This window comes from Bradyrhizobium sp. ORS 285 (assembly GCF_900176205.1).
In the GTDB taxonomy this organism is placed as follows: domain Bacteria; phylum Pseudomonadota; class Alphaproteobacteria; order Rhizobiales; family Xanthobacteraceae; genus Bradyrhizobium.
Genome location: NZ_LT859959.1, coordinates 1658003 through 1712449 on the forward strand (window position 1 = coordinate 1658003; position 54447 = coordinate 1712449).

Below are 54447 nucleotides of genomic sequence, written 5' to 3' on the forward strand. Positions count from 1 at the left end.
ATCTGATCGAGATGGGCCGAACGACCGATGTGCGTCTTCTCTCGTTCGATTACATCACGCCATCCGATCAGATCCGCGAGGCGCTGCGGCTCGCACCCGACGAGCGCTCGCAGCGCTCGGTGCGCGTCCGTCTCGTCGACGGCGTGCCGTTCTCCTACCTCATCGCCAACGTGCCCGAGCGCATCGGCCGCAACTATTCGCGCGAGGATCTCGCGCGCATGCCGCTGCTGGAATTGATCGAGCGTTCCGGCCTCACCAGCGCCTCGGCGCGGCAGGAGATCAGCGCGGTGCTGTCGAGCCCCGACGTGGCTGAGGCGCTCGACATCGATGTCGGCATGCCGCTCGTGGCCCTGCGCCGCACGGTCTACGGCAAGGACGGCCAGCCGATGGAGCACCTGCAGGCGCTCTACCGGCCCGACCGCTACACATTGCAGATGAACCTCGAACGGACGGGCGACGAAGGGCACCGGCACTGGAGCCCGACCGCCGAGGTGTACCGCAGGGAGCGCCCGCGCCGGCGGCCGCCAGTCAGGAAAGTGGGGAAGTCATGACGTTGAGCCCGAAGTCGCTGTCACGCCGCAATGTGCTCAAGAGCGGTGTCGCGCTCACCTCGATGCTGGCCGCGCCGGGCCTGCTGCGCGCGGAGCCTGCACCCGTCAAGGTCGGTCTGCTGCAGCCGATCTCGGGCGCCTTCGCACTCGACGGCGATCTCGCTAAGATCGGCGCGGAGTTCGCGATCAAGGAGATCAACGACGCCGGCGGCATCAAGGCGCTCGGCGGCGCCAAGCTCGAGCTCGTCGTCGGCGACAGCCGCTCGAATGCTGAAGCCGGCGCGCAGGCGACCGAGGAACTGCAGTCGGCCGGCGTCGCCGCCGTGCTCGGCGGCTTCGCCTCGGGCATCGCACTGACCGCGACGCAGACCGCCTCGCGCTACGATCTGCCGTTCGTCGTGGACTGCGCGGTGGCCGACACCATCACCGAGCGCGGCCTGAAGAACACCTTCCGCTTCAACCCGAACTTCAGCATGGCCACGTCGGTCGCGCTGAAGAACCTCGTCAAGCTCAACGACGATGCCGGCAAGCCGATCAAGACGGTGGCGATCGTGCACGAGGACGGCCTGTTCGGCTCGGGTCTGGCCAAGATCATGCAGGAGAAACTGCCGCCGCTCGGCTTCCAGATCGTCGAGACCATCGCGCATCCGACCCCGGCGCGCGACATGACGAACGTCGTGCTGCGGCTGCGCGCGCTCAATCCCGATCTGATCGTGCCGTCGCACTACTTCAACGAGTTCGTGCTGATGGCCCGCACCCTGCAGCAGCAGCGCGTGCGCCCGAAGGGCATCTACGCCGTGTTCGGCGGCGCCGCTTCGAGCTATCGTTTCGTCAACGAATTCCCCGAGGCTGCCCAAGGCGTGATGGACTGCAATCATTGGGGCGATCCCAAGAGCCCGATCACCGCCAAGCTGCGCGAGACCGTGACCGCGGCCGGCAAGTTCTACGCCTACAACACGCCGATCAACTACTCGCTGGTGAAGGTGTTCGCCCAGGCCGTCGAGAAGGCCGGCAGCGCCGACCGTGCCAAGATCATCGAGGCCTTGGCAGCGAACGAGTTCGACAGCGGCGTCATGCCCTACGGCAAGACCAAGTTCGACGCCAAGGGCCAGAACACCAGCGCGCTGCCGCTGAACACCCAGGTCCAGGGCAAGGACATCAAGGTGATCTACCCGGCGGACTACGCCGACGCCAAGCCGGTGTTCCCGATCAACGGATGATCGGGCAGGGCAGGTAATAGGCGGTCCGTCGCCGTGTGACCGCAATCCGTCGTAACCGAACGTTGGAGCCAAGTACTTCGCACCACGAGCGGTGCGCTCCCTCTCCCCGTTCTTCACGGGGAGAGGGTTGGGGTGAGGGGCAGCCACACGCACCGGACTCGCGGAGAGCCCCCTCACCCGGATTGCATCTGGCGATGCAATCCGACCTCTCCCCGCCCTAGCGAAGCTTCGCTTCGCCCTGGCGGGGAGAGGTGAAGACCGAACAGGCGGCGATGAGGTCGCGTACCAAGCGGATCGCTCACAGCGTCTGCTGAACTTGAGGATCTAATGTACTCGCCCCAGATCGTCGTGGAGGCGCTGTTGAACGGACTGATGCTGGGCGCGATCTATGCCTTGATCGCGCTTGGCCTCACACTGATCTACGGCGTGCTGCACATCGTGAATTTCGCCCACGGCGCGCTGCTGACGGTGGCGATGTTCATGGTGTGGCTCGCCTGCGCCCGCTACGGCATGGACCCGTACCTTGCCATTCTCTTCGTCGCGCCGTTCATGTTCGCGCTCGGCTACGCGCTGCAGCGCTTCATTATCGGCCCCGCCAGTCACGGCAAGGACAACGGCATCCTGCTGGTCACCCTCGGCCTGTCGATCATCATCGAGAACGCGCTGCTCGCCGCCTTCCAGTCCGATACCCGTACGATCACCACCGACTACTCCTTCCGCGTCGTCGAGCTCGGCCCGTTGCTGCTGTCGTTCCCGCGCGTCGTCGGCTTCAGCGTCACCATAGTGACCACACTTCTGCTCTGGCTGGTGCTGCACCAGACTGACATCGGCAAGGCGATCCGCGCGGTCGCGAAGGAGAAGCTCGGCGCCAGCCTCGTCGGCATCAGCGTGCCGCATGTCTACGCCATGACCTTTGCGATCGGCTGCGCCTGTCTCGCCGTCGCCGCGGGCCTGCTGATGCCGTCCTTCTACGTCAGCCCGAAGACCGGCGCCGCCTTCGTGCTGGTCGCCTTCACCATCGTGGTGCTCGGCGGCATGGGCTCGATCCCCGGCGCGCTGATCGGCGGCCTCCTGGTCGGCGTCGTCGAGGCCGCGTCCAGTCTCTTTCTCGGTGACAGCCTCGGCCAGATCGGCATCTTCCTGATCTTCATCGTCACCCTGCTGGTGCGCCCGACCGGCCTGTTCGGAGCGCGCGCATGACCAGGCCGCGTCTCGCCACTCTCGCCTTCATCGTCGTTGCGCTTGCTATCGTCCCGTTCCTCGGCCTGTCCGGCGCATTGCTGAATCTCATGATCTTCATGATGATAACAGCGCTGGCGGCGCAGGGCTGGAACATCCTCGGCGGCTATGCCGGCCTGTCATCGTTCGGTCACGCCGCCTTCTTCGGCGTCGGCGCCTATGCGATGGCCGTGCTGCAGACCCGCTTCGGCGTCAACGCCTGGATCGCGCTCGTGATCGGCATCGCACTCGGTGCGCTGGTCGGCGCCGCGATCGGCTTCCTCAGCTTCCGCTCCGGCCTGAAGGGCTCTTACTTCGCGCTGATCACCTTGGCCTTCGCCGAGGTCGCCCGCATCCTCGCCAACAGCACCAATTTCACCGGCGGCGCCGCCGGCATCCTGCTGAAGCTGCAGACCGGCCTGCCATATCTGCAATTCGCCGACCGCCGTTATTTCCTGCTCATCGCGCTCGGCTTCGTGGCGATCGGCCTTCTCGTCAGCTGGTGGCTGGAGCATTCGCGCTTCGGCGCCTATCTCGTCGCGCTGCGTGAGAACGAGCAGGCGGCGCAGGCGCTCGGTGTCGACGTGTTCGCGGTCAAGATGAAGGCGATCGCGATCTCCGGCGCGCTGACCGCCGCCGCGGGCTGCCTCTATGCGCAGAACTATCTGTTCATCGACGCCAATGTCGCGTTCGGCTCGTGGATCTCGATCGAGGCGCTGTTCGCGGCCATCGTCGGCGGCTCCGGCACCGTGCTCGGGCCGCTGGTCGGCGCGATCGTGCTGCTGGGCCTGGGCGAACTCACCAAGAGCGTGTCCGGCGGCATTCCCGGGATGGACCTGCTGGTGTTCGGCGTCATCCTCGTGCTGTCGGTGGCGTTCTCGCCGAACGGCCTGGTCATGCTGATGAAGAGCCTCGGCCTGCGGGCGCCGAAGGCGAAGGAGGCGTGATGCTCGAGGTCAAGTCCCTCACCAAGCGCTTCTCCGGCCTCGTCGCGGTCGACCAGGCGTCGCTGTCGGTCGCGAAGGGCTCGATCACCGGCCTGATCGGGCCGAACGGCGCCGGCAAGACCACGCTGTTCGCGATGGTCGCGGGCTTCCTGCAGCCCGATGGCGGCAGCGTCAGCTATGACGGCCGCGACATCACGGCGTTGGCGCCACATGTTCGCGCGCGCCAGGGCATCGCGCGCACCTTCCAGATCGTGCAGCCGTTCGAAGGCCTGAACGTGCAGGAGAACATCGCGGTCGGCGCCTATCTGCACACGCCTGATGCCAAGGAGGCCATGCAGCAGGCCGCTGAGATCGCCAAGCGGGTCGGCCTCGGTGCCGATCTCGCCAAGGCGTCCTCCGATCTCACCGTTGCCGGCCGCAAGCGTCTCGAAGTCGCGCGCGCGCTCGCGACCAGGCCGAAGCTGCTACTGCTCGACGAAGTGCTCGCCGGTCTCAACCCGTCGGAAATCCGCGACGTGCTGCCGCTGGTGCGCGACATCCGGGACCAGGGCATCACCATTCTGATGATCGAGCACATCATGCAGGCCGTGATGAATCTCTGCGACAAGGTCTATGTGCTGTCGCAGGGACGCATGATCGCCGAGGGCGAGCCGAGGGCCGTCTGCGAGGACCCACAGGTGATCGAGGCCTATCTCGGCCATGGCGCGGCCGAACGTCTGCGCGCGGAGCAGGCTCATGCTTGAGGTTCGCGATCTCCGCGCCGGCTACGGCGGAACCGAAGTGCTGCGCGGCGTCAGCTTCGACGTCAACGCCGGCGAGGTCGTCGCCGTGCTCGGCTCCAACGGCGTCGGCAAGACCACCTTGAACAAGGTGCTCTCGGGCGTCGTGCCGGCAACGGCTGGCACCATCCGCTTCAACGGCGCTGCGCTGGAGCATGCGGCCGCGCCCGACATCGTCACCGCCGGCCTGATCCATGTGCCCGAGGGACGCAAGATCTTCCCCAATCTGTCGGTGCGAGAGAACCTCGAACTCGGTGCCTATTGCCGTCCGCGCCGCGGCCGTGCTGAGCGCATCGAGCAGATCTACGCGACGTTCCCGAAGCTCAAGCAGCGCGCGCGGCAATATGCCGGCACGCTGTCCGGCGGCGAGCAGCAGATGCTGGCGATCGGCCGCGGCCTGATGGGCGAGCCGAAGCTGCTCATCCTCGACGAGCCGTCGCTCGGCCTGTCGCCGCTAATGGTGGAAGAAATGTTCGCGCTGATCGCGCGGCTCGCGGCGTCCGGGCTCGCCATCATGTTGGTGGAGCAGAACGTCGTGCAGTCGTTGGAGCTCGCCGGCCGCGCCTACATCATGGAGAACGGCATCATCACGCTCTCCGGCCAGGCCTCCGAGCTGAAATCCAATGCCGAGCTGAAGCGCGCCTATCTCGGTCTGTGACCACGGCTTCAGCGAATAGTTTGAGACAAACAAGGAAACGACAATGAGCCTGAGATTCACTCTGGCATCAGCCGAGCTGACGATCGCGCCCGGCGTGTATGACGCGCTGACCGCGAGCATCGCCGCCGAGGCCGGCTTCAAGGCGCTGTATCTGACCGGCGCCGGCATCGCCTACACCAAGCTCGGCCGTCCCGACATCGGCCTGGTGTCGATGATGGAGGTCGCCGACACCATCGCCATGATCCGCGATCGCGTCGAGACCCCGCTCGTGGTCGACGGCGACACCGGCTTCGGCAATGCGCTCAACGTGCAGCGGACGATTCGGCTGTTCGAGCGCATGGGCGCCTCCGCGATCCAGCTCGAAGACCAGACCACGCCGAAGCGCTGCGGCCACCTCACCGACAAGACCGTGATCAGCGCCGGCGAGATGGTCGGCAAGATCAAGGCCGCGCTCGATGCGCGCCAGTCATCGGAGACCTTGATCGTCGCGCGCACCGATGCGCTGGCGATCGAGGGCATGGAGGCCGCGATCGAACGCGCCGAGCGCTACGCCGAGGCCGGCGCCGACGTGCTGTTTGTCGAGGCGCCGAAGAGCAATGAGCAACTCTCGGCCATCGCCGGACGGCTGGCATCGAAGCGGCCGCTGCTCGCCAACATGGTCGAGGGCGGCTCGACGCCGATCCATGCGGCCTCGGAGCTCGGCGCGCTCGGCTTCAAGCTCGTGATCTTCCCCGGCGGCATCGTGCGAGCGCTCGCCTTCTCGGCGCGCGCCTACTATCAGTCGCTGGCACGGGCCGGCTCGACCAAGCCGTTCGCCGACCGCATGCTCGATTTCGCCGGCCTCAACGCGATGCTCGGCACCGCCGACATCCTGGCCAACGGCGCCCGTTACGCCGCTGATGACGAGGGGACGCGGGCATGACCACCTTGGATCCGATCACGCTTGCGGTGCTGAAGGGGCGGCTGGAGCAGATCGCCGACGAGATGGACGCGACCTTGTATCGCTCCGCGTTCAATCCGACGATCGCCGAGGCGCGCGACGCCTGCCACGGCATCTATCACGCCACGACAGGCGATACGCTGGTGCAGGGGCAGGGCGGTCTGCCGATCTTCGTCGGCGCCATGGCCTTTGCCGTGCGCGCCGTCATTGCCAAGGTCGAGAAGGAGGGCGGGTTAGAGGAAGGCGACACGTTCATCTTCAACGATCCCTATGACGGCGGCACCCATCTCAACGACTTCCGTCTGGTGCGTCCGGTGTTCCGCGATGGCCGGGTGTTCTGCTGGATCGCCTCGGTCGGCCACTGGCTCGACATCGGCGGCAATGTCGCCGGCGGCTACAATCCGAAGGCGGTCGAGAGTTTTCAGGAAGGCATGCGTATCCCGCCGGTCAAGCTGATCGCGGCGGGACGCATGAACCACGACATCCTCGGCATCATCGAAGCCAATTCGCGCGTGCCGATGTCGAACTGGGGCGACCTCAACGGCCAGCTCAACGCGCTCGATCTCGGCGAACGCCGCCTGCGCGCGCTGCTCGACGACTACGGCGACAAGATCGTCTCTGATGCGTTCGAGGCCTTCTCCGACCGTGCCGAGACCCTGATGCGCGCGGCGATCGCCTCGCTGCCCGACGGCACCTATTCGTTCGAGGACGTGCTCGACAATGACGGCATCGTCGATGTGCCGCTGACCGTCGCGCTCGACGTCACCATCGCCGGCGACACGCTGACGCTCGATTTCACCCGTTCGTCGGCCGCCTGCAAGGGCCCGATCAACATCTCGCGCTCGACCACGATCGCGGCCTGCTACGTCGCGCTGAAGCATGTGTTCACCGAGGTGCCGGCCAATGCCGGCTGTCTGCGGCCGATCGCGTTCGCGATCACCGACGGCTCGCTGCTCGCGGCGGGTCCGCCGAAGCCGGTCGCGGGCTACACCGAGACCATCCTGCGCCTGATCGGCGTCGTGCTCGGCGCGCTCGCCAAGGCAGATCCGTCGCGCGCCACAGCCGCGCCGTTCGGCACCATCAACGCGCTATCGATCGCCGGCCATCGCAAGGACAACAGCCGCTTCGTGATGTTCTCGTTCTTTGGCGGCGGCCTGGGCGGCAATCCCGCCACCGACGGCCTCAACCACGCCAACAACCCGATCTCGACCGCGACCATTCCGCCCGTGGAAATCTTGGAAGCAGCCTATCCCGTCATGTTCACGCAATGGGCGTTGCGCCCGGATTCCGCCGGCGCCGGCACCCATCGCGGCGGCGTCGGTGCCGTCTATGAGGTCGAACTGCTGGCCGATGCCGACGTCGCGCTGCTCGGCGAGCGCGGCAAGGCGGCGCCGTTCGGCGTCGCCGGCGGCGGCAGCGCCGCGCTCAATCATTTCGCCTGGCAGACGGAGCAGGGCGAGGCGAGCCCGCCGATGGTGTCCAAGATCACCGATCTGCATCTGAAGGCCGGCAAGCGCGTGCGGCTGGAGACACCCGGCGGCGGCGGCTGGGGCCCGCCCGAAGCGCGGCCTGTCGCTGACGTTGCGCACGACGTCGCGCTCGGTTTCGTGTCACCTGCGCAAGCGCGTGACGTCTACAAGGTTGCGATGACGGCTGATGGCGCGGTCGATGAAGCAGCGACGCGCACGCTCCGCGCTGGAGGTGCGGCATGAGCAAGCTCGGCACCATCGTCGGCGTCGACGTCGGCGGCACCTTCACCGATCTCTTCTACTTCGACGAGGCGAAGCGCAGCTTCCGCACCAACAAGGTGCCGTCGAACCGCGGCGACGAAGCCGTCGGCTTCCTCGAAGGCTTGCAAGGGTTCGGCGCGGTCACGCATCTCACCTCGATCGTGCACGGCACGACCGTCGGCACGAACGCGCTCCTGGAGCGCAAGGGCGCGCGGATCGGGCTGATCACAACGCGGGGATTTCGCGACGTGCTCGAGATGCGTCGCCGCGACCGCCGCAACACCTGGGGCCTGTGGGGTGACTTCGTCCCCGTCGTCGAGCGCGACATGCGCGCCGAGGTCGATGAGCGCGTGCTGTCGGACGGCACCATCCGCACTGCGGTCGATGTCGCGCAGGTCGAGGCGACCGCGCGCGAACTGCTCGCCAAGGGCGCTCAGGCGCTGGCGATCGTGTTCGTCAACGCCTTCGCCAATCCCGACAATGAGCGCCGCGCGCTCGAAGCCGTGCAGGCGATCTGGCCGAACGATAACGTCGCGTGCTCGAGCCAGATCCTGCCGGAGATCCGCGAATTCGAGCGGACCTCGACGACCGCACTCAACGCCTATCTGCAGCCGGTCGTCGGCTCGTATCTGCAGAAGCTGCAGAACGCGCTCGCCGGCGAGGCGTTCGACGGCCGCTTCCACATCGTGCAGTCCAATGGCGGCGTGATGTCGACCGATGCGGCGCGGCGCTTCCCGATCCGCACTGCATTGTCCGGCCCGGCGGCCGGCGTGATCGCCGCGGCGGAGATCGCCAAGGCGGCCGGCTTCCCCAATGTCATCACCGGCGATCTCGGCGGCACTTCTTTCGACGTCTCGCTGGTGGTCGATGGCGCGACGTCGCTGGCGGCGCAGACCACGATCGATTTCGGCCTCGTCGTGCGCACGCCGATGATCGAGATCACGACCATCGGCGCCGGCGGCGGCTCGATCGCCCATGTCGATGCCGGCGGCCTGCTGCAGGTCGGCCCGGAGAGCGCCGGCTCGCGGCCGGGTCCCGTCTGCTACGGCGGCGGCAACGATCGCCCGACGCTCACCGATGCCAACGTCGTGCTCGGCCGCATCAATGCAAACCGGCCGATCGGCGGCAAGCTCAAGGCGCTCGATGTCGAGGCCGCCAAGCGCGCCATCGCCAGGCATGTCGGCGAGCCGCTCGGCCTCGGTGTGATGGAAGCGGCCGAAGCGATCGTGCGCATCGCCGACAGCAAGATGGCCGGCGCAATCCGGCTGATGTCGATCGAGCGCGGCCATGATCCCTCGCGCTTTGCGGCGGTGCCGTTCGGCGGCGGCGGCGCGTTGCATGTTTCGGCGCTGATCAAGGATGTCGGGCTGAAGGCGGCGCTGGTGCCGCGCTATCCCGGCGTCACCTCGGCGCTCGGCTGCGTCATCGCCGATATCCGCCACGACCAGGTACAGACGCTCAACATGTTCGTCGACGGCCTCGACATCGCGGCGCTGACGCGGTGGATGCTGTCCGAGGCCGCGCACGCGCAGGGCGTGGTCAAGGACGCGCGGCTTGCGGTCGAGCGCATCGACACCCTGTTCGAGCTCGACATGCACTATGTCGGTCAGACCCATACCATCCGCGCGACCTTGCCGGCCGAGATTCGCGACGGCGCGATCGCGCTGACCGTGGAGGACGTGCGCAAGGCGTTCGAGACCGCCTATCAGAAGAGTTTCAGCCGGCTCTTGCCGGGCGTGCCGATCAAGATCGTGAACCTGCGCACGGCGGCGATCGGCGTGCGCCCGCGCTTCGACCTCGCAACGCTTGCGCCGGACGCGAGCGCCGACCTCGGCAAGGCAAAGCTCGGCAGCCGCAACGTCTGGTTCGACGGCCAATGGTGGGACACGGCGATCTACGCCCGTCTCGATCTGCCTGTCGGCACCGAGGTCGCGGGCCCCGCGATCCTCGAGCAGCCGGATGCGACGACGGTGATCGCGCCCGGCTTCCAGGCGCGGGTGGACCAGTTCGGCAACGTCATCGTGGAGCGGACATGAGCGATCACAACATTCCCGCCGCGCACAGCGCGCTGCTGATCGTCGATCTGCAGAACGACTTCCTCGATCCGAAAGGCGCGTATGGCCGTGCCGGCCAGACGGCGGCGGATATCGCCGCACTTCCGCCGCGGCTCAAGCCGTTCGCGGACCTGATGCGGTCCAAGGGCGGCTTCGTGATCTCGACGCAGTTCACCCTGGTGCCGGGCAAGGGCGGCGAGCCCCTGATCTCGCCGCATCTGAAGCAGCTGCGGCCGTTCCTCGCCAAGGGCGATTTCCTGCCCGGCGCCTGGGGCCATCAGCTCGTCGACACCTTGCAGCCGGCCGATGTGACGATCGAGAAGATCGCGTACTCCGCCTTCTACATGACGCGGCTCGAATGGGTGCTGCGCAAATGCGGCATCGAGAAGCTGTATGTCGCGGGCATCGTCACCAATGGCGGCGTCGCCTCGACCGTGCGCGATGCGCATATCCGCGATTTCGAGACGGTGGTGCTGGAGGATGGATGCGCGGCCTTCACCGCGGAGACGCATGCGACCGCAATCGCGGCGCTCAAGCCGGTATGCCGCGTGACGTCGATCGCGGAGGCGATGACGGAGCTGGCGGGAGCATGAGGCAAGTTGCCGAGTATCGCCACCTGCGGGGCCTCATGGTTCGAGACGCGCCGAAGATGGCGCTCCTCACCATGAGGGGAGACATTCGTGCCAAGACCGAAATCCTCGTCCTGAGGAGCGCGCCGCAGGCGCGCGTCTCGAAGGACGGCCACAAGCGTCGTAAGGGGCGCACATGAGCACGATCGAGATCATCGACCATACGCCCGAGTTCGCCGTCGATTGCCTGATCATTGGCGCCGGCGCGGCGGGACTCGTCGCGGCGCTGTCGGCGATCGAGAATGGCGAGAGCGTGCTGGTGCTGGAGCGTGATGCCGTGCCGCAGGGCTCGACGGCGCTGTCTGCCGGACTCGTTCCAGCCGCTGGCACGCGCTGGCAGACGGCGCTCGGCATTGACGACACTCCGTCGCGCTTCGCCGACGACATCATGCACAAGGCGCATGATGAACCGGATGCTGTGCTGGTGAAGCTGGTCACGACGACGATAGGTCCGACGCTCGAATGGCTCGCCGACCGGCATCAACTGCCGTTATCGCTGGTCGACAATTTCACCTATCCCGGCCATTCGCGCTATCGCATGCACGGCCTGCCGAGCCGCGCCGGGCGCGAGCTGATCGATCGTCTGCGCACGGCAGCCGAAGCGGCCGGCATCGACATCCTCTGCGACGCGCATGCGACGACACTGCTGCTCGATGCTGACCGGCGTATCATCGGCGTGCGCTTCATGCGGCCTGATGGCAGCAGCGACGAGATCGGCTGCCGTCGCCTGATCCTCGCCTGCAGCGGCTATGGCGGCAATCCGGCGCTGGTCGCCCGCCACATCCCGCAGATGGCGAGCGCCACCTATTTCGGCCATGTCGGCAACCAGGGCGATGCGCTCAATTGGGGCGAGCAGCTCGGCGCGGCAACGCGCCATCTTGGCGGCCATCAGGGCCACGGCTCCGTCGCGCATCCCGCCGGCATTCTCATCAGCTGGGCCACCATCACCGAGGGCGGCTTCCAGGTGAATGCGCGGGGCGAGCGCTTTTCCAACGAGGCCTCGGGCTATTCCGAGCAGGCGGCCAACGTGCTGGCGCAGCCGGACGGCGTCGCCTGGACGATCTTCGATGCGCGCATCGCCGGCATCGCCGCGCAGTTCGAGGATTTCCGCAATGCCGTAGAGCATGGTGCGGTGCTCGAAGCTGAGGACATCGTGGGTCTTGTGGCGGCGATGCGCGTGCCGTTTGAAGCGCTCGCAGCAACCTTCGCGGAGGTCGCGACCGCGAAGTCGGAGCGGCACGTCGATCGCTTCGGCCGCAGCTTTGCTGGTGTCCCGCAGCTCGCGCCGGCTTATCGTGCGGTCAAGGTCACCGGCGCGCTGTTCCACACGCAAGGCGGCCTTCTCATCGACGACCACGCCCGCGTGATGCGCAAGGACCGCACCTCGATCGACAATCTGTTCGCGGCCGGCGGCGCCGCCTGCGGCGTCTCCGGCGCTGATGCCTCCGGCTATCTCTCCGGCAACGGCCTGCTCACGGCCGTCGCTCTCGGCCGCGTCGCGGGGCTGGCGCGCTGAGGCGACGATGCCCTCTCCATCCATTGGATATTGCAGATCGCGCGGCTCGCTCGGTTTACCTCGCCCCGCCAGGGCGAAGCGAAGCTTCGCTGAGGCGGGGAGAGGTCGGATCGCATCGTGAGATGCGATGCGGGGGGCTATCCGCACGGTCGGTGGGTGTGGCGGCCCCTCACCCCAACCCTCTCCCCGTAAGAACGGGGAGAGGGAGGGAACCGCGATCGAGGGGAGCGGTTCGACTAACAACTACACGCCAGCATCACCTCATTCCGCCGCAGCATCGGCAAGGTCCACGGCGGATTGTAGAACGCGAGCAGGGGCGCGCCTGATACGGCCAACCCCTTGCGCTGCGCGTAGTCGCGTAGCTCGCGGGTCTTGTCGGCGAGAATGCCGTCGGAATACGAGCCCGAAAAGGTGAGCGCGACCATACGCTGAGCCGGCATCGGCGTCAGCTTGATCCGGTCGTCCGCCGGCGGCGGCAGAGTATCGAGCGTCCAGTTCGACGGCATCACGAAGCTGACGCTCCAGCGGTCGCTGGCGACGCCATCGGCCGGCGCGGTGGCCGCGCTGGCCTGCTGCTGCACAGGCGCGGTCATCGCGATCTTGGCCTTGGCCTGGTTGGCGCCGAAGATGTAGCCGCCGATGATGCGGAAGCCTTCCTCGATCGCCGGCCGGCGCGCGCCCTGCACCTCGGCCTGCGCGATGATCATCGGCGCATAGGCGCGGATCTCATAGTCGCCGTCGCGGCTGACCACGTCGTATTTGGGATGTTCGACCCGGCTCATGAGCGGCCCCGCAGCAATGGCAGCGCCTGCGACAACGAGCACGACGAGGCCGGTGAGCCCGATCAGCATGCGGCGTCTCCTCGGTGGTGTCGGCTCGGTCATGACGGTTGCGCCGCTGAATTGGTGTCAACGAGGGAACGAGGCGCGAGGTCCAGCGGATCAGGTGAAAGGCTGCCCGTCGGGCGACTCAGTTCGACGCCGCGGCCGAATGAAAGAGCCAGCTGCGCGGCAGGCGCCTTCTCCACCCCGTTCGCTCCTGCGCCGAAAGAGAAAGTTTCGTTGCGTTCTCAGCGGGATCACCTCTGTCCAGATGCAAGCGCAAAAATTTCGTTGTTTCGCTTTAGCAGAAACCATGGTCTCCTCCCTCCATCCCGTCCTCATGCAGAGGGGCGTACGCGTCGTCACGATACGTAGAGGCGGGGAGCGGTGGCCGCGGGCCTGTCAGGTGCTGATGCGCTGGACGATTGGCAAGCTCGCGGACGGTCAAGCCGTGTGGTCCTGGCGCCCCGATGCTGGCGCCAAGCCTGGATGACATGAACCCTGACAGGACGTGTCATCAGGTGACGGGGGCAAACAAGCCCGGTCCCCGGGGAGAGCGCGGAGCAGCCGTGAAGCCCATCGCGCAGGGAGGGCCGGGTCTGTCCGGCTGAACCTGTGGTACCTGCCGCCTGCATTTTTTTCCGCAGGCGGGCCACGGGCCTCAGTCGAGGTCCGGTCCTCCTTGCGCCCTCGCATTGTCGCGCGAGGGTCTCGAGCATCGCTTCGGGCGCGTGTTGCGCCGCGAGAGCGATGGCGCGTGCGCGGATGGTGGCGCTGGCATAATGGATATGCTTATCAGTTGGTGGGCGTCGCGTCGGCGCGTCAGAACCAACAATCAGCCGGTTGCAACGGCTGCTCCAGGAGGAAACCATGGCAGACACCTCACGCCGCGATCTTCTCGTCGCCGGCACCGCCGCCGCTGCAGCCGCGATCATGACGGACCCGCATCCGGCTGCCGCACAGGCTGGGCCGAAGCCGATCTTCGCCGTGCAGGCGATCACGATTCCGATTGTCGGCGAGCAGGGCGTGTTCCCGGTGCGGCGCATCTACTGCATCGGTCGCAACTACGCGGCGCATGCGATCGAGCGTGGCTCCGATCCCAACCGCGAGCCGCCGTTCTTCTTCCAGAAGCCGACCGATGCGATCCAGAACGTCGCCGTCGGCGAGGTCGCCGAGCATCCTTATCCGTCGCTGACTAAGAATTATCACCACGAGGTCGAACTGGTCGCGGCGCTGAAATCCGGCGGCACCAACATCCCGGTCGAGTCGGCGCTCGATCACGTCTACGGCTACGCGCTCGGCCTCGACATGACCCGCCGCGACCTGCAGAACGGCATGGCCGCCGAGAAGAAGCCGTGGGAGATCGGCAAGAGTTTCGATCATGCCGCCGTGATCGGTCCCATCCACCCGGTGGCGAAAGTCGGCCACTTCACCAAGGGCGCGATCTCGCTCGCGGTCAACGGCACCGTCCGGCAGAACTCTGATCTCACCAAGATGATCTGGAGCGTCGCCGAGCAGATCGCGAAGCTTTCCGAGGCATTCGAGCTGAAGGCCGGTGACATCATCTATTCCGGCACGCCGGAGAATGTTGGCCCCGTGGTCAAGGGCGACGTGCTGTTGTGCAAGCTCGAGGGTCTCCCCGACATGTCGATCAAGATCGTTTGAGAATAGGAAGGGCAGATGATTGATCTGCCACTCATAATCCTCCACTGGAACGGAGGTCGTCGCCGTGACGACGGTGCGCTCCCTCTCCCCGTTCTTCACGGGGAGAGGATTGGGGTGAGGGGCGGCCACACCCACCTCCCCTGCGGAGAGCCCCCCTCACCCGGATTGCATCTTCGATGCAATCCGGCCTCTCCCCGCACGCGGGGAGAGGCGGGCAGCGAGCGGCACCGCGCGTGCGACTATACCAAAGGGCGGCAAGCGCTATCATCCCATCGGATGCTGCACCTGCCGCCGTGGCGCTTGCGGCGCCGCGTCTTTCATCGCCCACCTGGCACCCGCCATCGTTGTTCCCGCGCAAACAGCCGCTGCCAGCCGTTCGCAAGTTTGTGGGCCGACAAAGAGCCGCCGGGGATCGCCCTCTATCGTCGCCCGCAACAGGCAAGCGAACGAGGGCAGCCGTGGCCATCACCATCGAGATCGATCATGCCAGGACGCGCCGCATGGCGCAGGGGCAGGGCCAAAGCCCTTCTCCGGCTCAGGGCAAGACATCCGCGCGCAAGCCGGCACGATCGCCGCGTCACCTCGGCGGTCCCGTGGTTCCGCAAGGCGTCAAGGGACCTATCCGCCGTCTCAAATGGCTGATCCTGACGCTCACCCTCTCGGTCTACTACCTCACCCCCTTCATCCGCTGGAACCGCGGTCCGAACGCGCCGGACCAAGCCGTGCTGCTCGATTTCGCCCACGGAAAACTCTATCTCGGCCCGGCCGAGATCTGGCCGCAGGATCTCTATCTCATCACCGCCGCGATGCTGCTGGCGACCCTCATTCTCGTCCTGGTGAACGCGCTGGCCGGTCGCTTGTGGTGCGGATTCGCCTGTCCGCAGACGGTGTGGACCGACCTCTTCCTGCTGGTCGAGCGCCTCGTCGAAGGCGACCGCCGGCAGCGCTTGAAGAACATCAGCGCGCCGCTCACAGCGAAGCGCGTCGCGCAGATCGCGACCAAGCACGCGCTGTGGATGATGATCGCGGTCGGCACGGGCGGCACCCTGATCTTCTACTTCACCGACGCGCCGGAGCTGCTGCGCGATCTCGCCCATGGCGAGATGTAGGCGACCGCATTGACGTGGACGCTCGTCTTCGCCGGCACCACCTACGGCCTCGCCGGCTTCGCGCGCGAGCAGGTCTGCACCTTCATGTGCCCGTGGCCGCGTCTCCAAGGCGCGATCTGGGATCCCGAAGCGTTCACCGTGAACTACCGCGACTATCGCGGCGAGGTCCGGATGTCGGCGAAGAAGGCGGCCGAGGCGCGAGCGCTGGGCGAGCCGGCCGGCGATTGCGTCGATTGCGGCGCCTGCGTCGCGGTCTGCCCGATCGGCATCGACATCCGCCAGGGGCCGAACTTCGCCTGCATCAATTGCGGCCTCTGCGTCGATGCCTGCGACGGCGTGATGGCCAAGCTCGACCGTCCGCGCGGGCTGATCGACTACGAGAGCTGGGAGAACATCGAGCGTGGCCGCGTGGGCGAGCCGCGCGTGCCGCGACTGCTGCGGCCGAAGACGATCGGGCTCGCGCTCGCCTGCGTGGCGCTGGCCGGCGTGATCGCGGTGTCGTTCGTGACCAAGACCACCGCCGTGCTGTCGGTGCAGCACGACCGCGATCCGCTGTCGGTGCGGCTGTCGGATGGCGCGGTGCGCAATGCCTATACGGTGAAGCTGCTCAACAAGTCCTCGGCCGTGCAGAACTTCAAGCTCGCGATCAGCGGCGTCGACGCGGCGCTCGCGATCGTCGGCCATGCCGCCGCGGATGCGATCGAGGTCGAGCCGGATGGTTCGGAGACGCTACGCGTCACCTTGACCATGCCCGAGCCTGCGGATGCCGACGTCACCTTCGAGGCGGTCGATGCCGCCGGCCGGGTCGTGCTGAGCGCGCACGACCGCTTCGTCAACCGGTAGAGGAGACTTAAAGATACGCCTTCGGCAGCAGCATGTGGATGCCCTTGTTGCCGTCCACCAGCTGGGTGACGCGCAGATTGCCGGCCAGCGAGCACAGCATGTAGGCCTGGTTGCGCGAGAGGTTCGTGCGGGCGCAGACATGCTTCACCATCTCGCGCACGGCCTGCTTGGCGGCGTCGTCGAGATCCTCATCGAGGCCGATCGACATCATATGCGTGGCGTTCTCGGCGAACGGCCAGGTGATGTCCATGTCCTTGCGCACGGTCAGCCGGAAGGTGCCACTGACGCCGGTCTCGAGCGCGGTGATGCAGACCTCGCCGTCGCCCTGCACGCCATGGCCGTCGCCGGCGAAGAACAGCGCGCCCTCGTTGAAGACGGGCAGGTACAGCGTGGTTCCCGGCCGCAGCTCCTTGTTGTCCATGTTGCCGCCGAAACTGCGCGGCACAGGCGAGCCGCACCGTCCCCACGCCGGCGGCGGCGCTGTCGCGATGATGCCGAAGAACGGATCGAGCGCGATCTCGGTGCCCCAGGGCATGATGCAGACCTGGCGCTCGTGATCGACCTTCGGGTGGATCGTCTCGTAGTCGGTGAACTCGTCGGGCAGGGTGCCGAGCAGCGGCAGGATCGAGACAAAGCCCCAGTCCTGGCTGACCTTGCAGCTGAGGATATCGACCTGCAGCGTGTCGCCGGGCTGCGCGCCCTTCACGTAGACGGGCCCGGTGATGAAATGCGGACCCGGCCCCTGGATCATGGTGTCCAGTGCGGTGAGGTAGGCGGGAGGAACGATGCTGCGGTCCTCCGGCAAGGTCTCCTTGCCGCCGGCGGGAAACGAATGCAGCGTCACCGTGTCGCCGGAAGCGACTTCGAGCACCGGCGGCGTGGTGCTGTCGAGATAGCCCCACACCATGCTCTCATGCGTCGCGGGAATCTCGTGGCGTTTGGACATGAGCTGTCTCCGTCAGGCTCGGCTATTGGCGCTGATAACAAGGCAGGATGCGGCGGGCGGCAATGCCAAAAACTGGTCAGCCTTGCTCATGGTCCCGGCAGATCGGATCGGCTTCGGCGGCTCGTGTCAATTTTGCCAATGAATGGCGAGGCACCGTCGGGTCGGGATCCGTCATCGCCGCTGCGGCCGCTCGCGATTGGGAGAGGTGCATGCGGCGCGCGATCGCGAGCGCCATGCGTTGGCGCTCTACCAAGGTCCTGGAATTCATGCGAGAATGTTGGAGTTGGCCGCGTAGGGGTCTGTGAGCATGCGACGTTCCCTGCACACCGAGCAGGAGATTCTGGTTCTGCTTTGCGAGGCGGAGTCGGGTGTTCCGATTGCCGAAATTTGCAGCACGGCCGGCGTGTCGCTGCGTACTTTTTATCGCTGGCGCCAGCGCTATGGCGGCCTCACCAGTCCTGCCCTGCGGCATCTGAAGGAGCTGGAGATCGAGAACCAGCGGCTGCGCTCGCTGGTGACCAAGCTCGTCGAGGGCCAGCCGACCACCACTCCCAAAGCTGCGCAGGCGCCGTTGCGTCAGGACTGCGGCAGCACGCCCCATGGCGTGGCCGGCGCGCCGGGGCAGGCACGCGGCGCCGTCATCGGCCGCTATGCGTCGGTGCGCTACGGCCGCTAACTCATCATTGCTCCGCTAAAATGATCACCGGCCGGATCGCTCCGGCCGATGATGTTGTCGTTTCGCTGTCGTCAGATCGCGAGCTGCTTGCCGATCGGCAACGCACGCAGACGTTTTCCCGTGGCAGCGAAGATCGCGTTGGCGAGTGCCGGTGCAAACGGCGGCACGCCCGGCTCGCCGACGCCGCTCGGCGGCGTGTCGGCATCGACGGGTACGATGTGCACGTTCGTGATCAGCGGCGCCTCGTCGATCCGGACCACCGGATGGTCGTCGAAATTGTGCTGCTGCACCCGGCCGTTCTTGAAGCTGACCTCGCCATATTTGGCGAGGCTCAGCCCCATGATGGCAGCACCTTCGAGCTGCGAGGTGATACGCTCAGGGTTGACGAACACACCGCAGTCGATCGCGCTGTCGACCTGGTGCACCGTCAGCTTGCCCTCGTCCACCGACACCTCCACGATGGTGGCGATGTAGCTGACGAAGCTGCGATGGGCGGCGATGCCGAGGCCGTGGCCCTTGGGAACGCTGCGGCCCCAATTGCCCTTCTCGGCGACGAACTCGACGACGCGGCGCAGCCGCCCGGTGTCGATCGGGTAGCTCTCATAGGGCTCGCCGTAGTTCCAGAGATCCTTCACCGAGGTGAGCTTGACGACGCGCGGGCTGCCGATCAGCTCCAGCAGCATCTCCTTCTGGTCGCGCCCGGTGGCGGCGGCGATCTCGCCGACCATCGACTGCACGGCGAAGGCGCGCGGGATGTTCGAGACCGAGCGGAACCAGCCGATGCGGGTCATCGCCTTGGCAGCGGGGTTCTCGCATTGGATGTTAGCGATCTCGAACGGCATGTCGACGAGGCCCATGCCGAGCTCGAACGGCGCGGCATGGTCGGCGCCCGCCGCGAAGGTCGACAGGATGGTCGGCGCAACGCTGCGGTGACGCCAGGCGACGACCTTGCCGCTCTTGTCGAGGCCGGCTTCGATGCGCTCGACCGAGACAGTGTGCAGGAAGTCGTGCTGGATGTCGTCGTCACGCGTCCATTGCACTTTGACCGGCGCGCCCAGCTCCTTGGAGAGCAGGGCGGCTTCAAGCGCGAAGTCGCATTTCGATTTGCGGCCGAAACCGCCGCCGAGCAGGGTGACGTTGACGGTCACGTTCTCGATCGGGATCTGCAGCGTCTTGGCGACATCCTCGCGGGTGCCGCCGGGGCTCTGCACCGGCGCCCAGATCTCGGCCTTGTCGCCCTTGACGTCGGCCACCGCGACCGGCGGCTCCATGCTGACGTGGGCGAAGTGCGGCAGATAGTACTCGCCGGTGATCACCTTGTCGGCCGACTTCAGCGCCGCGTCCGCATCACCTTCCTGACGCACGACGAGGCCCGGCTGCCGTGCCGCGGCTTCGAGCTCGGCGCGATAGGCAACCGAGTCGTAGGCCGCATTGGGGCCGTCGTCCCACTCGACCTTCAGGGCATCGCGGCCCTTGATCGCGGCACCCGTGTTGCGTGCGATCACCGCGACGCCGCCGAGCGGCTGGAACTTCGATGGCCATGGCCAGCCCTTGACTTCGAGCACCTTCTCGACGCCGGATACCTTCAGTGCCTCCGCCGAATCGAACGACTTCACCTTGCCGCCCGTCACCGGCGGCCGGGCAATCACCGCGTACTTCATGCCGGGCAGGCGGACGTCGGCGCCGTAGTGGGCCTTGCCGACGGTGATGTCGTGCAGGTCGACGATGCTGACCTGGCCCTTGCCGAGATAGCGGAAGTCCTTTGGCGACTTCAGCGTGATGGTGTCGACGGCGGGCACCGGCTGATTGGCTGCGTCGGCCGCAAGCTCGCCGAAGCCGAGGCGCTTGCCACTGGCGCTGTGCACGACCTCGTGGTTGACCGCCTTCACTTCACTGGCGGGCACGCCGAGCTTCTTGGCGGCAGCCGCCTCCAGCATGGCGCGCGCCATGGCGCCGATCTGGCGCATCGGCAACAGATAATGCCGCGTGCTGCGCGAGCCGTCGGTGTCCTGGTTGCCGAACTTCACCTCGTCGCCGGGCGCCTGCACGACGCGGACTTTCGACCAGTCGGCTTCCATCTCCTCGGCGACGATCAGCGGCAGGCTGGTGCGCACGCCGGTGCCCATCTCGGAGCGATGGGCGAGGATCGAGACGATGCCGTCAGGCGCGATCGACACGAAGATCTTGGGATCGACGACGGTGCCATGCGGCATCTTGCCGGCGCCGGTCTCATAGGCGGCGAAGGCGGGACGCGAGAGCAGGGGTGCGGCGAGCACGAAGCCGCCAGCGAGACCGAGCGTCTGCAGGATGGCGCGGCGCGAGACGTTCTCGACCTTGAGGTGACGCTCGAAGCCGCGGCGCGAAGTGGACTTCGCGATATCCGGATTTGCGATGATGGTCATGATCACACCCCCGTCGAGGCCAGATGGACCGCGTTCTCGATCCGCTGATAGCAGCCGCAGCGGCAGATGTTGCCGGACATCGCGTCCCGGATCTGATCATGCGACGGCTTCGGATTCTGGTTGAGCAGCGCCGCCGCCTGCATGATCTGACCGGCCTGGCAGAAGCCGCATTGCGGGACATTGACCTGCCGCCACGCCTTCTGCACCGGATGATCGCCGGTCGGATGCAGCCCCTCGATCGTCGTGACCTCGCGGCCCACGACATCCGAGATCGCGGTGATGCAGGAGCGTGCGGCTTCCTTGTCGACCATCACGGTGCAGGCGCCGCAGAGCGCCTGGCCACAGCCATATTTCGAGCCGGTCAAGCCGAGCTCATCGCGCAGATACCACAGCAGCGGCAGGCTCGGATCACCATCCCAGCTCTGCTCCTGTCCGTTGATTTTCACCTTGATCATGTTCGCCCTCGCTCTGTCGGACCAATGGTCGTTGGTTCTGATCGTTGGTGGACGCGCGCGGGACCACATGTCCTGACACGCGCCGGATCAATTGAGAGTTGTCGGAAAACGATTCACGATAGCAGAACGCGACGGGCGTCGGACTACACAGGCGCGTGTGTTGCACGAGCACGCGTGGACAGCGCATGCGCGCTGCATTGCAAAGGCGGAACCCAGGGCGGGGCGCCAACGGCGACGGTGGCCGCAAGATCGAGACGCCAGAAAAGAATGCCTCGCCAGCGTGGGGGCAGGCGAGGCACCAAGTCTTCAGGAAGGAACGCTTCAGTTGTTACGCTTGGTACTCTGCGGCCCTCAGGCCGCCTTTGCTTTCGCCACGTGGGTGGCAATCGCATCCATCAGCGGCGGCGACAGGCAGTCATAGGGCTCGAGCCCCAGCTCCTTCAGCCGCGCGCGGATCTCGCCCATCTGTTCCGGCTTCACGCCCGATTCGATCACCGAGGAGACGAAAGCGGCAAAGCCCGGCGCTGCCGAACCCTGCTCCTGGAACAGTTCGGGATGGATGAAGTCGAGGCCGTAGAACGGGTGGCCCGTATTCTCGATCCGGCCGTACATGTGCGTGCCGCAGCCAGTGCAGGCGTAGCGCTGGATGACCGCCGCCGGATCGACGATCTTCAGCTTGTCGCCGTTCTCCAGGACCGTGACGTTCTGTCGCGGCACCACCGCCACGACCGAGAAGGTTGCGCCGGAGGGCTTCCAGCACTTGGTGCAGCCGCACGCGTGATTATGCGCGACGTCGCCGGTGATGCCGACCTTCACCGGCCGGTCGTGGCACTTGCAGACCAGGGTGCCGCCGGCGAAGTGGCCGCTTCCCTGTTTGACGCCGTTATCAACGGACGGGTGAATGTGGACAGTCATGGCGCAATCCTCCTCAGTTTTGCGTGGCTCGGGTCAGAACACGACGACGGAACGGATCGATTTGCCCTCATGCATCAGGTCGAAGCCCTTGTTGATGTCTTCGAGCGAGAGCGTGTGGGTGATCATCGGGTCGATTTCGATCTTCCCGTTCATGTACCAGTCGACGATCTTGGGGACGTCGGTGCGCCCGCGCGCGCCGCCGAACGCGGTGCCCTTCCAGACGCGCCCGGTGACGAGCTGGAATGGACGGGTTGCGATCTCCTTGCCGGCTTCCGCGACACCGATGATGATCGATTCGCCCCAGCCGCGGTGGCAGGCTTCCAGCGCCTGGCGCATCACGGTGGTATTGCCGGTGCAGTCGAACGTGTAGTCGGCGCCGCCGTCGGTCAGCGCGACGAGATGCTGGACGATGTCGCCGGCGACCTTCTTCGGGTTGACGAAATGGGTCATGCCGAAGCGGCGGCCCCATTCCTCCTTGCCGTCATTGAGATCGACGCCGATGATCTTGTCGGCGCCCGCCATCTTGGCGCCCTGGATGACGTTGAGGCCGATGCCGCCGAGGCCGAACACGACGACGTTCGCGCCCGGCTCGACCTTTGCCGTGTTGACGACGGCGCCGACGCCGGTGGTGACGCCGCAGCCGATGTAGCAGCTCTTGTCGAACGGGGCGTCCTCGCGGATCTTGGCGACCGCGATCTCCGGCAACACGGTGAAGTTCGAGAAGGTCGAGCAGCCCATGTAATGGTAGATGGTCTGGCCCTTGTAGCTGAAGCGCGAGGTGCCGTCGGGCATCAGGCCCTTGCCCTGGGTGGCGCGGATTGCGGTGCAGAGATTGGTCTTGCGGCTGAGGCAGCTCTTGCACTGGCGGCATTCCGGTGTGTACAGCGGAATGACGTGGTCGCCGGGCTTCACGGAGGTGACGCCGGGGCCGACCTCGCGCACGATGCCGGCGCCCTCATGGCCGAGGATCGAGGGGAAGATGCCCTCGCTGTCGAAACCGTCCAGGGTGTAGGCATCGGTGTGGCAGATGCCGGTCGCCTTGATTTCGACCAGGACCTCACCGGCCTTCGGCCCCTCGAGGTCGACCTCGACGATCTCCAGCGGTTTCTTGGCTTCGAAAGCGACCGCGGCGCGCGTCTTCATGTCTCAAACTCCTGTTTCATTCTCTCAAGGCCGCGACCCTGCCCAGAGCGCGGCCCTTGTCAGTCATTTCTTGCCCATGCAGGAGTTTTCCGCTTCCGTATAGGCTGGCGGCTTGTCCTCATGCTTGGCCGGGCGAACGCGTCCCACCGCGTCATTGCCGCGGGCGCGCAGATAGATGTAGAGGTCGTCCATGTAGCAGGCGACGTTCGGATTGTCGCCGAAAGCCGGCATGACGTTCTCCTGGGACGTGCTGACATTCTTGCGGCCGCTGGCGATGGTCCCGATGAAATCGCCGTAGCTCATGTTCTTGACCGAGTCCTTCAGCGCCGGGGCGTAAGTCGATCCCATGCCGTCGGGGCCGTGACACACATGGCATTCGGAATGATAGCGGCGGTATCCGGAGTAGGTGTACCAGTCGACTGTTCCGTCGGCGCCCACCTTGTAGGTCGGAATGCCGTCCTTATCGAAGTACTTCCCATCCTCGGACTTGACGGCCGTCGGATCTCCGGGGCCCTCGGCCCAGGCATTTTCGGCGACAGTCATCCCGCCGGTTGCCAGGATCAGAGCCGTGGCGACCGCAAACCAGATTCTACGCAAGGGCGTCTTCCCTTAATTTTTTGGGCAGGCGAACCGGCGCATGGAGGAGATCCATGCGCCGGAAGCAGGCTGCTCCGCTTACTGCTGCGGCAGCGAGAACACGGTGAGCGCGCCACCGAGAGCGGTGTAGTTGCTCAGCGCTGCGTAGCCGCCGACGGCACCGAGACCGGCGGTCGGATCCGTCAGACCCGCCGCGAGACCGATGCCGGCCCAGCCGCCGACACCCGAGAGCACGGCGACGTACTGCTTGCCACCAGCCTCATAGGTCGTAACGTTGCCGATGATGCCGGACGGGGTCTTGAACTTGTAGAGCTCCTTGCCCGTCTTGGCGTCGACTGCCTTGAGATAGCCTTCGAGCGTGCCGTAGAACACCACGCCGCCAGCGGTTGCGAGCGCACCCGACCACACCGAGAACGGCTCCTTGTTCGACCAGGCGATCTTGCCGGTCTTGCCGTCCCAGGCGATGAAGTTGCCCATATGGGTCTCACCCTGAGGCGGATACATCGACAGGGTCGCGCCGACATAGGGCTGACCTGCGGTGTAGCTCACCTTGAAGGGCTCGTAGTCCATGCAGACATGGTTGGTGGGCACGTAGAACAGCTGCGTGTCCGGCGAGTAGGCCGCCGGCTGTTCGTCCTTGGTGCCGAGCGCCGCCGGGCAGATGCCCTTGGTGTTGACGTCCTCGCCCTGCTTGTCGGTCGAGTACTGATCGACAACCTTCGGCCGGCCATAGGTCGCCGAGTTCTTGTCCATATCGACGCCGGAGGTCCAGTTCACCTTCGGATCGTACTTCTCGGCGACGAGCAACTCGCCGTTGGCGCGATCGAGCGTATAGGCGAGGCCGTTACGATCGAAGTGCGTCAGCAGCTTGCGCGGCTGGCCGTTGATCGACTGGTCCGACAGGATCATCTCGTTGACGCCGTCATAGTCCCACTCGTCGTGGGGCGTCATCTGGTAGACCCACTTCGCGACGCCGGTGTCGGCTGCACGCGCGAAGATCGTCATCGACCATTTGTTGTCGCCCGGGCGCTGCTTCGGATTCCAGGTCGAGGGGTTGCCGGAGCCGTAGTAGACCATGTCGAGCTGCGGGTCATAAGAGATCCAGCCCCAGGTGCAGCCGCCGCCGGTCTTCCACTGATCGCCCTGCCAGGTCTTCAGGCTCGAGTCCTTGCCGACCGGCTTGCCGAGCGCGGTGGTGTTGGCGTCGAACAGGATCTGGTCATCCGGACCTTCGGAGTAGGCCTTCCAGGCCTGCTTGCCGGTCTTGATGTCGTAGGCGGTCATGCTGCACTGGACGCCGAATTCGCCGCCCGACGTGCCGACCAGAACCTTGTCCTTGACGACCAGCGGAGCCGAAGTGCCGGTTTGTCCCTTGCTCGGATCGCCGTTGACGGCGGTCCAGACCTGCTGGCCGCTCTTGGCGTCGATCGCCACCAGCTTGTCGTCGGCCTGGTGCAGGAAGATCTTGCCGTCACCATAGGCGACGCCGCGGTTGACCGTGTCGCAGCACATCACCGGAATGACGTTCGGATCCTGCTTGGGCTCGTACTTCCAGACGATCTTGTTGTCGTTGGCCAGATCGATCGCGTACACCTTGTTCGGGAAAGGCGTATGCACATACATCATGTTGCCGACGATGAGCGGTCCGCCTTCGTGACCGCGCAGCACGCCGGTGGAGAAGGTCCACGCGACCTGCAGCTTGCCGACGTTCTGGGCGTTGATCTGGTTGAGCTTGGAGTAACGCGTGTTGGCGTAATCTCCCGCCGGCATCACCCAGTCCTTCGGGTTGGCCGACATCTTGACCAGCTCTTCGCTGGCAAATGCGCCACCCGCGGCAAGCGCCGCGACTGACGTCAGACATGTTGCGAGCAGTACTCTTCGCATCGTCTTTCCTCCCGGGTTCAACTGAGGTTCCGCATGGCGCGGCCCAGTATTCGTTTTCGGCATCATTGATTATCCACTTCCCAAACGGGAAACTTGCCCAAAAGAGAAAAGCACTTGCTCAAGAGTGAAGCGATGAGAAGTTTTTGGAGAAGATTTGCTTTGCTGGTCCGCAACATGAGACGCGTTCTTGCTGCGCAGCATCAATTTGCAGCATGCGGGTTCCACCGAAGGTTGATGTTTTCCTTGACCTTACAGGGATGAAGGCGGAGGATCGTCGAGGGCGTTTTATGGAACTGATGCGTCGCGAGGGATATCGCGGCCTTAAAATCGGAGTAATCTGCCAGCACTCTCATCCGCCGTCCTGCGGCGGACCCGTTGCGTCTCGATCTTGAATCGGTGGATGAAGATGTCCGATACGATCCGCTCGCTTACTACCTCGGGGTTCACGCCCAAGAGTCAGATCCAGCGTTGGTCAGATGCACTGACCGATCTCTGCGGACGTTTCGATGTCGACCCGCTGGAGGGCGCCTCGTTCGAGGGGCGCATCAACTTCACCACGGTCTCTCGCCTGAAATTGTGTCAGATCGAGGCAAGCCAGCACCGGATTGCACACACTTATGCGCGCGCGCAAAAGGTGGCACATCCCTACATCAAGATCCTGTTTCAGACCTATGGAACTTCCTATTTCGAGCAGGATGGCCGCCAGATCGAGATCGGGCCGGGGGATTGTCTTGCCTATGATGTGTCGACACCGCACACGATCGTCAGCCCGGCGCTGACGCGTCATGATGTCGTGATCGTGCCCAAGGAGCTGCTGCAGGAGCGCGGCTTCCGGTCCGAGAAGATGCCGGCCTACAAGCTGTCGGCACGAAGCGGGACCGGGCGGATTGCGCACGATGTCACGCATTCGGCGTTCGACGAGGCGACGAGGTTGTCACCGAACTCGGCGGCCAGCGTGGCGGAGTCGCTGATCGATCTGTTGCTGCTGCCGTTGCGGGAAGCGGACCGCATGCTCGACCGTGCCGGACCCGAAGCGGTCTACATTCGCGCCCAGGCCTTCATTCGCGAGCACCTTCGCGATCCAGACCTCTGTATCGATCAGATCTCGGCAGCCTTGGGTTGTACCAAGCGCTACCTTCACATGGTGTTCAGCGACCGCGGCATGACGGTCAGCGACTACATCTGGCGAGCCCGGCTGCAGCACTGTCGGCAGGAGCTGGAAACGCAAGGCGGCAAGACCATCACCGACGTTGCATTCTCGTGGGGCTTCTCGAGCTCATCACACTTCAGCCGCGTGTTCCGCAAGTATTTCGGCGTCGTGCCGTCATCGGTGCACAAGACGGCCGCGCGCGCCGACTGAGTCGCGAGCGGCGCTAGCGCGCGCCGCTCCGGATGATCTTCTGAAAGGCATCGCCGAGGATCACCGGCTCACGCGGCGGGAGATAGGTCAGGCCTGCAGTCGCGGCAAATTTGGCCAGATCGCCCGACGCGACGATCTCCGCCAGGGTCTTGTCGACCGACTCCAGCAGCTCTGCCGATCTGGACAAGGCGACATAGCCTCTATTGGCGCCGATCGGATAGTTGTAGCCAGAGGCCACCAGCTTGCTCTCCGGATGAGCTGCCCGATACGCATCGAAGCGTCTGATATCGAGCAGCGTCGCGTCGAACTTGCCCTGTTCGAGCGCGCCGAGAAGGTCATCCCGCGTCGGAATCAGATGGGTGATGTCGTCGATCAGCCGACCCTTGTCGAAGGTCATCAGGATCGCGTCTGCCAGCGTGCCGCTCTCGATTCCGAGCCGGAGGCCGGCGAGATCGCCGATATCGTTGATGGGGCGCTGTTTGGCGCCTGGTCCGAGCACGACCGTCAGCGTCGAGAACAGATACGGCTTGCTCGGTGCCAATGTGCCGAGCGGAATACGCCGCCGGCGATCGTCGCGGGTCGCGCCATCGAAGTCCGGCAGCTTCGCCGTCTTGACGCCGGGTGCGACCAATCCGTCCTGCGTAAAGGCGTAGCTTGCCACGAGCGAGCAGCGCCCATCGGACAGCAAGGCGTTCGCCTCCAGTGCGGGGCTCGAATCTTCATCGAGCTTGCTTTCGAACCACTGGATCTCGAACGTCTTGCCAAGGCGATCAGCGATCGCCTGGCCAAGCAGGACATCGAATCCGCTGCCGGGCTTGCCACGATGGTGGACCGACAGTGGTGGGAGATTTTCGTCCATGCAAATGCGGAAGACGTTGTCCGCGGCCTGGACCGCTGACACCGGCGACATCAACAAGGCGGCCGCCCACAACGCGACGCGGCGCATCATTGCGCTCTCCGGCTCGAGACATAGGCCCAGAGTGCCGTGATCTCATCATCGCTGAGAATGTCACCCCACGGCGGCATCCGGCCGTTCTTGCCTTGCTTGACGGTGGTGACGAAGCGCGGCTGATCGTCGGGAAACCGGCGCAGGTCAGGCGTGACCGTCCCTGAGTTCACCATGTTCGGGCCATGGCAATGCGAGCACTTCTGAGCGAACGTCGTCTTGCCGAGGTCGATCGGACTGTGCGCGGCGGTGCCGTCTTGCTGTTGAGCGAACGCAGCCGTCGAAAGCGCGGCCGACATCGCAACGACGACGGCGGCGAAGGTCGCCGCCGTTCTCATGAACATCATGGCTTTCACGGGCAATCCGAACTCAGTTCTTGACCGCGAAGACCCAGAGCGAGCCGCCCGCCGGAACGTTGGCGAGACGCTCGTCACCGGAGAACAGCGAGTAGACGCCGCCATAGCCGGAGGTGACCGCAACATACTGCACGCCGTCCTGCTGCCAGGTGACGGGTTGGCCTTCGATGCCGGAGCCGGTCTGGAACTGCCACAGCTTCTTGCCGCTATCGGCATCGAACGCCTCGAACTCGCCGGTCAGCTTGCCCGAGAACACCACGCCCCCGGCGGTCGACAACACGCCCGAGAAGCGCGGAATGTCGCTCGGCTGCTCCCACTTGGTCTTGCCGGTCATCGGATCGATGGCCTTCAACTGACCGCGCGGACCTTCCGGCCAATCCCAGAGATCCGTCAGATCCATGCCGAGGTACCACTCACCCGCCTTGTAGGTCGCAGGCTCGGTCTTGTAGTGACCGCCGAACACCAGCGTGTTGGCGTAAGCGAGACCAGTCTGCGGATTGAACGACATCGGCTGCCAGTTCTTGCCGCCGAGAATCGACGGATAGACCGTGACCTTCTTGCCCTCGCGCGCATCACGCGTGACATCGGTCTCGACCGGCTTGCCGGTCTTCATGTCGATGCTGGACGCCCAGTTGACCTTCACGTAAGGGTTGGCCGCCAGCAGCTTGCCGTTGGTGCGATCGAGCACGTAGAAGAAGCCGTTGCGGTTGGCGTTCATCAACACCTTGGTCGGCTTGCCCTCCACGTTCATGTCGGCGAGCACCATCTCGGCGACCGCGTCATAGTCGAACGGATTGTTCGGCGAGAACTGGAAGTGCCACTTCATCTTGCCGGTCTTCGGATCGAGTGCGAGCACCGAGCAGGTGTAAAGGTTGTCGCCGGGCCGCACCGCCGCGTTGAACGGGCCGGGGTTGCCGACGCCCCAGAACACGGTGTTCTGCTCGGGGTCATACGAACCGGTGATCCAGGTCGAGCCGCCGCCGAGCTTCCAGGTGTCACCCTTCCAGGTATCGCCGCCGGGTTCATCCGGGGTAGGGACAGTGTGCGTGCGCCAGAGATGCTTGCCCGTCGCCGGATCCCAGCCATCGATGAAGCCGCGCGTGCCGAACTCCGCGCCGGAGATGCCGGTCAGCACGACGCCGTCCGCCACCAGTGGCGCGACGGTCATCGAATAACCTTCCTTGATGTCGGCGGCCTTTTGGCGCCACAGCTCCTTGCCAGTCTTGGCGTCGAGCGCGATCACATTGGCATCGAGCGTCGTGCGGAAGACCTTGCCGTCATAAAGCGCGGCGCCGCGATTGATGATGCCGCAGCAGACGACGCGCGGCGTCTCGGCGGGATAGTCGATCTTGCTCTTCCAGATCTGCTTGCCGGTCTTGGCGTCGACCGCCATCGTCGCATTGTGCGTGGTGACGTAGAGGACGCCCTGGTAGATCAGCGGCTGCGACTCCTCGCTGCGGTCGTCAGCGAAGCTGTAGTTCCAGACCGGGACGAGGTTTTTGGCATTGTCCTTGTTGATCTGCGTCAGCGTGCTGAACCGCTGCAGATTGTAGCCCATGCCGTAATTGAGGACGTTTGCCGTATCAGTTGCACCCTTGACCAACTGATCGGCGCTCTGCGCGCTCGCACCATGTGATGCAAGAATAGCGAGGCCCGCGGCCAGCGCGATCCGCTTCATTCATTTCCTCCAAGATTTTTATGCGCGCCTATCCTGACGCTGCGGGAACAACACTCCGCTCGATTCCGGGAAGCGTCAATACGAAAAGCTGGGCAACCATCATCGTGACGCCGGGACTGTTTTCCCGCGCGACGGCAAGCGATCCGCCAAGTCTTTGTCATCGCAGGAGGTTTGCTGCTGGCATGATCGCACCTCTTTCGTGCTGCTGTGCGGCATGAAGATTGCTTCGCTGCAACATGCCGGGATCAACAGAGGAGTAGACGGATGAGGCGAACCATCCTTTGGCTCGGCATGCTGTGTTGCCTTTGGGTGAGTGCGAGTGCGCGTGATCTCGGCCAATGGGGCGCGGTCGATCCTGCGTTGCGCCAATGGTATGAGGCCCTGATGCAGCCGGATGTGCCGACGGCGTCATGCTGCGGCGAGGCCGACGCCTACTTCGCCGACGACATCCACGTCAGGGATGGCAAGACCTACGTCATCATCACCGACGATCGTCCGGACGAGCCGCGTGGCCGGCCGCATATCGATGTCGGTACGGAGATCGAAGTTCCCGATCATAAGCTGAAGTGGGACAAGGGAAATCCGACCGGACACGGCGTCATCTTCTTGAGCCGCAACAGATATGTGTTCTGCTATGTGCAGCCGGGCGGGGCGTGAGTAGCAGCTATCGCTCAGCAGGTGATGATTGAGGCGGAAGGTTGTCGGTCGACACGAGCGATGTCGTTCGGCGCAACTGATCCATCACGGCGGAGGAAACGCTCCCCATCGTCCAGCCTTGCGTTCACCCGGGCGGGGCCCTAGCTTCGAGGGCGGCGCGAGCAATGCGCCAGTCAATGATAGTCTGAACTTGGGAGCTTGAAATGGCCTGGAAGACACCGAAGATCGTCGAAGTGCCGGTCGGCATGGAAATCAACATGTACGCTTGTGCGGCGCGCAAGTAAGCCCTAGCGATCTGCAAAGAGATCTGCCAAGTCCCGCGAGCGATCAGTTCGCCGGTGACTTGGCAGATCCGTTTCGGTCGGGTCTAGATCGTGTGGCGCCGGTCAGACATCCTGATTGTCGAAGATATACAGGTCGACGCCGCCGTCGGCGAAGTTCGGCAGATCTCCCGCCGCCGCCTTGCCTTCCGCCGAGCCCATACCGGCCTGCAAGGCCTCCATCGAATCGAACACCAGAGTGGCGACGAGGTGGAGGTTGGTGGGGCCCGCCGGTCCGTTCACCGGGCCACGGCTGATGTCATAAGATTTCAAGCCGGGAATCTTCTTCGCCAGCGGCACATGGACGTTCATGTAGTGCTTGTCGAACGCCTCGGCGCTCTTGGGGGTCTTGTAGAGAACGAGAACCTTGGGCATCTGCTTCCTCCGCATTCGTCTTTTTGAGGTCGATCGACCGGTACCCATTGCAGCCGATCTGCAGGCTCGGATCAAGCGCTGGGGACCGCGACTTGGGTTCCGCTGCAGAAAATGGCGCGCAAACAGAAACCGATGCAGCCGGACGTCGTAGTTTGAGGTAGTCTCTGTCCGGCCTTGCCGAGGGATCCCGAGCCATGAGTCCCATCGATCTCGTCATTACCGTCTGCGCCGTGCTGTCCCCCACCACCTGCGAGGAGCAGCACCTCGTATTTGCCGACGGCGGCGCGTCACTGCAGCAATGCGCGATGAAGGCGCCGCCCTATATCGCCCAGTGGATTGGCGAGCACCCGAAATGGACCGCGGTGCGCTGGCGCTGCGAGTATCCGCACAGCAACGACAAGGCGTGAAGCGGCCGGCGGCAAGCTGCTTGCGGTCTACCTCGTGCACTCCCTGAGATCCTTGTCGGCCACCGAGACCACGGCATCGGCCTTGATGTCGAGGTCGCGAACGATGCACTGGCGATCGCCGGCATAGCTCACCTTGGCATCATAGCGGCCCGGCTCGACCCCGCTGAGCTTCAGCCGCTCGTCGTGGTCGAGCTCCTTGTCTTTGTCGTTCAACGTCTGATTCGGACCCCAGCTGTTCTGGCCCGCGGGCGACAGCTGGAAGCCGGTCATCGTTGCCGTGGTCAGATTCCACAGCCGGATGCCCTTGCTCTGCGCGGAGACCGCGATCGGCAGGGATGACAGAACGATCGCAGTCACTGCGAGGGCGGATCTCATGGCGTTTCCCTAGGTTCTGATGTCTATCGTCCTTACTATGACATGGAAAAATCCCGCCGCGCCAGATCAGCCCTGATGGCGGCCACGGTCTCCTCGCTACGCTCGCCGCGCGGCACGGCGATCGGCGTGGTGCGCAGCAAACGCGCCGGGCGCGCGGACAGCAGGAAGATGCGGTCGCCGAGCCGCGCGGCGTCATCCATGCTGTGCGTGACGAGGAGCGTGATCATCGGCCGCGACGCGACCAGCGTCGCGATCTCGTCGCGCAGCCGTGCTGCGAGTGCGTCATCGAGCGAAGCCAGCGGCTCGTCGAGGATGAGGAAGTCGGGTTCGACCGCGAAGGCCCGCGCCAGCGCGACGCGGCGGGCGAGGCCGAGCGACAGCTCGCCGGGGAAATGGTTGCGATGGCCATCGAGCTCTAGCACGCCGAAGATCGCAGCCAGCCGCTCCGCGGTGACATCAGGCGCCGCCAGCCGGACATTCTCCTCGACGGAGCGCCACGGCAGCAGCCGCGGCTCCTGGAACACCATCGCGAGCCGTGCACCGGCGGGCTGCGAGACGCGTCCCTCATAGTCGCTGTCGAGTCCAGCGAGGATCCGCATCATCGTGCTCTTGCCGCAGCCGGAGGGGCCCACGACGACGCCGAGCTCGCCGCGCTCGAGCGTGAAGGCAATGCCGGATATCACCTCCTGGCGCTTGCCATTGGCGCTGGTGAAGCTCTTCGACCTGATATCGACCTCAAGCCGCACGGAGCCGCCACCTGGATGCGCGCTGCTCGAACGGCTGCACGAGGACGGCTTCGATCACCAGCACGACCGCGGCAAAGCTGAGCGAGTAGGCGAGCAGCAGCGGAATGTCGAACAGCTGGAAGGCGACGCCGATCTCGAAGCCGATGCCGTTGGGGCGTCCCAGCAGTTCGGCGACCAGCACGATCTTCCACACCAGCGACAGGCCGGAGCGCGCGGCGGCTGCGATATAAGGCGCGAGCTGCGGCAGCAGGACGTGGCGAAGGGTGCGGCCGCGCGGGAAGGCGAACACCTTGGCCATCTCGTCCAGCGACGGATCGAGCGCGCGAGCGCCCTCGCGCAAGGTGACGACCGCCGTCGGCAGCTTGTTGATCGCGATCGCGGCGATAGCGGCGACCTCGGTGAGACCGGCCCAGATATAGGCGAGCACGATCACCACCAGCGCCGGCAGGTTGAGCAGCAGGATCAGCCAGGGATCGCCGAGGCGATTGGCGAGCCGGCTGCGGCCCATCCAGTAGCCGAGCGCCGAACCGATCGCCATCGACAGCGTGAAGGCCAGGGCGACGCGGGCCAGGGTGGCGCCGAGATGCAGGAACAGCGCGCCGGACTTGGCTTCTGCGACGGCGACCCCCAGCACGGCCGACGGCGGCGGCAGCTTGGCGCTGCCGGCGATGGTTGCGGCCACCCACCAGGTGGCCAGCAGAAGCGCGAAAGACAGAAGCCGCAGCACTAATCCCTCGCATCCGCCCTGTAGTAGGTGCCGGGGCTGAGCTCAGCGGCGGGGCCGACCAGGTCGCGTCCGCCGATCGAGGCGAGCACACCATAGAGAATGCGGGCGTCGGCTTCTTCCTCGGCCACGGAGCGGCGCGGAATGCCCTCGCGGTAACGATCGCGATACGCACGCAATGTCGCTTCGTCCGGCGCACCGGTCAGCGGCGCGATGGTCTGCCACTCGGCATCCGACGTCGCCAGGATCTCCTTGGCCTTGGCCGTGACCGACAAGAACCGGTTGACGAGATCGCGATGCTTGCTGGCCCACTCCTCGTCGAACACGTAGCCGATCATCGCGGTGCGGCCCTTGGCGCCGAAGCCGGGCAGGATGTCCTCGATGCCGGCGAGGCGACGAAAACCCTTGGCCTCCAGTGCCGCGCAGAAATTCCAGTAGTTCAAGCCCGCATCCATCTCGCCATCGGCGAGCTTGGCGGCGAGCAGCGGCGGCGCGCCATAAGTGATGGTCGCCTGCGACTTCAGCTCGACGCCCTCGCGCTTGAGCGCGGCCTGCAGCAGCAGCCAGCTCTTGTCGAGCGGGCCGCCGGCGACCGCGAGCTTGCGCCCCTTGAGATCGGCCAGCGACTTGATCGGTGAAGCGGCCGGCACCATCACGGCGCCCAGCGCGCTGGAGTAGGGGGAGAAGGTCAGCTTGGCGCCGAGCGCGCGCTCGCGCGACACCCACAGCCAGTCCGACACCATGATGTCGGCATTGCCCGCCCGCAGCGCGATCTTGCCGGCCTCGGGACTCGCGAGCTCGACCGCGTCGATCGCAATATCCGCCTGCTTGTCGAGCTGATGGGCACGGATGACGGCCAATTCCCAGGCGAAAGTGCCGGTCTTCTGCACCGCAACCTTGACGGTCTCGGCGGCGCGCGAGGTCGAGAGCGGCAGCAGCGCGCAGGCGATGAGTGCAATGAACAAGCGACCGAGCTTCGTCATGGGCGCGTCTGCGTTTCCTCAAGATGTGTTCTTTTCAGTCTCATTCCCTTAGCATAGCGTGGACTGCGATACTGCGGAGGACTGTCATGCGTTGCGCTGTTCCGGTAGGACCGATTGTCGCCACCTTCCTTGCCGTGACGGCGCTGGCCGCGCCGGCGTGGGCCGAGGAGCTCAACGACTATCCGACCTCGGCGCGCGCCGAATATGTGTTCGGCTGCATGAAGGCCAATGGCGAAACGCGCCAGGCGATCTCGCAATGCTCCTGCTCGATCGATGTGATCGCCTCGATCATTCCCTACGAACGCTATGTCACGGCGGAAACCGTGCTCAGCATGTCCCAGGTGAAGAGCAATCTCGGCACCCAGTTCCGCACCTCCGAGCCGGCCGCCAACGCGCTCAACGATCTGCGCCGCGCCCAGGCCGAAGCCGAAGTGAGATGTTTCTAACGCCTCGCGGCCCGGCCTCTCCATCAGGTGCCTGATCCCTCCGCCGGCCATTCGTGCTCGAACACATGGCCCTGCGTGTCCCGCGCCTCGGCGCGGAAATGCTTGGCGCCGTTCGAGACATAGGTGAAGCGGATGTTCGGGTCCTCCGAGATCGAGATGCCGCCTTCGACCGACAGCACCAGGCTGCCGTCCTGCGACAGCGTCAGCTGGTCGACGAAGAAGGCGGGGATGTAGAGCTGCGTCAGCTGGTCCATCTGCAGTCCCGAATTGTTGGGATGCCCGACCATCACCTGGGCCTCGCGAATGCCGCTGCTGGCGCCATCGCCGCCTTGCGTGAACTGCCGGTAGCGCATCTGGCCGATGCGGGCCTTGGCCTCATCCGGATTTTTCGCGGCCGGCGCCGAGCAGCCGCCCGACGCCTTCACGAACGTCTTGACGACATAGAGCTGGCCGTCGGTCAGCTCGGCTACGGCATGCACGTCCGTGTAGTTGTTGACGCGAACGCGCGTGGAGATCGCGGTGACGTTGGCATCCGAGCCGAGCGTGAACTTGGCGGCCATCGGTGCCGGGTTCTGGTCGATCACCAGGGTGATGGTCTTGATGCGGCGGTCGTCGGCGGGGGAGAGCTTGCTGCGCAGGGTGACCGGAACGACCGAGGCATCCTCGGCCCGCGTTGGCATCTCGATCGAGAGCACATTGCCGCCGTCCTGCATCGGCTTGTTGTTGAAGATGTCCTGCACCAGTCCCGGCCAGGGATCATAACCATCTGCGGCTTTCGCAGGTGCGAAGGCAAGCGCCAGCAGGGCGCTGAGAAGCACTGTGGACGGCAGGCGGAGCCGGGTCATGGCGCAGTCCTCCGGAAGCGTTCTGGTTTGCTGGCGATCATAGCGCGTCCCCATGGTCATTCCCATTCCATTTCCGAGAACGCCGCGGTAGCGTTACGCGCATTGTAGTCGTCGAACAGCTCCCATTTGTCGCGTTCCGATCCGGCAGCGCCTGCCGCATCCGCAATCGGCTTGCCCGCCTTGATCAGTCCGCTGATGTCGCCAGCCAGCGTATTGAGATAGCGGCGCTCGTCCGCGAGCGCCAGCGGCCACGGGCTCACAGGCCCATGACCAGGCACGACGCGGTCGGCGGCGATCCCTGCAAGAGCTCCGATGTCGGCAATCCAGCCGCGCAGGCTGCCGTCCATCACGGGGATGTGACGCAGGAAAACGAGATCGCCCGCAAACAAGGTCCGGCTCCGCTCATCAAAGACGGTCAGGTCGCAGTCGCTATGCGCCGTGCTCCAGGCTTTCAGTGTGAGCGTGCGGCCGCCGAGATCGAGCGACATCTGGTCCTCGACGACGATCGAAGGCGCGACCAGGCGGACCTCGTCGATCAGCTCCGCGCCCATCAGCCGGCGGAACGCCTCGATGTAATGCGGTCCGCGCAGGGCCAGCGCGCGGGACAGGTTCTTCGCGCCGACGAAGCTCGTTCCGTCAGCCTGGAACGCGGCGTTGCCGAAGACATGGTCGGGATGGGCATGCGTATTGATGACATAGCGGATCGGCTTGTCTGTGCGGGACCGGATCGCTGCGAGCAACGCGCGGCCTTCACGGACGGAGCCGCCGGTGTCGATCACCGCGACCGCATTATCGCCGATGACGAAGCCGACATTGGCAATGTCGCCTTCGTTGTCGGCGGTCATCAAGGCTGTCTGCCCGATATGGACGAACACACCCGGCGCGATTTCGCTGATCGCGAGTTCCCGCTGCTCCGCGCACAGGGCACTGCCGAGCGCGAGCACGCACGAGGCCATGATCGTGATGATCAACCGGCTGATCATCTGTTCGCCTCGCTCGCGTGCGACGTGTGCGTCCTGCCGCTAGCATTGCGGCGCAGCATCCGGTCACCTGTTCGCGATGACTGCAGCTGTTGCGCCAGCGTGGCCGGCGGCCTAGCATTTCGAAAAAGACCTCGATGCGCTCGATAGGGATGGAAATCAGAATGACGAAGCGTTGGACTGTTGTCGGCTCGCTGGCCATTGCTGCGGGCCTCACTCTGCTCGGACCTGCTGCCTCCTACGCGCAAAGCAATGACGGCCTCGACCTGTCGATCGAGCTGGTCGATCCGAAGGTGCTGCGGGTCTGCGCCGATCCGCGCAATCTGCCGTTCTCGAACGAAAAGGGGGAGGGTTTCGAGAACAAGCTCGCGGATTTCCTCGCTGCCAAGCTGCAGAAGAAGGTCGACTACACGTTCTTTCCGCAGGCCACGGGCTTCGTGCGTATGACTCTTGGCTCGCACCGCTGCGACGTCATCATGGGCTTTCCGCAAGGCGATGACCTGGTGCAGAGCACCAGCCCTTACTACCGGACGGCCTATGCGATCGTGACCAAGCCCGACTCTGATCTTGCCGACGTCACGACGCTGGAGGACGCCAAGCTGAAGGGCAAGCACATCGGCATCGTGGCAGGCACGCCGCCGGCCACCAACATGGCGCTGGCCGGGCTGATGACGACGGCCAAGCCGTACCCGCTGATGATCGACACGCGCGTGGATTCCTCGGCCGAAGCGATGATCAACGATTTGAAGTCCGGCGAGATCGATGCCGGCGTGCTGTGGGGGCCGATGGCCGGCTATTACGCCAAGCAGGCGAGTCCGCAACTGCACGTGACGCCGCTGGTAAAGGAGACGTCCGGGCCGAAGCTGATCTACCGTATCGCCATGGGCGTGCGCGGGGCGGATCAGAACTGGCGGCGGCAGCTCAACAAGCTGATCCAGGAGAACCAAGGCGAGATCAACAAGATCCTGCTCGATTTCGGCGTGCCGCTGCTGGACGAGAGCAATCATCTGATCACCGCCGAGGCTGCAACGAAGCCATGATCAACCGGCTCACTGCCGCGGCATTGGCAGGCCTGCTGCTGATCGCCGCGGCGGTGCGGGCCGACGATCTGGTGCCGGAGCCGGACAGCTATCGCACTGAAAACTACCGTGCCCCGGTGCCGACGACGCTCCGCGGCGCGCGCGTGTTGTCGACGCGTGAGACCGAGGCGATCTGGCGCGAGAAGGCCGCCGCCTTCATTGATGTGCTGCCGCGGCCGCCCAAGCCGAAGAATTTGCCGGCCGGTACCGTGTGGCGCGAGCAGCCGCGGCTCGACATTCCCGGCAGCATCTGGCTGCCCGACACAGGCTACGGCGTGCTCGCCGCGGCAACGGAGGACTATTTGAAGCGCGGCTTGGCGCAGGCGTCCGACGGTGATTTGGGGCGTCCGCTCGTATTCTACTGCCTCCAAGATTGCTGGATGTCCTGGAACGCCGCGCGGCGCGCGCTGACCTACGGCTACCGCAACGTCGCCTGGTATCCCGACGGCACCGACGGCTGGGCCCGCGCCGACCTGCCGCTGCAGCAGACCCAACCCGAGCCGCGGCCGGAGGAGTGAGTGGATCGCGCGGCAGCTATAAATGCCCCGGCCTGTTGTTTTGCTCGTCATGCCCGGGCTTGTCCCGCCTGCGCGGCCGAAGCCGCTTCGGCGCGGCGAAGGCCCGGGCATCCACGTGGTGCCGCGTGGAAAGACGTGGATGGCCGGGACAAGCCCGGCCATGACGTTGCTGAAGCGTCGGTACGCCCTCTCTTCGTTCTGGTGATGATGAGCGAGCGACATCCGCGCAGCTACTCCATGTCCTGCTGGATTTCGCGGGCCAGGGCGAACAGGCGCTGGTCGATGGCGGTGGGGACCTCGCAGACGAACTTCATGACGCGGCGGCGATCCTCGAAGATGCGCGTCTCCCAGTTGAGCTGATTGCTCAGCTCCTCGACCTTGGCCTCGTCCCGCGTGGCGCTGCTCTGCATCTCCTGCAGCGCGATGGTATCGCCGCGGACCTTGTCGACCGCTTCGCGCTGCTTTCGCATGACGCGCTCCAGCCCGTTCATGACGGAGGTGCGCTGCGCGTTCAGTGTGTCGAACAGGCCGGCGAACAGCAGCTTGCCCTTCCGTGTCTTCTCCTCGGCCGTGCCGGTGAGGAAATCGGCGACGTCCTTCTGAGCCTGTTCCAAGGGGAAGCGGCGGGCCGCTAGCTTGGCGACGAGCTCCGACACCTTGGGATCGTCTTTCCAACTCGTCCCGACGTCGTCGACCGGCGGACCGGCCCACACCGCTGCGATCGAGATTTCCGGCACCTTGGCCTGCGGGCAGGGCCAGTCCGGGTAGCGCGGATCGGCGGCCTGCGCGGCGCCGGCCGCGGCGCACAGAGCGCTGGCCAGCAGTATCGATCTCACCCTCATGCCTCGCCTCCCGGACCACGCCTGACAAAACCACGCGACGGATCGTAGGCCAGGATCGCGCCAATCATGAACACGGCGGTGCAGCCGCCGACCACCGCGAGCGACACCCAGTTCAGCTTGCCGTAGAGTGCAAAGCGAATGAGCTCGACCGCGTGAGTAAAGGGATTGGCCTCGCAGAGATAAGCGAGCCACGGGCTGCCTTCCTCGACGCGCCAGAGCGGATAGAGCGCTGAGGACGCGAAGAACATCGGGAAGATCACGAAGTTCATCACGCCAGCAAAATTTTCCAGCTGCTTGATGCCGGAGGAGATCAGCATGCCCAGCGCGCCAAGCATCAGGCCGGAGAGGATCAGCGCCGGGAGCACCGTGAGATAGCCCATCGGCGGCGGCGTGATGTCCCAGAACCAGGCGATGATCAGGAACGCGTAGACCTGGAGCACGGACACTGCGGTGCCGGCGAGCAGTTTGCAGAACAGCAGGTAGCCACGCGGCAGCGGGCTCACCAAGAGGGTGCGCATGTTGCCCATCTCGCGGTCGTAGACCATCGAGAGAGATGACTGCATGCCGTTGAACAGCTGGATCATCGCCATCAGGCCCGGCGCGATGTAGACCTCGTAGAGGATGTAGGTCTCGTAGGGCGGGATGATCGAGATGCCCAGCACCTGGCGGAAGCCGGCGGCGAAGATGAACAGCCAGACGAGAGGGCGCACCAGCGCCGAGACGAAGCGCTCACGCTGATGCAGGAAGCGCAGGCCCTCGCGCCAGACGATGCCGATCAGGCAGGTGACGTATTCGCTGGCGGAGAAGCCGCTGCGGGTGGGGGCGGGGGTGTGTACGGTCGTGACGGTCATGCGTCGGCACTCCGTGCAGGACCGGCATTGGTTGGGCTAGCCTGGGTCGTCAGCCGCGCGAATGCCGCGTTGACGTCGGACGCGCCGGCCTCGGCGATCACCTGCGGCACCGGCCCGCGCGCCAGCACGCGTCCCTGATGCAGCACGACGAGATCGTCGGTCGCGGCGATCTCGTCGAACAGATGCGTCGCCCAGAGCACGCCGATGCCCTGTTCGGTCACGAGCTGGCGGACATGGCCGACGATGTCGGCGCGGGCCTTGACGTCGAGGCCGACGGTGGCCTCGTCGAGCAGCAATAGGCGCGGCCGATGCAGCAAGGCGCGGGCGATCTCCAGCCGGCGCATCTGGCCGCCGGAGAGATCGCGCACCTTGTTGCCGGCGCGGTCGGCGAGGCCAATGCGCGCCAGCAGCTCCTCGCTCCGTGTGCGGGCCTCGCGGCGCGAGATGCCGTGCAAGGCGGCGTGATAGAGCAGGTTCTGCCGCAGCGACAAATCGAGATCGACCGTGCGCGGCTGGAATACGACGCCGAGCAGCCGCAGCGCCTCGCCCGGCGTGCGGCCGATATCATGGCCGAAGATGTTGATCTGTCCGGTCTGCACCGCGAACAGGCGGGTGATCAGCGAGAACAGCGTGCTCTTGCCGGCGCCGTTGAGGCCGAGCAGGGCGGTGAAGCTCGCAGGCTTGACCGCGAAAGAGACGTTGTTGAGCGCCTTGCGTGCGCCGTAGGAATGGCTGACGCCGGCGACCGACAGCGCCGGCACCTGATCGGGCGCCGGCTGCCGCGTAGGGCTCGTGGTGTCGAGAGCGGGTGCGTTCTGCGTTGTCATGGTTGTGCAATCGTGATGCCCCAGGGCAGCTCGCCGACCTGGATGGTCTTGATCACCTTCTGCGCGGCGACATCGATCACCGAGACATCGTTGGAGACGCCGTTGGTGACCAGCAGATATTTTTCGTCCGGCGTGAACTCCATGTGCCAGACGCGCTGGCCGACCAGCAGATATTTCTTCACCTCATGCGTCGTGCCGTCGACGACGGCGACGCGGTTGGCCGGGCCGAGCGCGACGAAGCCGGTCTTGCCATCCTTGGTCAGGCTGATGCCGACCGGCTGGATCGCCTCGCTGCGCAGGCCGGGCACGGCGAACTTGATCTTGCCGGTCACCTCGCGCTTGGCCGGATCGATGATCGAGACGGTGCCGCCAATCTCTGCGGACACCCACAGCTCCGAGCCGTCGGTCTTGAACTCGGCATAGCGCGGCCGCGCGTCGACCAGCACGTTGGCGACGATCTTGCGCGTCGCCGTGTCGATGAAGTGCGCCATGTTGGTGGTCTCGGAGGTGCAGATCAGGATCTTGCCGTCCGGGCTCAGCATCATGCCCTCGGGCTCGACGCCGACCTGGACGTCGCCGATGCGAACGCGCTTCTCGAGATCGAGCACCGTGACCGTGTTGTCGTTCTCGTTGGCGACGTACAGCGTCTTGCCCTGGGCATCCTGCGTGAACAGCTCGGGATCGGGGCCGGAGGGCAGGGTGTCCACCACCTCCATCTTCTTGGCGTCGATCAGCTGGATGGTGTCGTCGTCGCCGACCGCGACCATGACGAACTTGCCGTCGCGGGTGAAGGCAATGCCGCGCGGACGTTGCCCGACCTTGATGGTCTTGGTGACGGTCCAGGTGTCGGTATCGATGACGGAGACGGTGTTGCCTTTTTCGTTGGAGACGAAGGCGACGTAGGCGGAGACAGGGGTGATGGTGGTGAGCGAGAGCGCGGCAGTGAGCAGCGAGGCAACCATGCTGAAGCGCTTGCGAGTCTGTGGCCGTCCTTCGAGACGCCCGCCTTTGGCGGGCTCCTCAGGACGAGGGCTGAACGCGGAGCGATATCCGAAACGCTCCGTGTGGAGGTCAGCACGGTGATGACCCTCATGGTGAGGAGCGCCGGAGGCGCGTCTCGAACCATGAGGCCCCAGCCGGGCCTCGCCCTTCGAGACGTCCGCTTGCAGCGGCCTCCTCAGGGTGAGGGGAGACACCGCGCCGTAAAGCTGCTTCATCACCATCATCACATCCGACATCATTGCAGCTTGCACTTCGTTTCGGGGCGGTCGACGCCCAGCGTGTCGAGTTCGGAGACCTGGTGCAGGAAGCCTTCCTGCGGGGAGACCGAGACGATCATGCGGCCGTCCGCCAGCAGGATCGGCTGCCGCAGTTGCAGGTTCCAGTCGCGCAGCGACAGCCGCGTGCCCTTGAAGGCGGCGATGGTGAAGTTCGGGCTCTTGAGATAGTCCGTCATCGCCTTCGTATCGCCGGAGTTGGTGCGTGACGCCGCTTCGCCGACCATGCGCACGGCCATCCAGGCCTGCATGTCCAGCGCGTCCATGCGGCGCGAGGCGAGCTTCATGAAGCGGTTCTGCAACTGCGTCGCGCCCCACTGGTCCTGCGCTGGATCCCAGCTGGTCGGCCGCAGCCCCGCGGAGCCCGCGACGGGGCGCGGGTCCCAGGTGCGGTAGGGCAGGTAGTTGGCGAACACCTCGCTTTCGTCGGCGGCGACCAGCACGTCATAGGCCGGCGCCTTCTGCGTGAACACCGGCATCTGGCGCTGGATCAGGGTGACGCCGCTATCGGTGCGCCGCGCGCCGCCGGTGTCCTCGAAGGTGCGTTCCTCGACGATCTTGGCGCCGAAGCGCGTGGCGGCGCGGCGCAGCGCGTCGGCGAACAGTTTGTCGTTGTCGTGCGAGCCGGTGACGAGCAACCAGCGCTTCCACTGCTTCCACACCAGATATTGCGCGAGGCCATCGGCCAACATCGAGCGCGTCGGCGCGACATGGATGACGTTGGCGCGGCAGTCCTGCTCGCGCAGGCGATCGTCGGTGGCGCCGACGTTTAGCAGCGTGATGCCGCGGCCGCGCAGGCTATCGGCGACCTTCAGCAGCGCGTCCGCAGGCAGGTCGGCGAGGATGAAGCCGGTCTTGCCGGCGAGTTCGTTCGCCGCCAGGGTCGCGTCCTCATCATCCTTCACGCGGCGGTCGATCAGCGTGAAGCGCTGGTTGAGGAACTTGCCGGTGGTGTTGTTGTCCTCGATCGCGAGCTTCGCGCCCGCCACGCCGTCATCGGCCGCCGGCTGGTCGAGCGGCGACAGGGTCTGCGGCACGCCGGCGCGGCCGAGATAGCCGATCGCGATGTCGACCGTGTCAGCAGCGACAGCGGCGTTCGCGGCGACCATGAGGCCGATCGCGCCGATCAGGGATCGGGCCAGAACTCCAAGGACCACGTGTCCTCCCATTGTTCCCCGTCCTGTGCCGGCGAGGTTTCGTCTTGCAAGATGAACGATTTGGCCTAGCTTTCAACCCCACTTTTGGCCGCTGCGGCATCATTCGGATCACGACCTTGAAACTGGCTGTTCTCCTCGCGTCCCTAATCCTGATGTCCTTAACATCAGCGCATGCCGAGCCGCCGAAGGTGGCCGTGTTCGATTTCGAGCTGATCGACACCAGCCTGCAGGGCGAGGTGCAGGGGCCACGCCAGGACGAGCAGCAGCGGCTGGCGCATGCGGCCGAGCAGTTGCGAACGGCGCTGCAGGACTCCGGCAAATTCCAAGTGCTCGACATCGCTCCCGTTAACGATGCGGCGCACCACAGCAATCTGCAGGCCTGCGGCGGCTGTGACGTCAAGCTCGCCTCCGACCTCGGCGCCGATCTCGCCATCACCGGCACGGTGCAGAAGGTGTCCAATCTCATCCTCAACATGAACATCTATCTGCGCGACGCTCACACCGGGAAGCCGGTCGCGGCCATGACCGCCGACATGCGCGGCAACACCGACGAATCCTGGACCCGCACCATGGCCTGGCTGATCCGCAACCGCCTGCTGGCCCCGAAGGACGGCGCGCCGCAGGCGCAGTAGACGACGACCGCATCGGGCGTCGCGCTGGCAGGGCGCCCGTGGCCGTCCTTCGAGACGCCCGCCTGCGGCGGTCTCCTCAGGACGAGGGCGGAGTGTGTGGTGCGCTCCATTTCGGTGTTTCCCCTCATGGTGAGGAGCGCCATGCGCTGCAGCCTGCCACACCAACGGCGTCTCCGATGGCGCGTCTCGAACCATGAGGCCTCCGCTGCTGCCTATCGCGCTCGGACATGACTCGACGTCCTCGCGGCACATCACGCCCGAGCTTTGCATCTCGATCGCCTCTCTCGAGCAGAGAGGCGCAGGGAAGGCCGGGAGCCTGCCGCCCCCATGGCCCGCCTGCAGAAAAGAATGCAGGCGGCAGGTACCACAGGTTTGGCTGGGACATCCCGGCCCTCCCTGCGCGGATGGTTTTAACGGTTGCTTCGCGTTCTCCCCGGTGCGCCGGGCTTTCTGGTCACCGTGCGCGACGACACGCTGTGAGCGCGCCGCCGCGGGGGCATCGGCTTCGGGATGCCAGGACCACGCGACTTGGCCGTACGCCGTGGCGCGTTCGTCCGCACGCTCTCACGAGCCATGCTGCGCGCCGCCGGCGTCCACCGCATCCCACCTCCACGTTCGTGACGACCGCGATACGCCCTCTCGACGAGGCGGGATGCGCGATACAATCATGAGTTCCGGAAAAACGAAAGACAAATCTTTCTTGCGCACCGACTGGACAAGGGGGATCACGTTGATCGCACGACGAAAATTGTCGTTTGCGCGCACGGGATTTCGGGCGCTGGACGCGATCAACGCACCGCCCGTCGCGCAGCATCGCGCCCGACGGGCAAATCAGGAAAAGGCCGATGTCAACGTCCGAGCCGGGCCGCGTGCCAGCGCAGATGATCGGCCATGTAGGTCGAGATGAAGTAGTAGCTGTGGTCGTAGCCCTCCTGCTTGCGCAAGAGCAGCGGAATGTTGGCCTTCTCGCAGGCCGCCTTGAGCAGCTCCGGCCGCAGCTGCTGCTCCAGGAACTGGTCGGCGGTGCCGACATCGACCAGCAGGTCGGAGACGCGCGCGCCGTCCTCGATCAGCGCCACCGCGTCGTGCTTGCGCCACGCCGCCTTGTCGCTGCCGAGATAGCCGGTGAGCGCCTTCTCGCCCCACGGTACCTGCGAGGGCGCGACGATCGGCGAGAACGCGCTGGCGGCGCGATAGCGGTCGGGATTGCGCAGCGCCACCGTCAGCGCGCCATGGCCGCCCATCGAATGGCCCATCACCGACTGCCGGCGCGGATCGACCGGGAAGTTCGCCGCGACCACGTGCGGCAGCTCCTCGGTGACGTAGCTCCACATTCGATAGTTCCTGGCGAACGGCTCTTGCGTCGCATCGACATAGAAGCCGGCGCCGAGGCCGAAATCATAGGCGTTGTTGGCATCGCCGGGCACGCCGTCGCCGCGCGGCGAGGTGTCGGGCGCGACGAAGATCAGGCCGAGCTCGGCGCAGGCGGCGCGGAACTCGCCCTTCTCGGTGACATTGGCGTGGGTGCAGGTGAGGCCGGAGAGATACCAGACGACCGGCAGCTTCGCGCCTTCGGCGTGCGCCGGCACGAACACCGAGAACGTCATCTCGGTCTTGGTTTCCTGGCTGGCATGGCGATAGACGCCCTGGACGCCGCCATGGGACTTGTTCTGCGAGACGGTCGTGAGCGTCATGGGATCACCTGTCGGAATCGAGATGGAGAGCGGCGGAACGGAGCGCGCCGCTGACGTGGATGTCAAGCGACGCCGTTCTCGATCGCCAAACGCACCAGCTCGCCCGAGGTTCGCACGCCGAGCTTCTGGCGGATGATCGAGGAGGTGTTGGCCACCGTCTTGTAGGACGAGTGGATCAGCCAGGCGATCTCCGACAGGCTCTTGCCGGCGCTGAGCAGGCGCAGGATCTCGAGCTCGCGCGAGGTCAGTTTCGCCAGCGGGCTCTGCGCGACGGCCGCGCCTGCAAACGCGATGCTGCGCGCGATCGCCGGCGGCAGATAGCTGCCGCCGCGCGCCACCTCGCGGATCGCCTCCGCCAGATCGTTCGGATCGCCGCTCTTCGACACATAGCCCTTGGCCCCGATGTCGATGGCGCGGGCGGCGAACACCGGATCGTCGTTCATGCTGAACATGATCAGGCGGGCGTTCGCATCATGCGCCAGGATGCGGCGCGCCAGCTCGAAGCCGGAGACGGTCGGCAGGTTGATGTCGATAACGCAGACGTCGGGACGCTCGGCAATGAAGCTGGTCTCGCCGCTTTCCGCGTCGGCCGCCTCGATCAGCACCACGTCGGGATCGGCCGAGAGCAGGGCGCGGCAGCCGGAGGCCACGATGGGATGATCATCGACGATCAGTACGCGCATGGCCTTGGGGTCCCGCACTCTCAACTCGCGTCATTGTTGCGATGCATCATGGATGCATGCTGCGCGGCATTGCATGATGTTGCAATTAGATCGCCGGCGGATTTGTCTGTCAATGTGAGTGCGTGTGAAACAAGGTGGCTTCGAGGCGGAGAGAATGTGGCAGAATTGGTCGTTGCGCAGGCGCATCAACGTGCTGCTCGCTCTGGTGCTGACGCTCGGGCTCGGCATCAATATCGGCCGCCTCGCGCTGGAGGCGGCGCCGCGCGTGCTCGCCGAGGACCAGAGCGTCATCCGCCTGACCCGCGCCTTCGTCGAGACCATCATGGACGAGGTCAATGACGCGCCGGATCCGGACTCCCGGCTGAACCGCATCGTCAGCGATCTCGGCCAGCTGCGCCATGTCAGCGTCACCCGCCGGGGGATGCCGATGCAGGCGCCGTCCTCGCCCGGTGCGGGCCGCGCCGCGCCGGCCTGGTTCATCGCGCTGGTGCATCCCGACAAGACCTCGGTCAGCATGCCCGTGATCGTCGCCGGACGCGCCGACACGCTGGTGATCACCTCGCATCCCGACGACGAGATCGCCGAGATCTGGGACGGCATCCTCACGCAGCTGGTGGTCGGCTCGCTGGTCGGCCTGGCGCTGTTCGGCATCACCACGCTGGTGGTCGGCCGCGCGTTGGCGCCACTCGGCGATCTCTCCGAGGCGATGAGCCGGATCGAGGCGGGTGCCTATGACGCCCGCGTCACGCCGGGCGGCGCGCCGGAGCTCGCCGCGCTGTGCGCCAAGCTGAACCATCTCGCCGGCGCGCTCGGCGAGGCGGTGGAGGAGAAGCGGCGGCTCGCCGAGCGCACCGTGTCGCTGCAGGACCTCGAGCGCAAGGAGATCGCGCGCGAGCTGCATGACGAGTTCGGGCCGCATCTGTTCGCGTTGCGCGCCCATGCCAGCGCCCTGATGCGGCTGCCCGATGCCGCGGCTCTCGATCTAGCTGCGATGCGCCGGCACGGCCAGGCGATCCTCGACCAGGTCAACGCGGTGCAGCAGTTCAACCGCCGCATCCTGGAGCGGCTGCGCCCGGTCGGGCTCGCCGAGCTGGGCTTGCGCGAGGCGCTCGGCGCGCTGGTGCGGCTGTGGCGGGAGTCGCGGCCCGAGGTGGCAATCGAGACCACGGTCGCCGACACGCTCGTGCGCAGCAACGAGACCGCGGAGCTGACGATCTATCGCGTGGTGCAGGAGGCGCTGACCAACGTGTTCCGCCATGCCGAGGCCACCTCGGTCGATGTCAGCATCGAGCCGCTGCAGCAGACCGTGGCAGGGCATCGCCGCAGCTACACGCGGGTGCGCGTGCGCGACGACGGCCGCGGGCTCACGCCCGAGCACAAGCTCGGCTTTGGCCTGACCGGCATGCGCGAGCGGTTGCTGGCGCTCGGCGGTACGCTGACGGTGGCGTCCACGGGCACGGGGGTCACGATCGAGGCGCTGGTGCCGGCGGACGCCATGGCGCCAGCGGATGCGGCCTGAAGAGGTTGTGCCGCCACCAGGCGGCAAGTCTCCCTAGGAACAAACAATTCGACACCGCATTTCAACGAGCAACTTACGATCCGCGTGAGCCGTATGCCCGCGCCACGCGCCAGTGTTTTGCGGTGATCAGATGAGAACCTTGCTCGTGCTGACCGGCGCAGCCTTCGCGGCTGCGCTGTCCTTCAACCATGCTGTCGCGCGTGATGACGGTCGCTATGCCAACTCGCCACTCAAGGGTTGGTTCGACAGTCTCAAGAGCGGCCGCGGCCCGTGCTGCTCGGATGCGGATGGGCTCGCAGTGTCCGATCCCGACTGGGATCTGGAGGGCACGCACTATCGCGTGCGGCTCGACGGCGAGTGGATCGTGGTGCCCGACGATGCCGTGATCACCGAGCCGAACCGCGCCGGGCGCACGATGGTGTGGCCGATCAAGGGCACGCTCGGCACCTCGATCCGCTGCTTCATGCCCGGCAATCTGAGCTGAGCGCCACATCGGCGCGACCATTCCCGGACGGCCGGCGCCGATCCATACGAGCTGGCCTCGAGGCGTCGCGCGTTGTCGCAGCGACGGGGCGCGTTGGAACTTAGCTTTCCACCGATGATTGCCCTTCCAGGTCATGCGGCGGTCATGGCCGTGTGCGCCTCCTCTCTCTCCAGCCCCGGAGAGGGGGCGTACGCCGCAGCGAGGAGCATCATGGACCAGAGCAGCCAAACCGATTTGCAGCACAGAATTCGCGAACGCGCCCATCATCTGTGGGAGCAGGCCGGGTGTCCGGACGGGCGCGACGACGAGTTCTGGCATCAGGCCGAGCATGAGATCCGCGACGCCGAGCAACTGCACGACGAGGCGACGGCTCCGCCGCCGACCATCCTGCCGGGGTGAGCGCAACCAAGAGAAGGGACCCGCGATGAGCAAGGAAACACCGAAGGACGATCCGCGCCAGGAAAGCGACTGGGGATCGATGAAGCAGACCGATAAGCCGTGGGCCGAGAAGCCGGAAAAGGACCAGCGCTCCGATGCGGCGAAGGATCTGGAGAAATGGGGCGAGAGCAACACGCATTGAGGTGAGTTCCAGCGCGTCGCGGCGTGACGGGAGCGGTGGCGACCATTGGCACTTCCCGTGTAGTTGCCCCTCACCCCAGCCCTCTCCCCGTAAGAACGGGGAAAGGGAGCGCACCGCGCGTGCGGCGAGCGCTCGCTTCGCATCTGTCATTTGCATCGCTCAAAGGATGAGAGAGCCAGCTATCAATCGTCAGATAGTCGTGTGCGCTCATGTCTGCCGCATGGCTGCGTGTCAAAGCGGAAGTGCGTCGCGCGTCCATGATGAGTCCATCTGTTAGCCCCGGCGGCGCTGCGCTCCCTCTCCCCGTTCTTCACGGGGAGAGGGTTGGGTGAGGGGCAGCGCCACGGGTGGTGAGAGTCGTAGACCTCGATCTCCTCACTCATATTCCGTCACCGCCAATCGAGCCCGTCAAGCCGTGTGCCCGGGATCAGCATCATCCGGAGTCTTCTTGTCTCGTTGCGGCGTCATCTTCGCCGGGTCCTTTCCGCCGGGCACGCCGCGCGGGCCGAGCTGATCGCGCTGGATGTCGTCCTCCGAGCGGTCGGGTTCGCGTCCGTTGATGGGGAGATCCTTCGCCATGGTTTGCTCCTTCCTCGTCGTCATCAGAGGAATGCGAGTGAAGGTGATGACGTTCCGTGCGACGAACTGCCGGCCGTCGCTCCCGCTGCGCACAGGAACGCGATTCCAGCGCTGCGATTGATTCTGCATCAAACGTCAGGAGAACGCCGATGTCCGAGCAGCACCCGAAGCCGCCCTTTCCGCCACAGCAACAGTCCATGCCCGGCACCACGGCAAAGATGCAGCCGAGACCCGATCATGGCGAGTCCAGCTACAAGGGCTCGGGCAAGCTGACAGGCAAGAAGGCCGTCATCACCGGGGGCGACAGCGGCATTGGCCGCGCCGTGGCGATCGCGTATGCCCGCGAGGGCGCCGATGTCCTGATCGCCTATCTCGAGGAGCACGACGACGCCCGCGAAGTCCAGCAGCTGATCGAGAAGGAAGGCCGCAAGGCGGTGCTGATGCCCGGCAACATCCAGCAGCCTGCGCATTGCCGGGCGATCATCCAGCGTGCCGTGGACGAACTCGGCGGCATCGACATCCTCGTCAACAACGCCGCGCACCAGGCGACCTTCAGCGACATCGGCGACATCTCGGATGAGGAGTGGGAGATGACCTTCCGCACCAACATCCACGCGATGTTCTACCTCACCAAGGCGGCGGTGCCGCACATGAAGCCGGGCAGCGCAATCGTCAATACGGCCTCGGTCAATTCCGACATGCCCAATCCGAGCCTGCTCGCCTACGCCACCACCAAGGGCGCGATCCAGAACTTCACCGGCGGCCTCGCCCAGATGCTGGCCGAGAAGGGCATCCGCGCCAACGCCGTGGCGCCGGGGCCGATCTGGACGCCGCTGATCCCGTCGACCATGTCCGAGGACAGGGTGAAGAACTTCGGCCAGCAGGTGCCGATGAAGCGCGCCGGCCAGCCGGCGGAGCTGGCGACCGCCTATGTGATGCTGGCGGACCCGCTGTCGAGCTACACGTCGGGCACGACGGTGGCGGTGACCGGAGGGAAGCCGTTTATTTGAGAAGTCTAGCGGTACGTCTCGGGCCTCATGGTTCGAGACGGCGCTGCGCGCCTCCTCACCATGAGGGTGGAGCTCGGGAGCCGGATCTTCACAATACTCATCGTTGAAATGCCAGAGGTGACGACAGACGGCTGCGTCCGATGCGCAGGCTTCGCCCCTCACCCTGAGAGGATGAGAAAGAATTCGAATTTTGCAGTTTTCGGACGAGCCAAGTCGTTGATTTGACTCATGTCGAAAATTGCCGAAATCGAAAGATTCACACCCTCTGAGGAGCCCGCCATAGGCGGGCTTCTCGAAGGGCGAGGCCCCGCTACGGCCGTTCGACCTAAGGTCCGCCTCCCAGCGGCTCCTGTCGACTTTGTCTGACTTCGGACAGCGCGGTTCGACATGTCCGGTCGTTTGTTCGTTACGCCACCGACATCAGCTGGCACGGCGCGGGCTCGGTCTGCACCGGCCATACCGTCGCCTCGCCCGTCCGTTCGTCCAAAATCCGCTTCACCGAGCGCGAGCAGAGGCCGCATTGTACGGAGCAGCCGAGGCAATCATAGACTTGCGCCGGCGAACCGAAGGTGATGTCGGCCGCCGTGACGACGTCACGAATGGCCGTATCGCTGATGACGTTGCAGGAACAAATGATCATGGCTGTTGCTCGCTCCTGCCAACGATAAGCAACGCCGATGCCAAGCCCGATGCCAAGATGAGTGCTCTGTAGGCCGGCTAATCAGAATCGTTCGAAAGCGGGGGATCAGCAGCGTGGGGATCAGCGAGAGGCGGCGGTTGCGCTGATGCGCGCTGCGGCGTGCAGCCGGATCGCGGCGAGCGTCGCTTGCGCGAGCGCCTGGCCTTGTGCGTCGATTCCGGTCCACTGCGCGTGGCGGCCGCGCGGATCGATCTCGGCCAGCACGATGCCAGCCGGCACGTCGCTGCCGTCGCGGACGATGCCGCGCAGGATCCCGTCAGTGGGCGCGGTCACCGGCTCGCCTGAGAGATGGCCGACGACGAAGCCCTTGTAGATGCGCGTGCCGATCTCGACCGGCGTGTGCCAGCGGCCCTCATGCGGCGAGAGCACCAGGCACTCGGCGCCGACGAGCTCGCCGGCATCGTCCTTCGCCAACGTCCAGCCTTCGATGACGATCTGGCCGAGCCGATCCGGCCGGGTCTCGATCGCAACGTCGCAATTGGCCGAGGGCGAGAAGCCCGGGCCGATGCCGATCGACAGCCGCGTCATGCCGCGCAGATTGGGCGTCACCTCGCGCGTCTGCATGCGGGCGTCGATCAGCACGTCGATGGCGCGGACCGGCAGCAGATCGAGCAGCCCCAGCGGCGTGACCAGGACATGTCGGGGATCGCCCAGCGCCTTGAACACGTCCATCGTGCTCTCGATGCGCTCGCCGATCACGTTCTCGACACGAACGCTGTCGCCGAACAAGGCGTCGTGAAACGCCATCTTGCGGCGCATGACCGGCGGATTGGGGTCGTGCGATAGCACCACGCAGAAGCCCGCGCGATGCAGATGCACGCCGATCGCCGAGGCGACGTCGTTGGTCCCGAGGACCACGGCGAAGCGCGCTGCATTCGTCCCCATGTCCCGGTCCATACGTCGTTCGGCGTCTCGTGGCTGTCCGCTGTGAGAGTGGAAAGCCGGCTTCCAGTTCAATCGATCAGTTCGCTTGAGCAAGAGTTGGACCACCGCCTGCGAGCTGGAAAACGATCGTCGTTTGAACGCCTTGGGTTCTGAACGTCGCGAGATCGTTGCGGCGGAAAGCCGACGCTGAACTTGTCTCGAACCCGCCAATCTGTCGCGAAGCCGACAGAGAGCCGCCGGGCTGCGCGTGATTTTCGCTGGCCCGGAATCTGCACAACCACCGCATGACGATACCGCGGACGGTTTGGGTTGTACGCGGTGCAGGATCAGGACGGATGCGGTGAGCCTCGATCTCGACCAGGACGTCCACGAGCCCGCCATCGATGCTGCGGGAATCGAGTCGTGCCCGTTCCATCGCGATATGGCCGCGGCTGGGCGTCCGGAGCGTACCGAGCAGAAGACGCTGGTGCTGACCGGCGGTTCGCGCGGCATTGGTCATGCGACGGCCAGGCTGTTCTCCGATGCCGGCTGGCGCATCATTACCTGCTCGCGTCAACCGTTCGATGGCGGCCGCTGTCCCTGGGATGCCGGGCCGGACAATCACGTCCAGGTCGACCTCAGCGACCGCAAGGCGATCCCGCGTGCGATTGCCGACATCAAGGCGCGGCTCGACGGCGCGCCGTTGCATGCGCTGATCAACAATGCGGCGATCTCGCCGAAGGCCGAGGATGGCGGCCGGCTCGATTCATTGGCGACCTCGGTCGAGACGTGGATGACGGTCTTTCACGTCAACTTCCTCGGGCCGATCCTGTTGGCGCGCGGCCTGTTCGAGGAGTTGAAGCGCGGGCAGGGCGCGGTGGTCAACGTGACCTCGATCGTCGGCACCCGCGTGCATCCTTTCGCCGGCACCGCCTATGCGACCTCCAAGGCCGCGCTGGCCTGCCTGACCCGCGAGATGGCCCATGACTTCGCACCGCATGGCATCCGCGTCAACGCGATCGCGCCCGGCGAGATCAAGACCGAGATGGTGTCGCCGGAAACGGAGGCGCGGTTTTCGCCGCTGATCCCGATGCGTCGGATTGGCGCACCGGAGGAGGTGGCAAAGGTGCTGTTCTTCCTGTGCTCGGACGCTGCGAGCTACGTGACCGGCGAGGAGATTCAGATCAATGGCGGCCAGCACCTTTAAGTTGATCGGAGCTACACGCCGATGTGAGATCCCCGACATCACGAGCTGGCAGCCGCATGCGGCGAGTGCCATGGCTGGTGTGGAAAGTTGGTGTTCAGTTTGACCCTTTGCGAGCGGCTCGCAGAGCTGCGGTGGATCACTGAATCCTAGGTGTCGGGAAGACAACACGAATTCGTTAGGTCCGCTGCTTTCGTTGCGTCTGCGACGGTGCAATGCGTGCGTCGCGTCCGGTGCAAACTAATTTGTTAAGATCATGAAGTCCTGCAGCTTTTCTGCTCTTTTCGCTGCACACTACTTCTGCGGCAATGCAGCAAAGTTAGGCACGACAATCAACTGCAGTTAAGGGAGGATGTTAGAACGCCTACAATCACGGGCGATCTCGCAAAGCGCGTCCGTGACCATCAGAGAAGCGACCATGGTCCAAACGGAAACACGTCAGGTCGAAGCTCAGGACATCAGGTCCCATGCTGCCCCGATACCGCTCAGCGAGATCGCGCTGACCGGAATTTTCGAAATCTCGAAAATCCTGGCCGCGCCGACGCGGCTGGAAATCACCCTCGCCAACGTCGTCAACCTGCTGCAGTCGTTCATGCAGATGCGCCATGGCGTGGTGTCGCTGCTTGCCGATGACGGCATTCCGGATCTCGCCGTCGGTGCCGGGTGGAGCGAGGGCAGCGATCAGCGCTATCGCGAGCGCCTGCCGCAGAAGGCGATCGACCAGATCGTCGCGACCGCCGTGCCGCTGATCGCGGAGAATGTCGCCGATCATCCCGCCTTTAGCGCCGCGGACGCGGTAACGCTCGGGGCCGGCGCCGACACCCGCGTGTCGTTTCTCGGTGTTCCCATTCGTATCGACCAGCGCGTCGTCGGCACGTTGACGATCGATCGCGTCTGGGACGGCCGAGCCGTGTTCCGGCTCGACTCCGACGTCCGCTTCCTCACGATGGTCGCCAACCTGATCGGGCAGACGATCAAACTGCATCGGGTCGTCGCGCGCGACCGTGAGCGGCTGATGGCGGAGAGCCACCGGTTGCAGAAGGAGCTGCTC

General features: G+C 65.4%; 59 protein-coding genes (2 of these 59 only partly in view). 30 read left to right on the top strand and 29 right to left on the bottom strand.

The genetic code is table 11. The features are described 5' to 3' along the window. The 11 genes from BRAD285_RS07395 to BRAD285_RS07450 form a co-directional block, all read left to right on the top strand. Positions 1-551, top strand: the 3' portion of a protein-coding gene (locus BRAD285_RS07395; RefSeq protein ID WP_006613698.1) for a GntR family transcriptional regulator. Its footprint begins 274 nt before the window's first position; only the last 551 of its 825 coding nucleotides appear in the window; its start codon lies beyond the left edge, outside the window; it ends in the stop codon at positions 549-551. Continuing rightward, on the top strand, positions 548-1771 hold the full coding sequence (locus BRAD285_RS07400; RefSeq protein WP_006613697.1) for an ABC transporter substrate-binding protein: 1224 nt from the start codon (positions 548-550) through the stop codon (positions 1769-1771). The genes BRAD285_RS07395 and BRAD285_RS07400 overlap by 4 nt, the downstream gene beginning before the upstream one ends. A 327-nt stretch (positions 1772-2098) precedes the next feature. Further along, complete coding sequence (locus tag BRAD285_RS07405; RefSeq protein WP_006612313.1) at positions 2099-2971, top strand: branched-chain amino acid ABC transporter permease; 873 nt, start codon at positions 2099-2101, stop codon at positions 2969-2971. Continuing rightward, positions 2968-3936: a branched-chain amino acid ABC transporter permease gene (locus BRAD285_RS07410; RefSeq protein ID WP_006612312.1), complete on the top strand. Its 969-nt coding sequence runs from the start codon at positions 2968-2970 to the stop codon at positions 3934-3936. The genes BRAD285_RS07405 and BRAD285_RS07410 overlap by 4 nt, the downstream gene beginning before the upstream one ends. Further along, positions 3936-4679: an ABC transporter ATP-binding protein gene (locus BRAD285_RS07415; protein WP_006612311.1), complete on the top strand. Its 744-nt coding sequence runs from the start codon at positions 3936-3938 to the stop codon at positions 4677-4679. Before BRAD285_RS07410 ends, BRAD285_RS07415 begins: the two co-directional genes overlap by 1 nt. Further along, on the top strand, positions 4672-5373 hold the full coding sequence (locus BRAD285_RS07420) for an ABC transporter ATP-binding protein (protein ID WP_006612310.1): 702 nt from the start codon (positions 4672-4674) through the stop codon (positions 5371-5373). Before BRAD285_RS07415 ends, BRAD285_RS07420 begins: the two co-directional genes overlap by 8 nt. A gap of 43 nt (positions 5374-5416) precedes the next feature. Next, the gene (locus BRAD285_RS07425) at positions 5417-6295 is read left to right on the top strand and encodes an oxaloacetate decarboxylase (protein WP_006612309.1); all 879 of its coding nucleotides are present in this window, start codon (positions 5417-5419) and stop codon (positions 6293-6295) included. Further along, on the top strand, positions 6292-8025 hold the full coding sequence (locus tag BRAD285_RS07430) for a hydantoinase B/oxoprolinase family protein (protein ID WP_087877633.1): 1734 nt from the start codon (positions 6292-6294) through the stop codon (positions 8023-8025). Before BRAD285_RS07425 ends, BRAD285_RS07430 begins: the two co-directional genes overlap by 4 nt. Further along, positions 8022-10079: a hydantoinase/oxoprolinase family protein gene (locus BRAD285_RS07435; protein ID WP_006612307.1), complete on the top strand. Its 2058-nt coding sequence runs from the start codon at positions 8022-8024 to the stop codon at positions 10077-10079. The genes BRAD285_RS07430 and BRAD285_RS07435 overlap by 4 nt, the downstream gene beginning before the upstream one ends. Beyond that, a complete protein-coding gene (locus BRAD285_RS07440) occupies positions 10076-10690 on the top strand; it encodes a cysteine hydrolase (RefSeq protein WP_006612306.1) in 615 nt (204 codons plus the stop codon). Before BRAD285_RS07435 ends, BRAD285_RS07440 begins: the two co-directional genes overlap by 4 nt. 172 nt (positions 10691-10862) lie before the next feature. Beyond that, entirely contained in the window at positions 10863-12242 is a 1380-nt protein-coding gene (locus BRAD285_RS07450) for an FAD-dependent oxidoreductase (protein WP_006612305.1), read from the top strand. 236 nt (positions 12243-12478) lie between these two features. Here BRAD285_RS07450 and BRAD285_RS07455 read toward each other — a convergent pair whose 3' ends face one another. Continuing rightward, entirely contained in the window at positions 12479-13093 is a 615-nt protein-coding gene (locus BRAD285_RS07455; protein ID WP_006613316.1) for a heme-binding protein, read from the bottom strand. A gap of 840 nt (positions 13094-13933) precedes the next feature. On the opposite strand from BRAD285_RS07455, the gene BRAD285_RS07465 reads away from it, so the two are divergent. From BRAD285_RS07465 to BRAD285_RS36260, 3 genes are all read left to right on the top strand, one after another. Next, positions 13934-14728, top strand: coding sequence for a fumarylacetoacetate hydrolase family protein (locus BRAD285_RS07465; RefSeq protein WP_006613315.1), 795 nt, complete (start codon positions 13934-13936; stop codon positions 14726-14728). 458 nt (positions 14729-15186) lie between these two features. Then, positions 15187-15837, top strand: a complete 651-nt coding sequence (locus tag BRAD285_RS36255; protein WP_006609604.1) for a 4Fe-4S binding protein — start codon at positions 15187-15189, stop codon at positions 15835-15837. Between the two features lie 9 nt (positions 15838-15846). Continuing rightward, a complete protein-coding gene (locus BRAD285_RS36260; protein WP_006609605.1) occupies positions 15847-16680 on the top strand; it encodes a 4Fe-4S dicluster domain-containing protein in 834 nt (277 codons plus the stop codon). 7 nt (positions 16681-16687) lie between these two features. On the opposite strand, the gene BRAD285_RS07475 is transcribed toward BRAD285_RS36260, so the two are convergent. Both BRAD285_RS07475 and BRAD285_RS35300 read right to left on the bottom strand, forming a co-directional pair. After that, positions 16688-17626 (bottom strand): acetamidase/formamidase family protein, encoded by a 939-nt coding sequence (locus tag BRAD285_RS07475; RefSeq protein WP_006609606.1) that lies wholly within the window; start codon positions 17624-17626, stop codon positions 16688-16690. Positions 17627-17702: 76 nt separating this feature from the next. Further along, positions 17703-17861 carry a hypothetical protein gene (locus BRAD285_RS35300; RefSeq protein ID WP_157681675.1) on the bottom strand — a complete coding sequence of 53 codons (159 nt, stop codon included), beginning with the start codon at positions 17859-17861 and terminating at the stop codon, positions 17703-17705. 72 nt (positions 17862-17933) lie between these two features. On the opposite strand from BRAD285_RS35300, the gene BRAD285_RS07480 reads away from it, so the two are divergent. Further along, a complete protein-coding gene (locus tag BRAD285_RS07480) occupies positions 17934-18302 on the top strand; it encodes a transposase (protein ID WP_006609607.1) in 369 nt (122 codons plus the stop codon). 71 nt (positions 18303-18373) lie between these two features. On the opposite strand, the gene BRAD285_RS07485 is transcribed toward BRAD285_RS07480, so the two are convergent. The 6 genes from BRAD285_RS07485 to xoxF5 form a co-directional block, all read right to left on the bottom strand. Then, the gene (locus tag BRAD285_RS07485) at positions 18374-20704 is read right to left on the bottom strand and encodes a molybdopterin cofactor-binding domain-containing protein (RefSeq protein WP_006609608.1); all 2331 of its coding nucleotides are present in this window, start codon (positions 20702-20704) and stop codon (positions 18374-18376) included. Positions 20705-20706: 2 nt separating this feature from the next. Beyond that, complete coding sequence (locus BRAD285_RS07490) at positions 20707-21159, bottom strand: (2Fe-2S)-binding protein (RefSeq protein WP_006609609.1); 453 nt, start codon at positions 21157-21159, stop codon at positions 20707-20709. Between the two features lie 351 nt (positions 21160-21510). Continuing rightward, positions 21511-22074 carry an S-(hydroxymethyl)glutathione synthase gene (gfa, locus tag BRAD285_RS07495; RefSeq protein ID WP_006609610.1) on the bottom strand — a complete coding sequence of 188 codons (564 nt, stop codon included), beginning with the start codon at positions 22072-22074 and terminating at the stop codon, positions 21511-21513. 33 nt (positions 22075-22107) lie between these two features. Beyond that, complete coding sequence (locus tag BRAD285_RS07500) at positions 22108-23217, bottom strand: S-(hydroxymethyl)glutathione dehydrogenase/class III alcohol dehydrogenase (RefSeq protein ID WP_006609611.1); 1110 nt, start codon at positions 23215-23217, stop codon at positions 22108-22110. Positions 23218-23280: 63 nt separating this feature from the next. Beyond that, positions 23281-23760, bottom strand: coding sequence for a c-type cytochrome, methanol metabolism-related (locus BRAD285_RS07505; protein WP_006609612.1), 480 nt, complete (start codon positions 23758-23760; stop codon positions 23281-23283). 132 nt (positions 23761-23892) lie between these two features. Beyond that, a complete protein-coding gene (gene xoxF5 / locus BRAD285_RS07510; RefSeq protein WP_006609613.1) occupies positions 23893-25698 on the bottom strand; it encodes a lanthanide-dependent methanol dehydrogenase XoxF5 in 1806 nt (601 codons plus the stop codon). 406 nt (positions 25699-26104) lie between these two features. Between xoxF5 and BRAD285_RS07515 the strand changes: the two genes are divergently transcribed. Then, positions 26105-27058 (top strand): helix-turn-helix domain-containing protein, encoded by a 954-nt coding sequence (locus BRAD285_RS07515; RefSeq protein WP_035644688.1) that lies wholly within the window; start codon positions 26105-26107, stop codon positions 27056-27058. A 13-nt stretch (positions 27059-27071) separates the two neighbouring features. On the opposite strand, the gene BRAD285_RS07520 is transcribed toward BRAD285_RS07515, so the two are convergent. Genes BRAD285_RS07520 through BRAD285_RS07530 form a run of 3 tightly spaced genes read right to left on the bottom strand, consistent with a single transcriptional unit; the run spans position 27072 to position 30038 of the window. Continuing rightward, entirely contained in the window at positions 27072-28004 is a 933-nt protein-coding gene (locus tag BRAD285_RS07520; protein ID WP_006609615.1) for an ABC transporter substrate-binding protein, read from the bottom strand. Then, a complete protein-coding gene (locus BRAD285_RS07525; RefSeq protein ID WP_006609616.1) occupies positions 28004-28348 on the bottom strand; it encodes a cytochrome c in 345 nt (114 codons plus the stop codon). The genes BRAD285_RS07520 and BRAD285_RS07525 overlap by 1 nt, the downstream gene beginning before the upstream one ends. A 25-nt stretch (positions 28349-28373) precedes the next feature. After that, entirely contained in the window at positions 28374-30038 is a 1665-nt protein-coding gene (locus BRAD285_RS07530) for a methanol/ethanol family PQQ-dependent dehydrogenase (RefSeq protein WP_006609617.1), read from the bottom strand. Between the two features lie 264 nt (positions 30039-30302). Between BRAD285_RS07530 and BRAD285_RS07535 the strand changes: the two genes are divergently transcribed. Together BRAD285_RS07535 and pqqA are read left to right on the top strand one after the other, a co-directional pair. After that, positions 30303-30695: a hypothetical protein gene (locus tag BRAD285_RS07535; protein WP_006609618.1), complete on the top strand. Its 393-nt coding sequence runs from the start codon at positions 30303-30305 to the stop codon at positions 30693-30695. Between the two features lie 203 nt (positions 30696-30898). After that, positions 30899-30979: a pyrroloquinoline quinone precursor peptide PqqA gene (gene pqqA / locus BRAD285_RS07540; protein ID WP_009031067.1), complete on the top strand. Its 81-nt coding sequence runs from the start codon at positions 30899-30901 to the stop codon at positions 30977-30979. 102 nt (positions 30980-31081) lie between these two features. Here the strand turns inward: pqqA and BRAD285_RS07545 are convergent, their stop codons facing one another. Further along, positions 31082-31390, bottom strand: coding sequence for an EthD family reductase (locus BRAD285_RS07545; protein WP_006609619.1), 309 nt, complete (start codon positions 31388-31390; stop codon positions 31082-31084). 194 nt (positions 31391-31584) lie between these two features. Between BRAD285_RS07545 and BRAD285_RS07550 the strand changes: the two genes are divergently transcribed. After that, complete coding sequence (locus tag BRAD285_RS07550; RefSeq protein WP_006609620.1) at positions 31585-31797, top strand: hypothetical protein; 213 nt, start codon at positions 31585-31587, stop codon at positions 31795-31797. A gap of 27 nt (positions 31798-31824) precedes the next feature. Here the strand turns inward: BRAD285_RS07550 and BRAD285_RS07555 are convergent, their stop codons facing one another. The 4 genes from BRAD285_RS07555 to BRAD285_RS07570 are packed head-to-tail and all read right to left on the bottom strand — an operon-like array spanning position 31825 to position 34625. Beyond that, on the bottom strand, positions 31825-32172 hold the full coding sequence (locus BRAD285_RS07555) for a hypothetical protein (RefSeq protein WP_006609621.1): 348 nt from the start codon (positions 32170-32172) through the stop codon (positions 31825-31827). A gap of 35 nt (positions 32173-32207) precedes the next feature. Continuing rightward, on the bottom strand, positions 32208-32918 hold the full coding sequence (locus BRAD285_RS07560) for an ABC transporter ATP-binding protein (RefSeq protein WP_006609622.1): 711 nt from the start codon (positions 32916-32918) through the stop codon (positions 32208-32210). After that, complete coding sequence (locus tag BRAD285_RS07565) at positions 32908-33645, bottom strand: ABC transporter permease (RefSeq protein ID WP_006609623.1); 738 nt, start codon at positions 33643-33645, stop codon at positions 32908-32910. The genes BRAD285_RS07560 and BRAD285_RS07565 overlap by 11 nt, the downstream gene beginning before the upstream one ends. Further along, positions 33645-34625 carry an ABC transporter substrate-binding protein gene (locus BRAD285_RS07570; protein ID WP_006609624.1) on the bottom strand — a complete coding sequence of 327 codons (981 nt, stop codon included), beginning with the start codon at positions 34623-34625 and terminating at the stop codon, positions 33645-33647. The genes BRAD285_RS07565 and BRAD285_RS07570 overlap by 1 nt, the downstream gene beginning before the upstream one ends. Before the next feature lie 86 nt (positions 34626-34711). On the opposite strand from BRAD285_RS07570, the gene BRAD285_RS07575 reads away from it, so the two are divergent. Further along, positions 34712-35071: a hypothetical protein gene (locus BRAD285_RS07575; protein WP_006609625.1), complete on the top strand. Its 360-nt coding sequence runs from the start codon at positions 34712-34714 to the stop codon at positions 35069-35071. A 23-nt stretch (positions 35072-35094) separates the two neighbouring features. Here the strand turns inward: BRAD285_RS07575 and BRAD285_RS07580 are convergent, their stop codons facing one another. Both BRAD285_RS07580 and BRAD285_RS07585 read right to left on the bottom strand, forming a co-directional pair. Continuing rightward, positions 35095-35916: a quinoprotein dehydrogenase-associated SoxYZ-like carrier gene (locus BRAD285_RS07580; protein ID WP_006609626.1), complete on the bottom strand. Its 822-nt coding sequence runs from the start codon at positions 35914-35916 to the stop codon at positions 35095-35097. Between the two features lie 56 nt (positions 35917-35972). Further along, positions 35973-36899, bottom strand: a complete 927-nt coding sequence (locus BRAD285_RS07585; RefSeq protein ID WP_006609627.1) for a quinoprotein relay system zinc metallohydrolase 2 — start codon at positions 36897-36899, stop codon at positions 35973-35975. A 161-nt stretch (positions 36900-37060) separates the two neighbouring features. On the opposite strand from BRAD285_RS07585, the gene BRAD285_RS07590 reads away from it, so the two are divergent. Beyond that, entirely contained in the window at positions 37061-37936 is an 876-nt protein-coding gene (locus tag BRAD285_RS07590) for a substrate-binding domain-containing protein (RefSeq protein ID WP_006609628.1), read from the top strand. Continuing rightward, the gene (locus tag BRAD285_RS07595) at positions 37933-38493 is read left to right on the top strand and encodes a PQQ-dependent catabolism-associated CXXCW motif protein (RefSeq protein WP_006609629.1); all 561 of its coding nucleotides are present in this window, start codon (positions 37933-37935) and stop codon (positions 38491-38493) included. The genes BRAD285_RS07590 and BRAD285_RS07595 overlap by 4 nt, the downstream gene beginning before the upstream one ends. A 230-nt stretch (positions 38494-38723) precedes the next feature. Here BRAD285_RS07595 and BRAD285_RS07600 read toward each other — a convergent pair whose 3' ends face one another. The 5 genes from BRAD285_RS07600 to BRAD285_RS07620 all read right to left on the bottom strand — a co-directional run bounded on the left by BRAD285_RS07600 (position 38724) and on the right by BRAD285_RS07620 (position 43459). Continuing rightward, complete coding sequence (locus tag BRAD285_RS07600; protein ID WP_006609630.1) at positions 38724-39335, bottom strand: hypothetical protein; 612 nt, start codon at positions 39333-39335, stop codon at positions 38724-38726. Then, the gene (locus BRAD285_RS07605) at positions 39332-40186 is read right to left on the bottom strand and encodes an ABC transporter permease (RefSeq protein WP_006609631.1); all 855 of its coding nucleotides are present in this window, start codon (positions 40184-40186) and stop codon (positions 39332-39334) included. Before BRAD285_RS07605 ends, BRAD285_RS07600 begins: the two co-directional genes overlap by 4 nt. Beyond that, positions 40183-41013, bottom strand: coding sequence for an ABC transporter ATP-binding protein (locus BRAD285_RS07610; RefSeq protein ID WP_050886735.1), 831 nt, complete (start codon positions 41011-41013; stop codon positions 40183-40185). The genes BRAD285_RS07605 and BRAD285_RS07610 overlap by 4 nt, the downstream gene beginning before the upstream one ends. Beyond that, complete coding sequence (locus BRAD285_RS07615; protein ID WP_006609633.1) at positions 41010-41975, bottom strand: YVTN family beta-propeller repeat protein; 966 nt, start codon at positions 41973-41975, stop codon at positions 41010-41012. The genes BRAD285_RS07610 and BRAD285_RS07615 overlap by 4 nt, the downstream gene beginning before the upstream one ends. 275 nt (positions 41976-42250) lie before the next feature. Beyond that, on the bottom strand, positions 42251-43459 hold the full coding sequence (locus BRAD285_RS07620; protein WP_006609634.1) for an ABC transporter substrate-binding protein: 1209 nt from the start codon (positions 43457-43459) through the stop codon (positions 42251-42253). 140 nt (positions 43460-43599) lie between these two features. On the opposite strand from BRAD285_RS07620, the gene BRAD285_RS07625 reads away from it, so the two are divergent. Then, entirely contained in the window at positions 43600-44079 is a 480-nt protein-coding gene (locus BRAD285_RS07625) for a DUF3280 domain-containing protein (protein WP_006609635.1), read from the top strand. Between the two features lie 848 nt (positions 44080-44927). Here the strand turns inward: BRAD285_RS07625 and fghA are convergent. Beyond that, positions 44928-45773: an S-formylglutathione hydrolase gene (gene fghA / locus BRAD285_RS07635; protein WP_006609636.1), complete on the bottom strand. Its 846-nt coding sequence runs from the start codon at positions 45771-45773 to the stop codon at positions 44928-44930. A 62-nt stretch (positions 45774-45835) separates the two neighbouring features. Continuing rightward, positions 45836-46456: a response regulator transcription factor gene (locus tag BRAD285_RS07640; RefSeq protein ID WP_006609637.1), complete on the bottom strand. Its 621-nt coding sequence runs from the start codon at positions 46454-46456 to the stop codon at positions 45836-45838. 154 nt (positions 46457-46610) lie between these two features. On the opposite strand from BRAD285_RS07640, the gene BRAD285_RS07645 reads away from it, so the two are divergent. The 4 genes from BRAD285_RS07645 (at position 46611) to BRAD285_RS35685 (ending at position 49039) form a co-directional block, all read left to right on the top strand. Further along, a complete protein-coding gene (locus BRAD285_RS07645) occupies positions 46611-47975 on the top strand; it encodes an ATP-binding protein (protein ID WP_006609638.1) in 1365 nt (454 codons plus the stop codon). Positions 47976-48105: 130 nt separating this feature from the next. Beyond that, positions 48106-48459 (top strand): hypothetical protein, encoded by a 354-nt coding sequence (locus BRAD285_RS07650; RefSeq protein WP_035644649.1) that lies wholly within the window; start codon positions 48106-48108, stop codon positions 48457-48459. A 210-nt stretch (positions 48460-48669) separates the two neighbouring features. Further along, the gene (locus BRAD285_RS07655) at positions 48670-48858 is read left to right on the top strand and encodes a DUF2934 domain-containing protein (protein WP_006609640.1); all 189 of its coding nucleotides are present in this window, start codon (positions 48670-48672) and stop codon (positions 48856-48858) included. A 25-nt stretch (positions 48859-48883) separates the two neighbouring features. Continuing rightward, positions 48884-49039, top strand: coding sequence for a hypothetical protein (locus BRAD285_RS35685; RefSeq protein WP_006609641.1), 156 nt, complete (start codon positions 48884-48886; stop codon positions 49037-49039). Between the two features lie 408 nt (positions 49040-49447). Here the strand turns inward: BRAD285_RS35685 and BRAD285_RS35690 are convergent, their stop codons facing one another. Further along, positions 49448-49618, bottom strand: coding sequence for a hypothetical protein (locus BRAD285_RS35690; protein ID WP_006609642.1), 171 nt, complete (start codon positions 49616-49618; stop codon positions 49448-49450). Between the two features lie 149 nt (positions 49619-49767). Between BRAD285_RS35690 and BRAD285_RS07665 the strand changes: the two genes are divergently transcribed. Further along, on the top strand, positions 49768-50628 hold the full coding sequence (locus tag BRAD285_RS07665) for an SDR family oxidoreductase (RefSeq protein WP_006609643.1): 861 nt from the start codon (positions 49768-49770) through the stop codon (positions 50626-50628). Positions 50629-51034: 406 nt separating this feature from the next. On the opposite strand, the gene BRAD285_RS07675 is transcribed toward BRAD285_RS07665, so the two are convergent. Continuing rightward, positions 51035-51268 (bottom strand): bacterioferritin-associated ferredoxin, encoded by a 234-nt coding sequence (locus BRAD285_RS07675; RefSeq protein WP_006609644.1) that lies wholly within the window; start codon positions 51266-51268, stop codon positions 51035-51037. 120 nt (positions 51269-51388) lie between these two features. Next, positions 51389-52213, bottom strand: coding sequence for a hypothetical protein (locus tag BRAD285_RS07680; RefSeq protein WP_006609645.1), 825 nt, complete (start codon positions 52211-52213; stop codon positions 51389-51391). A gap of 340 nt (positions 52214-52553) precedes the next feature. On the opposite strand from BRAD285_RS07680, the gene BRAD285_RS07685 reads away from it, so the two are divergent. Beyond that, positions 52554-53399, top strand: a complete 846-nt coding sequence (locus BRAD285_RS07685) for an SDR family NAD(P)-dependent oxidoreductase (RefSeq protein WP_006609646.1) — start codon at positions 52554-52556, stop codon at positions 53397-53399. Between the two features lie 415 nt (positions 53400-53814). Continuing rightward, positions 53815-54447 carry the start of a nif-specific transcriptional activator NifA gene (gene nifA / locus BRAD285_RS07690; protein ID WP_006609647.1) on the top strand. Its footprint extends 1107 nt past the window's final position, so the window shows 633 of its 1740 coding nt (coding positions 1-633); the start codon lies at positions 53815-53817; its stop codon lies off the right edge, out of view.

What these genes read in the sequence shown, in the direction of transcription:
- BRAD285_RS07665 (WP_006609643.1), top strand. Translation starts at nt 49,768, where the DNA reads ATGTCCGAGCAGCACCCGAAGCCGCCCTTTCCGCCACAGCAACAGTCC.
- BRAD285_RS07570 (WP_006609624.1), bottom strand. Translation starts at nt 34,625, where the DNA reads ATGACGAAGCTCGGTCGCTTGTTCATTGCACTCATCGCCTGCGCGCTG.
- BRAD285_RS07650 (WP_035644649.1), top strand. Translation starts at nt 48,106, where the DNA reads ATGAGAACCTTGCTCGTGCTGACCGGCGCAGCCTTCGCGGCTGCGCTG.
- BRAD285_RS07515 (WP_035644688.1), top strand. Translation starts at nt 26,105, where the DNA reads ATGTCCGATACGATCCGCTCGCTTACTACCTCGGGGTTCACGCCCAAG.
- BRAD285_RS07485 (WP_006609608.1), bottom strand. Translation starts at nt 20,704, where the DNA reads ATGACCATCATCGCAAATCCGGATATCGCGAAGTCCACTTCGCGCCGC.
- BRAD285_RS07625 (WP_006609635.1), top strand. Translation starts at nt 43,600, where the DNA reads ATGTCCTTAACATCAGCGCATGCCGAGCCGCCGAAGGTGGCCGTGTTC.
- BRAD285_RS07410 (WP_006612312.1), top strand. Translation starts at nt 2,968, where the DNA reads ATGACCAGGCCGCGTCTCGCCACTCTCGCCTTCATCGTCGTTGCGCTT.
- BRAD285_RS07600 (WP_006609630.1), bottom strand. Translation starts at nt 39,335, where the DNA reads ATGAGGGTGAGATCGATACTGCTGGCCAGCGCTCTGTGCGCCGCGGCC.
- BRAD285_RS07620 (WP_006609634.1), bottom strand. Translation starts at nt 43,459, where the DNA reads ATGGGAGGACACGTGGTCCTTGGAGTTCTGGCCCGATCCCTGATCGGC.
- BRAD285_RS07435 (WP_006612307.1), top strand. Translation starts at nt 8,022, where the DNA reads ATGAGCAAGCTCGGCACCATCGTCGGCGTCGACGTCGGCGGCACCTTC.
- BRAD285_RS07475 (WP_006609606.1), bottom strand. Translation starts at nt 17,626, where the DNA reads ATGTCCAAACGCCACGAGATTCCCGCGACGCATGAGAGCATGGTGTGG.
- BRAD285_RS07610 (WP_050886735.1), bottom strand. Translation starts at nt 41,013, where the DNA reads ATGACAACGCAGAACGCACCCGCTCTCGACACCACGAGCCCTACGCGG.
- BRAD285_RS07655 (WP_006609640.1), top strand. Translation starts at nt 48,670, where the DNA reads ATGGACCAGAGCAGCCAAACCGATTTGCAGCACAGAATTCGCGAACGC.
- BRAD285_RS07405 (WP_006612313.1), top strand. Translation starts at nt 2,099, where the DNA reads ATGTACTCGCCCCAGATCGTCGTGGAGGCGCTGTTGAACGGACTGATG.
- BRAD285_RS07505 (WP_006609612.1), bottom strand. Translation starts at nt 23,760, where the DNA reads ATGACTGTCGCCGAAAATGCCTGGGCCGAGGGCCCCGGAGATCCGACG.
- BRAD285_RS07675 (WP_006609644.1), bottom strand. Translation starts at nt 51,268, where the DNA reads ATGATCATTTGTTCCTGCAACGTCATCAGCGATACGGCCATTCGTGAC.
- BRAD285_RS07525 (WP_006609616.1), bottom strand. Translation starts at nt 28,348, where the DNA reads ATGTTCATGAGAACGGCGGCGACCTTCGCCGCCGTCGTCGTTGCGATG.
- BRAD285_RS07465 (WP_006613315.1), top strand. Translation starts at nt 13,934, where the DNA reads ATGGCAGACACCTCACGCCGCGATCTTCTCGTCGCCGGCACCGCCGCC.
- BRAD285_RS07530 (WP_006609617.1), bottom strand. Translation starts at nt 30,038, where the DNA reads ATGAAGCGGATCGCGCTGGCCGCGGGCCTCGCTATTCTTGCATCACAT.
- fghA (WP_006609636.1), bottom strand. Translation starts at nt 45,773, where the DNA reads ATGACGCTCACGACCGTCTCGCAGAACAAGTCCCATGGCGGCGTCCAG.
- BRAD285_RS07450 (WP_006612305.1), top strand. Translation starts at nt 10,863, where the DNA reads ATGAGCACGATCGAGATCATCGACCATACGCCCGAGTTCGCCGTCGAT.
- BRAD285_RS07590 (WP_006609628.1), top strand. Translation starts at nt 37,061, where the DNA reads ATGACGAAGCGTTGGACTGTTGTCGGCTCGCTGGCCATTGCTGCGGGC.
- xoxF5 (WP_006609613.1), bottom strand. Translation starts at nt 25,698, where the DNA reads ATGCGAAGAGTACTGCTCGCAACATGTCTGACGTCAGTCGCGGCGCTT.
- BRAD285_RS07490 (WP_006609609.1), bottom strand. Translation starts at nt 21,159, where the DNA reads ATGATCAAGGTGAAAATCAACGGACAGGAGCAGAGCTGGGATGGTGAT.
- BRAD285_RS07415 (WP_006612311.1), top strand. Translation starts at nt 3,936, where the DNA reads ATGCTCGAGGTCAAGTCCCTCACCAAGCGCTTCTCCGGCCTCGTCGCG.
- BRAD285_RS07580 (WP_006609626.1), bottom strand. Translation starts at nt 35,916, where the DNA reads ATGACCCGGCTCCGCCTGCCGTCCACAGTGCTTCTCAGCGCCCTGCTG.
- BRAD285_RS35300 (WP_157681675.1), bottom strand. Translation starts at nt 17,861, where the DNA reads ATGGCGCTCGCGATCGCGCGCCGCATGCACCTCTCCCAATCGCGAGCG.
- BRAD285_RS07575 (WP_006609625.1), top strand. Translation starts at nt 34,712, where the DNA reads ATGCGTTGCGCTGTTCCGGTAGGACCGATTGTCGCCACCTTCCTTGCC.
- BRAD285_RS07440 (WP_006612306.1), top strand. Translation starts at nt 10,076, where the DNA reads ATGAGCGATCACAACATTCCCGCCGCGCACAGCGCGCTGCTGATCGTC.
- BRAD285_RS07480 (WP_006609607.1), top strand. Translation starts at nt 17,934, where the DNA reads ATGCGACGTTCCCTGCACACCGAGCAGGAGATTCTGGTTCTGCTTTGC.
- BRAD285_RS07430 (WP_087877633.1), top strand. Translation starts at nt 6,292, where the DNA reads ATGACCACCTTGGATCCGATCACGCTTGCGGTGCTGAAGGGGCGGCTG.
- BRAD285_RS07640 (WP_006609637.1), bottom strand. Translation starts at nt 46,456, where the DNA reads ATGCGCGTACTGATCGTCGATGATCATCCCATCGTGGCCTCCGGCTGC.
- BRAD285_RS07425 (WP_006612309.1), top strand. Translation starts at nt 5,417, where the DNA reads ATGAGCCTGAGATTCACTCTGGCATCAGCCGAGCTGACGATCGCGCCC.
- BRAD285_RS07535 (WP_006609618.1), top strand. Translation starts at nt 30,303, where the DNA reads ATGAGGCGAACCATCCTTTGGCTCGGCATGCTGTGTTGCCTTTGGGTG.
- BRAD285_RS07500 (WP_006609611.1), bottom strand. Translation starts at nt 23,217, where the DNA reads ATGAAGACGCGCGCCGCGGTCGCTTTCGAAGCCAAGAAACCGCTGGAG.
- BRAD285_RS07615 (WP_006609633.1), bottom strand. Translation starts at nt 41,975, where the DNA reads ATGGTTGCCTCGCTGCTCACTGCCGCGCTCTCGCTCACCACCATCACC.
- BRAD285_RS07545 (WP_006609619.1), bottom strand. Translation starts at nt 31,390, where the DNA reads ATGCCCAAGGTTCTCGTTCTCTACAAGACCCCCAAGAGCGCCGAGGCG.
- BRAD285_RS07645 (WP_006609638.1), top strand. Translation starts at nt 46,611, where the DNA reads ATGTGGCAGAATTGGTCGTTGCGCAGGCGCATCAACGTGCTGCTCGCT.
- BRAD285_RS07550 (WP_006609620.1), top strand. Translation starts at nt 31,585, where the DNA reads ATGAGTCCCATCGATCTCGTCATTACCGTCTGCGCCGTGCTGTCCCCC.
- BRAD285_RS07420 (WP_006612310.1), top strand. Translation starts at nt 4,672, where the DNA reads ATGCTTGAGGTTCGCGATCTCCGCGCCGGCTACGGCGGAACCGAAGTG.
- BRAD285_RS35690 (WP_006609642.1), bottom strand. Translation starts at nt 49,618, where the DNA reads ATGGCGAAGGATCTCCCCATCAACGGACGCGAACCCGACCGCTCGGAG.
- pqqA (WP_009031067.1), top strand. Translation starts at nt 30,899, where the DNA reads ATGGCCTGGAAGACACCGAAGATCGTCGAAGTGCCGGTCGGCATGGAA.
- gfa (WP_006609610.1), bottom strand. Translation starts at nt 22,074, where the DNA reads ATGACTGTCCACATTCACCCGTCCGTTGATAACGGCGTCAAACAGGGA.
- BRAD285_RS07605 (WP_006609631.1), bottom strand. Translation starts at nt 40,186, where the DNA reads ATGACCGTCACGACCGTACACACCCCCGCCCCCACCCGCAGCGGCTTC.
- BRAD285_RS07455 (WP_006613316.1), bottom strand. Translation starts at nt 13,093, where the DNA reads ATGCTGATCGGGCTCACCGGCCTCGTCGTGCTCGTTGTCGCAGGCGCT.
- BRAD285_RS07595 (WP_006609629.1), top strand. Translation starts at nt 37,933, where the DNA reads ATGATCAACCGGCTCACTGCCGCGGCATTGGCAGGCCTGCTGCTGATC.
- BRAD285_RS07400 (WP_006613697.1), top strand. Translation starts at nt 548, where the DNA reads ATGACGTTGAGCCCGAAGTCGCTGTCACGCCGCAATGTGCTCAAGAGC.
- BRAD285_RS35685 (WP_006609641.1), top strand. Translation starts at nt 48,884, where the DNA reads ATGAGCAAGGAAACACCGAAGGACGATCCGCGCCAGGAAAGCGACTGG.
- BRAD285_RS07520 (WP_006609615.1), bottom strand. Translation starts at nt 28,004, where the DNA reads ATGCGCCGCGTCGCGTTGTGGGCGGCCGCCTTGTTGATGTCGCCGGTG.
- BRAD285_RS07555 (WP_006609621.1), bottom strand. Translation starts at nt 32,172, where the DNA reads ATGAGATCCGCCCTCGCAGTGACTGCGATCGTTCTGTCATCCCTGCCG.
- BRAD285_RS07585 (WP_006609627.1), bottom strand. Translation starts at nt 36,899, where the DNA reads ATGATCAGCCGGTTGATCATCACGATCATGGCCTCGTGCGTGCTCGCG.
- BRAD285_RS07680 (WP_006609645.1), bottom strand. Translation starts at nt 52,213, where the DNA reads ATGGGGACGAATGCAGCGCGCTTCGCCGTGGTCCTCGGGACCAACGAC.